The 57,671-nt window shown below is 49.1% G+C and carries 52 protein-coding genes and 1 riboswitch (2 of these 53 cut by a window edge); of the genes, 14 read left to right on the top strand and 38 right to left on the bottom strand.

All coding sequences use genetic code 11. The features are described 5' to 3' along the window. The 4 genes in view from EV209_RS12055 to EV209_RS12040 are tightly spaced (at most 15 nt apart) and all read right to left on the bottom strand, a layout consistent with a single transcriptional unit that may run on beyond the window. Nucleotides 1–56 carry the start of an energy-coupling factor transporter transmembrane component T gene (locus EV209_RS12055; RefSeq protein WP_165388917.1) on the bottom strand. 814 nt of this gene lie to the left of the window's left edge, so the window shows 56 of its 870 coding nt (coding positions 1–56); it begins with the start codon at nucleotides 54–56; its stop codon lies beyond the left edge, outside the window. Continuing rightward, nucleotides 53–841, bottom strand: coding sequence for a DUF4430 domain-containing protein (locus tag EV209_RS12050; protein ID WP_130435720.1), 789 nt, complete (start codon nucleotides 839–841; stop codon nucleotides 53–55). The genes EV209_RS12055 and EV209_RS12050 overlap by 4 nt, the downstream gene beginning before the upstream one ends. Nucleotides 842–856: 15 nt before the next feature. Continuing rightward, nucleotides 857–2,887, bottom strand: coding sequence for an outer membrane protein assembly factor BamB family protein (locus tag EV209_RS12045; protein ID WP_130435719.1), 2,031 nt, complete (start codon nucleotides 2,885–2,887; stop codon nucleotides 857–859). Further along, complete coding sequence (locus tag EV209_RS12040; protein WP_130435718.1) at nucleotides 2,884–3,153, bottom strand: homing endonuclease associated repeat-containing protein; 270 nt, start codon at nucleotides 3,151–3,153, stop codon at nucleotides 2,884–2,886. The genes EV209_RS12045 and EV209_RS12040 overlap by 4 nt, the downstream gene beginning before the upstream one ends. A 296-nt stretch (nucleotides 3,154–3,449) precedes the next feature. Further along, nucleotides 3,450–3,648, bottom strand: a riboswitch (cobalamin riboswitch). Between the two features lie 104 nt (nucleotides 3,649–3,752). Between EV209_RS12040 and EV209_RS12035 the strand changes: the two genes are divergently transcribed. After that, complete coding sequence (locus tag EV209_RS12035) at nucleotides 3,753–4,106, top strand: Hpt domain-containing protein (RefSeq protein ID WP_130435717.1); 354 nt, start codon at nucleotides 3,753–3,755, stop codon at nucleotides 4,104–4,106. 9 nt (nucleotides 4,107–4,115) lie between these two features. After that, nucleotides 4,116–5,660 carry an HD domain-containing phosphohydrolase gene (locus EV209_RS12030; protein WP_130435716.1) on the top strand — a complete coding sequence of 515 codons (1,545 nt, stop codon included), beginning with the start codon at nucleotides 4,116–4,118 and terminating at the stop codon, nucleotides 5,658–5,660. Between the two features lie 141 nt (nucleotides 5,661–5,801). Here EV209_RS12030 and EV209_RS12025 read toward each other — a convergent pair whose 3' ends face one another. The 11 genes from EV209_RS12025 to fabV all read right to left on the bottom strand — a co-directional run bounded on the left by EV209_RS12025 (nucleotide 5,802) and on the right by fabV (nucleotide 15,047). Next, entirely contained in the window at nucleotides 5,802–6,413 is a 612-nt protein-coding gene (locus EV209_RS12025) for a hypothetical protein (protein ID WP_130435715.1), read from the bottom strand. A gap of 44 nt (nucleotides 6,414–6,457) precedes the next feature. Then, complete coding sequence (locus EV209_RS12020; protein ID WP_130435714.1) at nucleotides 6,458–7,165, bottom strand: RloB family protein; 708 nt, start codon at nucleotides 7,163–7,165, stop codon at nucleotides 6,458–6,460. Continuing rightward, a complete protein-coding gene (locus EV209_RS12015; RefSeq protein ID WP_130435713.1) occupies nucleotides 7,158–8,381 on the bottom strand; it encodes an AAA family ATPase in 1,224 nt (407 codons plus the stop codon). The genes EV209_RS12020 and EV209_RS12015 overlap by 8 nt, the downstream gene beginning before the upstream one ends. Before the next feature lie 306 nt (nucleotides 8,382–8,687). After that, nucleotides 8,688–9,296 (bottom strand): flavin reductase family protein, encoded by a 609-nt coding sequence (locus tag EV209_RS12010; RefSeq protein WP_130435712.1) that lies wholly within the window; start codon nucleotides 9,294–9,296, stop codon nucleotides 8,688–8,690. Between the two features lie 32 nt (nucleotides 9,297–9,328). Beyond that, nucleotides 9,329–9,757: a pyridoxamine 5'-phosphate oxidase family protein gene (locus EV209_RS12005; RefSeq protein WP_130435711.1), complete on the bottom strand. Its 429-nt coding sequence runs from the start codon at nucleotides 9,755–9,757 to the stop codon at nucleotides 9,329–9,331. A 45-nt stretch (nucleotides 9,758–9,802) separates the two neighbouring features. Continuing rightward, nucleotides 9,803–10,702, bottom strand: a complete 900-nt coding sequence (locus EV209_RS12000) for a S66 peptidase family protein (RefSeq protein ID WP_130435710.1) — start codon at nucleotides 10,700–10,702, stop codon at nucleotides 9,803–9,805. A 27-nt stretch (nucleotides 10,703–10,729) separates the two neighbouring features. Next, nucleotides 10,730–11,176 (bottom strand): MarR family winged helix-turn-helix transcriptional regulator, encoded by a 447-nt coding sequence (locus tag EV209_RS11995; protein WP_130435709.1) that lies wholly within the window; start codon nucleotides 11,174–11,176, stop codon nucleotides 10,730–10,732. A gap of 119 nt (nucleotides 11,177–11,295) precedes the next feature. Further along, nucleotides 11,296–11,841 (bottom strand): AAA family ATPase, encoded by a 546-nt coding sequence (locus EV209_RS11990; RefSeq protein ID WP_130435708.1) that lies wholly within the window; start codon nucleotides 11,839–11,841, stop codon nucleotides 11,296–11,298. A gap of 37 nt (nucleotides 11,842–11,878) precedes the next feature. Beyond that, the gene (locus tag EV209_RS11985) at nucleotides 11,879–12,736 is read right to left on the bottom strand and encodes a DegV family protein (RefSeq protein WP_130435707.1); all 858 of its coding nucleotides are present in this window, start codon (nucleotides 12,734–12,736) and stop codon (nucleotides 11,879–11,881) included. Between the two features lie 8 nt (nucleotides 12,737–12,744). Beyond that, the gene (locus EV209_RS11980; RefSeq protein WP_130435859.1) at nucleotides 12,745–13,770 is read right to left on the bottom strand and encodes a zinc-dependent alcohol dehydrogenase; all 1,026 of its coding nucleotides are present in this window, start codon (nucleotides 13,768–13,770) and stop codon (nucleotides 12,745–12,747) included. Between the two features lie 122 nt (nucleotides 13,771–13,892). Next, entirely contained in the window at nucleotides 13,893–15,047 is a 1,155-nt protein-coding gene (gene fabV / locus EV209_RS11975; RefSeq protein ID WP_130435706.1) for an enoyl-ACP reductase FabV, read from the bottom strand. A 168-nt stretch (nucleotides 15,048–15,215) separates the two neighbouring features. On the opposite strand from fabV, the gene malQ reads away from it, so the two are divergent. Then, nucleotides 15,216–16,757, top strand: coding sequence for a 4-alpha-glucanotransferase (gene malQ / locus EV209_RS11970; protein WP_130435705.1), 1,542 nt, complete (start codon nucleotides 15,216–15,218; stop codon nucleotides 16,755–16,757). A gap of 137 nt (nucleotides 16,758–16,894) precedes the next feature. Here malQ and EV209_RS11965 read toward each other — a convergent pair whose 3' ends face one another. Beyond that, a complete protein-coding gene (locus EV209_RS11965; protein ID WP_130435704.1) occupies nucleotides 16,895–18,598 on the bottom strand; it encodes a phosphoenolpyruvate carboxykinase (ATP) in 1,704 nt (567 codons plus the stop codon). 262 nt (nucleotides 18,599–18,860) lie between these two features. Between EV209_RS11965 and EV209_RS11960 the strand changes: the two genes are divergently transcribed. The 4 genes from EV209_RS11960 to EV209_RS11945 all read left to right on the top strand — a co-directional run bounded on the left by EV209_RS11960 (nucleotide 18,861) and on the right by EV209_RS11945 (nucleotide 22,485). After that, nucleotides 18,861–19,190 (top strand): helix-turn-helix transcriptional regulator, encoded by a 330-nt coding sequence (locus tag EV209_RS11960; RefSeq protein WP_130435703.1) that lies wholly within the window; start codon nucleotides 18,861–18,863, stop codon nucleotides 19,188–19,190. Between the two features lie 91 nt (nucleotides 19,191–19,281). Further along, nucleotides 19,282–20,748 (top strand): DUF1846 domain-containing protein, encoded by a 1,467-nt coding sequence (locus tag EV209_RS11955; RefSeq protein ID WP_130435702.1) that lies wholly within the window; start codon nucleotides 19,282–19,284, stop codon nucleotides 20,746–20,748. 92 nt (nucleotides 20,749–20,840) lie between these two features. After that, on the top strand, nucleotides 20,841–21,479 hold the full coding sequence (locus EV209_RS11950) for an RpiB/LacA/LacB family sugar-phosphate isomerase (protein ID WP_130435701.1): 639 nt from the start codon (nucleotides 20,841–20,843) through the stop codon (nucleotides 21,477–21,479). A 184-nt stretch (nucleotides 21,480–21,663) separates the two neighbouring features. Further along, the gene (locus EV209_RS11945) at nucleotides 21,664–22,485 is read left to right on the top strand and encodes a helix-turn-helix transcriptional regulator (protein ID WP_130435700.1); all 822 of its coding nucleotides are present in this window, start codon (nucleotides 21,664–21,666) and stop codon (nucleotides 22,483–22,485) included. 93 nt (nucleotides 22,486–22,578) lie between these two features. Here the strand turns inward: EV209_RS11945 and EV209_RS11940 are convergent, their stop codons facing one another. From EV209_RS11940 to EV209_RS11880, 13 genes are all read right to left on the bottom strand, one after another. After that, the gene (locus EV209_RS11940) at nucleotides 22,579–24,885 is read right to left on the bottom strand and encodes a glycoside hydrolase family 2 protein (RefSeq protein ID WP_130435699.1); all 2,307 of its coding nucleotides are present in this window, start codon (nucleotides 24,883–24,885) and stop codon (nucleotides 22,579–22,581) included. Nucleotides 24,886–24,948: 63 nt separating this feature from the next. Then, on the bottom strand, nucleotides 24,949–26,499 hold the full coding sequence (locus EV209_RS11935) for a GH39 family glycosyl hydrolase (RefSeq protein ID WP_130435698.1): 1,551 nt from the start codon (nucleotides 26,497–26,499) through the stop codon (nucleotides 24,949–24,951). Between the two features lie 21 nt (nucleotides 26,500–26,520). Then, complete coding sequence (locus EV209_RS11930; protein WP_130435697.1) at nucleotides 26,521–27,609, bottom strand: Gfo/Idh/MocA family protein; 1,089 nt, start codon at nucleotides 27,607–27,609, stop codon at nucleotides 26,521–26,523. 18 nt (nucleotides 27,610–27,627) lie between these two features. Further along, nucleotides 27,628–28,791 (bottom strand): Gfo/Idh/MocA family protein, encoded by a 1,164-nt coding sequence (locus EV209_RS11925; RefSeq protein WP_130435696.1) that lies wholly within the window; start codon nucleotides 28,789–28,791, stop codon nucleotides 27,628–27,630. A gap of 17 nt (nucleotides 28,792–28,808) precedes the next feature. Then, a complete protein-coding gene (locus EV209_RS11920) occupies nucleotides 28,809–30,350 on the bottom strand; it encodes a glycoside hydrolase family 43 protein (RefSeq protein WP_130435695.1) in 1,542 nt (513 codons plus the stop codon). A 22-nt stretch (nucleotides 30,351–30,372) separates the two neighbouring features. Beyond that, nucleotides 30,373–31,200 carry a carbohydrate ABC transporter permease gene (locus EV209_RS11915; RefSeq protein WP_130435694.1) on the bottom strand — a complete coding sequence of 276 codons (828 nt, stop codon included), beginning with the start codon at nucleotides 31,198–31,200 and terminating at the stop codon, nucleotides 30,373–30,375. A 16-nt stretch (nucleotides 31,201–31,216) separates the two neighbouring features. Next, entirely contained in the window at nucleotides 31,217–32,131 is a 915-nt protein-coding gene (locus tag EV209_RS11910; RefSeq protein WP_130435693.1) for a carbohydrate ABC transporter permease, read from the bottom strand. 81 nt (nucleotides 32,132–32,212) lie between these two features. Beyond that, nucleotides 32,213–33,556 carry an ABC transporter substrate-binding protein gene (locus EV209_RS11905; protein ID WP_130435692.1) on the bottom strand — a complete coding sequence of 448 codons (1,344 nt, stop codon included), beginning with the start codon at nucleotides 33,554–33,556 and terminating at the stop codon, nucleotides 32,213–32,215. A gap of 107 nt (nucleotides 33,557–33,663) precedes the next feature. Further along, nucleotides 33,664–35,169: a response regulator gene (locus EV209_RS11900; RefSeq protein ID WP_130435691.1), complete on the bottom strand. Its 1,506-nt coding sequence runs from the start codon at nucleotides 35,167–35,169 to the stop codon at nucleotides 33,664–33,666. Between the two features lie 15 nt (nucleotides 35,170–35,184). Then, complete coding sequence (locus EV209_RS11895) at nucleotides 35,185–36,930, bottom strand: cache domain-containing sensor histidine kinase (protein ID WP_130435690.1); 1,746 nt, start codon at nucleotides 36,928–36,930, stop codon at nucleotides 35,185–35,187. After that, complete coding sequence (locus EV209_RS11890; RefSeq protein ID WP_130435689.1) at nucleotides 36,920–38,218, bottom strand: ABC transporter substrate-binding protein; 1,299 nt, start codon at nucleotides 38,216–38,218, stop codon at nucleotides 36,920–36,922. The genes EV209_RS11895 and EV209_RS11890 overlap by 11 nt, the downstream gene beginning before the upstream one ends. Nucleotides 38,219–38,436: 218 nt before the next feature. Next, entirely contained in the window at nucleotides 38,437–39,264 is an 828-nt protein-coding gene (gene rhaD / locus EV209_RS11885; RefSeq protein WP_130435688.1) for a rhamnulose-1-phosphate aldolase, read from the bottom strand. 41 nt (nucleotides 39,265–39,305) lie between these two features. Next, nucleotides 39,306–40,709 (bottom strand): NAD(P)/FAD-dependent oxidoreductase, encoded by a 1,404-nt coding sequence (locus tag EV209_RS11880; protein ID WP_130435687.1) that lies wholly within the window; start codon nucleotides 40,707–40,709, stop codon nucleotides 39,306–39,308. A gap of 150 nt (nucleotides 40,710–40,859) precedes the next feature. On the opposite strand from EV209_RS11880, the gene EV209_RS11875 reads away from it, so the two are divergent. Beyond that, nucleotides 40,860–41,849 (top strand): YutH/CotS family kinase-like spore coat protein, encoded by a 990-nt coding sequence (locus tag EV209_RS11875; RefSeq protein WP_130435686.1) that lies wholly within the window; start codon nucleotides 40,860–40,862, stop codon nucleotides 41,847–41,849. 153 nt (nucleotides 41,850–42,002) lie between these two features. On the opposite strand, the gene EV209_RS11870 is transcribed toward EV209_RS11875, so the two are convergent. Beyond that, entirely contained in the window at nucleotides 42,003–42,608 is a 606-nt protein-coding gene (locus EV209_RS11870) for a class I SAM-dependent methyltransferase (RefSeq protein WP_130435685.1), read from the bottom strand. After that, a complete protein-coding gene (locus EV209_RS11865; protein ID WP_130435684.1) occupies nucleotides 42,595–43,773 on the bottom strand; it encodes a CD3324 family protein in 1,179 nt (392 codons plus the stop codon). The genes EV209_RS11870 and EV209_RS11865 overlap by 14 nt, the downstream gene beginning before the upstream one ends. 394 nt (nucleotides 43,774–44,167) lie before the next feature. On the opposite strand from EV209_RS11865, the gene EV209_RS11860 reads away from it, so the two are divergent. The 4 genes from EV209_RS11860 to EV209_RS11845 all read left to right on the top strand — a co-directional run bounded on the left by EV209_RS11860 (nucleotide 44,168) and on the right by EV209_RS11845 (nucleotide 47,375). Next, complete coding sequence (locus EV209_RS11860) at nucleotides 44,168–44,437, top strand: type II toxin-antitoxin system RelB/DinJ family antitoxin (RefSeq protein ID WP_130435683.1); 270 nt, start codon at nucleotides 44,168–44,170, stop codon at nucleotides 44,435–44,437. Next, nucleotides 44,430–44,699, top strand: a complete 270-nt coding sequence (locus tag EV209_RS11855) for a Txe/YoeB family addiction module toxin (protein ID WP_130435682.1) — start codon at nucleotides 44,430–44,432, stop codon at nucleotides 44,697–44,699. Before EV209_RS11860 ends, EV209_RS11855 begins: the two co-directional genes overlap by 8 nt. Nucleotides 44,700–45,322: 623 nt before the next feature. Beyond that, the gene (locus EV209_RS11850) at nucleotides 45,323–46,678 is read left to right on the top strand and encodes an MATE family efflux transporter (RefSeq protein WP_130435681.1); all 1,356 of its coding nucleotides are present in this window, start codon (nucleotides 45,323–45,325) and stop codon (nucleotides 46,676–46,678) included. Nucleotide 46,679: 1 nt separating this feature from the next. Continuing rightward, on the top strand, nucleotides 46,680–47,375 hold the full coding sequence (locus EV209_RS11845) for an anaerobic ribonucleoside-triphosphate reductase activating protein (RefSeq protein WP_130435680.1): 696 nt from the start codon (nucleotides 46,680–46,682) through the stop codon (nucleotides 47,373–47,375). Between the two features lie 4 nt (nucleotides 47,376–47,379). On the opposite strand, the gene EV209_RS11840 is transcribed toward EV209_RS11845, so the two are convergent. The 6 genes from EV209_RS11840 to metG form a co-directional block, all read right to left on the bottom strand. Continuing rightward, on the bottom strand, nucleotides 47,380–48,090 hold the full coding sequence (locus EV209_RS11840; RefSeq protein ID WP_165388916.1) for a M48 family metallopeptidase: 711 nt from the start codon (nucleotides 48,088–48,090) through the stop codon (nucleotides 47,380–47,382). After that, nucleotides 48,057–48,575 (bottom strand): tRNA adenosine(34) deaminase TadA, encoded by a 519-nt coding sequence (tadA, locus tag EV209_RS11835; RefSeq protein ID WP_130435678.1) that lies wholly within the window; start codon nucleotides 48,573–48,575, stop codon nucleotides 48,057–48,059. Before tadA ends, EV209_RS11840 begins: the two co-directional genes overlap by 34 nt. Beyond that, the gene (locus EV209_RS11830; RefSeq protein ID WP_130435677.1) at nucleotides 48,562–49,725 is read right to left on the bottom strand and encodes a hypothetical protein; all 1,164 of its coding nucleotides are present in this window, start codon (nucleotides 49,723–49,725) and stop codon (nucleotides 48,562–48,564) included. Before EV209_RS11830 ends, tadA begins: the two co-directional genes overlap by 14 nt. Before the next feature lie 65 nt (nucleotides 49,726–49,790). After that, a complete protein-coding gene (gene rsmA / locus EV209_RS11825; RefSeq protein WP_130435676.1) occupies nucleotides 49,791–50,663 on the bottom strand; it encodes a 16S rRNA (adenine(1518)-N(6)/adenine(1519)-N(6))-dimethyltransferase RsmA in 873 nt (290 codons plus the stop codon). Continuing rightward, nucleotides 50,656–51,453 carry a TatD family hydrolase gene (locus EV209_RS11820; protein ID WP_130435675.1) on the bottom strand — a complete coding sequence of 266 codons (798 nt, stop codon included), beginning with the start codon at nucleotides 51,451–51,453 and terminating at the stop codon, nucleotides 50,656–50,658. The genes rsmA and EV209_RS11820 overlap by 8 nt, the downstream gene beginning before the upstream one ends. Before the next feature lie 12 nt (nucleotides 51,454–51,465). Beyond that, complete coding sequence (metG, locus tag EV209_RS11815; protein ID WP_130435674.1) at nucleotides 51,466–53,430, bottom strand: methionine--tRNA ligase; 1,965 nt, start codon at nucleotides 53,428–53,430, stop codon at nucleotides 51,466–51,468. 184 nt (nucleotides 53,431–53,614) lie between these two features. Between metG and EV209_RS11810 the strand changes: the two genes are divergently transcribed. Beyond that, complete coding sequence (locus EV209_RS11810) at nucleotides 53,615–55,444, top strand: DUF885 domain-containing protein (protein ID WP_130435673.1); 1,830 nt, start codon at nucleotides 53,615–53,617, stop codon at nucleotides 55,442–55,444. 90 nt (nucleotides 55,445–55,534) lie between these two features. Here EV209_RS11810 and uxuA read toward each other — a convergent pair whose 3' ends face one another. Beyond that, on the bottom strand, nucleotides 55,535–56,578 hold the full coding sequence (gene uxuA / locus EV209_RS11805; RefSeq protein ID WP_130435672.1) for a mannonate dehydratase: 1,044 nt from the start codon (nucleotides 56,576–56,578) through the stop codon (nucleotides 55,535–55,537). A 140-nt stretch (nucleotides 56,579–56,718) separates the two neighbouring features. Between uxuA and EV209_RS11800 the strand changes: the two genes are divergently transcribed. Further along, a protein-coding gene (locus tag EV209_RS11800; protein ID WP_130435671.1) for a sugar kinase crosses the window boundary here: on the top strand, nucleotides 56,719–57,671 show its 5' portion. 61 nt of this gene lie beyond the right edge of the window; 953 of the gene's 1,014 nt are visible here — the first part of the coding sequence; the start codon lies at nucleotides 56,719–56,721; its stop codon lies off the right edge, out of view.

Raw genomic sequence — 57,671 nt, 5'->3', positions numbered from 1 at the left:
GCAAAATAGAGGAATACCACAGCCGGATGGTATGCTGAAAAACAATTCTTTTTCATTGAAGATCCTTCCCCATATCGCAGGTATAGCGCCACTGGACTGTATCCCCGTCTTTGAGCACATAATTGCTGCAGCTTGTTCCGGAAACCACGCCGTTTACAATGAACAGCCATCCGCTCTTGCCGCCGCAGTCCGGGTCTTTCTCTCTGAGAGACTGGATTGATGATACATACACGCCAAAGGGGGACGAATCCGCCTTCACCACCAGCCCGCTGTTCATCAAAGCGTCGTATACTGTCGCTCCCTTTTCCAGTTTCATAACCGCAGGAGAGTACATTACGCCGTCAGGCGCCGCTGCCTGGGCGATTCTGCTGCCCTTCTCCACAGCTGTTTTGCAGTCCACAGAGAACGTCACATGAATCTGATTTTCTTCCGCAGCAGCCATAGTCATATGCTCCGCAGCTGATTCGGCTTCCGTCTTTTCCTGCGCCGCAGTCTGTAAAGGCCCCGCCTGAGTCTCCTTTTTCCCCGGAGCAGAAGTCTGAGGGGCTTCAGGGACAGCGGCATCTCCCCCGTTTTCCCCGGTTTCTCCGGGAAGCGCTCCTCCTGCCGGATCAGAGATATGTTCTGTCGGCAAAACATCCTGAGATGAATCAGGGATTCCTTCTGTTGAAGAAATATCTGCCTCGGATTCCTCAAAACCATCCGTTTCTGCAGTCTGTACTGACGGAGCGGTACTGTCCGCAGTGCTCTCCTGACTGCTGGCCGCGGGAGAGCCAATGCTCCCGCAGCCTCCGGCTGTCAGTACAAAGATCATCAATAAAAAGAGTAATTTTTTCTTCATTCTGTCCAGCTTTCTTTAGTTGTTCTTCAGTCTCCTGCCTTTGGTCCCCGCCGCTGCCAGCAAGCCCGCGCAGGCCAGCGCCATAGACAAAATCACGCCTCCGGGAACTCCTGAATCACCGGTTGCCGGGGAATCTCCCATTGCTTCCGAACTGAATTCCTGCTCTGCGGAGGATTCCCTGTCCCCGGCGCCGGCTGACTCTGTGGATACTTCCGGGGACTCCTCTGTCTCCCCCGCGCTCTCCGTGCCTGCTGTGGGAGATTCTTCTCCGGGAACCTTTTCAACGGCGAACAGAGCGCCGGAATCGTTAGTGTAGTATAAAACTCCCGCCCCATCGCCTATCACGCTGGCAATACAGTAATTCTGCAGGGCCTCCTCCGGAGTATACAGCGCTTCGGATTTTCCGCTGCCTGCATTCAACACATATACTGCTCCCGGGTTTTTATTCACCGTATAATATACAAAAGACTGGCCGTCATACCCTGTGCTCACCAGCGGCGCGGATTTGACCTCTGCGTCTGCGGATACTGTCTGCACCACTTCCATGCTGTCCCTGTCGATCACAGCCAGAACCCCTGTGTAATCTGCTCTGCTTCCTCCCACAAATACTTTCCCGCCTGCCGCTGCCGGAGTTCCTGTACTGTACGCCGCAAATAAAACAGAGCGGTGAGCGCCAAATGTACCGTCCTCTTTCAGCTCTATCTGATGCAGTCTGCCATCCTTGGAAGCCACATAGGCCATTCCCTGGTCCACAGCAACCGTACCGCGAACGCCGCTCTCCAGATCCATCTGTGCCTGCACTGCGCCGTCTGCTGCATTCAACGCGGTAAGGACGCCGTCGTCTCCTGCAAATATCACCGTATTATTCACAACTGACGCGCCGCTCCAATAATATCCTGCCTGCTGGTTTTCATATGTCCAAACCGTTTTGCCGGTATTCTCATCCAGGGCCAGGAATACCCCTTCATAGGAACTGCTCCAATCCGCTACTGCCGTACCCATGTAGACCATTCCTCCTGAACAGGTAATCGGCGTCAGGGATTGGTGGCTCCCCTGCGCTCCTGCCGGCACTCCCTCAGATATCCAGACAGTTTTCAGCGTATCCGCCGCCAAAGCCTGTATCGCCCCTCCTTCTATAGGAACCAGTATCTTCCCGTTTGAATAGGCCATACGGGTGGTGAAACCGATTTTTTCTGCCAGCTGGCCTTCTTTAATTATCTGTCCCGCCGAATCCAGCACTTTCAGCTTATCCCCGGCAGCAATGTAAATCTGGTTATTCACCAGCAATGGTTCAGAAATATTCGTAGCCCAATCTGAAACCGCCTTCAGCCCCGCCGTCCATTTCAGAGAAGCTTCGGAAGCGGTTCTGGCCGTCTGAGCTGAGATCACCCCGTTATTGAATGAATTTTTCCCAAAGCTGCTCCACTCCGACGAATAATCCGGCAGAACCAGGTCTGTCTCCATGGTGATATTATAATTTTCATCAATCCTGGAGTCGCTGGAAAAATCATCCACATACAAGAACTGGATTCTGTCCCCGTCCTGAACCACATATGAATCCGCTGAATCCATAGGGGATATGTTATTCACATAATACATCCATCCGCTGTATTGGGCATTCGTACCGGAAGCCAGGGTCACGCCGGAGGGGGAGGTCACAGAATCAATGAATTTCCCATAGCCGCTGTCCTGAGCGGTAAAAGTAAATCCCCCCTCTTGCAGTGCCCGTTCAAAAACCTGATATACCGTGTCGCCCTTCTGCGCAGTGTAGGGAACCTCCAGCCACTTTACAAAGCCCGTATGGGCCCCATTTCCATGTGCCGAATCTCCCACCAGCACAAATGTACCGGCGACCCCCTCCTGATTCGCTTCCTGATCAGACAGCAGAGTTGCCTCCGTTGTCTCTGGCGCGCTGACGGCTGCACTTGTCTCCTCAGCCCCAGTAAAGGCCTCTGTCTCTGCGAAAACAGGCGCTGCGGGCAGCAACATAAATATCAGCGCTGCGGACAGCAGCCAGGTAAAAAATTTCTTTCTTTGTCTGTTCATTCTTCTGATCCTTTCTTTTCCTGATTAGTTCCGGTTTCTTTCCGCAGATCCGCCTGTCTGCGTTTTCTCGGGTGAGGGCTGGCCTTTTTCTTCTTCTCATTGCCCTGCTTCAGCCCGGCCCGCTCCAGTGCTCTGGGCCACGGCCCCAAAACTGATTTAATAAAGGAAACTTCAGTATCCTGAAAATCCCCTTTTACAGGCAGCCTCCCCAGCTTCACCCAGCAGTTTTTCAGCAGGCAGATTGCCCGCAATTCTTTTTCTTCCATTCCTTCTGCCTCCTGTATGAAAAAGAATCCCGCTCGCGGGATTCCCCGCCTGCGGCGTGTCGCTTTAGCGACGTGATTTCTTACGCCGCAGTGTGATCCCCCGGAGGGTTTTGTTACATAGGGAACGCAGTTTCCTATGTAATTAAAACAAGCTCCCCCGAAGGAGAGCTAATGTACAATACAAATGCGCGCAGCCTGCGCCCGCCAGATAGGAAAAGGGCGCACCAACCCGGAACAGCGCATACTGTTCCTGCAGCTTTCGCAAATGGTTGTACTTCCCCTTCGCCCGAGACTTCAAAAACCATGAACATACGGCAGGTCTTCTGACTTATGGGCGGCCTGAGCGGCCCTACAGAAACCTTCTCAGGAAAAACTCCCAATGGCAATCTTCTGCTTCACCCAAATACAGCAATGGCGGTTGTGCCGGATTCGAACCGGCTTCCCTATCAATCTACTCAGTTCACAACTTTTCAAACCGTATCTTCTTCATTAAATTCGCTTTATTTTAGCATAACTTCTTTCTTTTGGCAAGTGCTTGACATCACCTTTCTTTTCCGGTAAACTGAAATTAATTGTAAAAATGGCGGAAGGAAAATGATATGGAAATAGAAGAAGTAATGGCCCCTGTTGTAGATGATATGGAAACAACAATCCGCCGTTTTGCCGGCCGGATTGAATTATGGGAAAAATTTTTGCTGAAATTTAAGGACGATCTTACTTATACCGAACTTCAGACGGCTTATGAACTGTCAGACGGACCGGCCATGGAACGCGCTGCGCATACAATGAAGGGAATCGCTGCTAATCTGGGCCTGCAGCGGCTCAGTGACGCGTCTGCGGATATGGTCCGGAGCGTCCGTGAGAACAGGCCGGATCTTTTTGAAAAAAATATGGAAGCAGTCCGCAGAGAATATCAGGCCGTTCTGGATGCAATCCGGAAATTTGCCGATTAGGAGACATTTATGGCCCATCAAAAAGTACAGACACTCCTGATAGCGGATGACTCGGAAATTAACCGGGCTATTCTCAGCGAGATGTTCATTGATGATTACAGGATCGTAGAAGCAGAAAACGGCCGTGCGGCGATTGAGAAAATTCAAGAGCTGGACGGTTGTCTTACTGCGCTTTTTTTGGATATTGTTATGCCGGAAATAGACGGTTTCGGAGTACTGGAATACCTGCACCTCCATCAGATGATGAACGAATTCCCTGTTTTTATGATTACTGCCGAAACTGATATGAAGATGATTCTGCATGGTTATGATATGGGTGTGGCGGATATCATCAATAAACCCATTGAGCCCATTGTGGTCCGCAGGCGTCTGAGCAACGCGATTGAGCTGTTCCTGAACAGAAATCATCTGGCCAGCCAGGTAGCTGAGCAGGTCCAGCTGATCCGCAGACAGGCAGATGAACTGCGAAGCATTAATATATCCATTATTGACACTCTCAGCTCTGTCATTGAGTTCCGCAGCGGAGAATCCGGATCACATGTCCGCAGGATAAGAGAAGCAACTTATACGCTGTTTTCCAATATTTCCCGCATCCGTCCTGACCTGAAGCTGGATCAAAATGCGGTGGAAGCAATCAGCAGCGCTGCCGCCATGCACGATATCGGCAAGATTTCGATTCCCGATTATATCCTCAATAAACCAGGACGCCTCACTGCAGAGGAATTTGAAATCATGAAGCGGCATACCGTTTATGGCTGCGATATCCTGGAGAGCATTACTGTGTTAAAACAGTCGGAGCTTTACCAGTATGCTTATGATATCTGCCGTTACCATCATGAGAGGTGGGACGGAAAAGGATATCCGGACGGCCTGAAAGGCGATGAAATCCCGCTTTGGGCCCAGGTAGTATCCCTTGCAGATGTGTATGACGCGCTGGTCAGCGACCGAGTTTACAAAAAGGCGCTGTCCCATGAAAAAGCGCTTAAAATGATTGCCGGGGGAGAATGCGGCGCTTTTAATCCCACGCTGCTTCAGTATTTCTTGAGCATGGCTGATTATCTCCGTGACACTCTGTATACATCCTCGGACGAGCTTGGGGCTTCCCAGACATCTCCTCTTCCAACGAAGTATACTGCAGTATCCACTGCGGCGGAAAATCTTCTGACACAGTTGGAGACAGAACGTCAGAAAACCCTTTTGTTTTCCCTGCTTTCCGATGATATCATGTTCTATATTGATTTCCGGACTGATACCATCGAATATACCAGGCGCTGCAAAGATCTTTTCCCCGGGCCCTACCGCCGTATCCACGCTACAGACTATCTGCAAAACAACAGCCGCCTGCTGCCGGAAGATCTGGAAGCGCTCAGATGCGAACTAAAAAACATTACCCAGCAGAATCCAGACATTCAAACCACTGTGCAGGTCCATATGGACAAGGGAGAGTATAGAAGCTTTAAGCTCCATCTCTATTTCTGCTTCTCCAACGAAGCCTCTCCTGAACGTACCGGGTGCCTTGGCAAGATGGAGCCGGTGAACGAGCAGCAGAACTGAATGGTTTACAAAAAAAGAGACTTTTATGTAGAATGCGGTGTAGCTTCATTTGAGAGGCTGCACCGCATCTATATATATGCTTATATCGCCAAATAATGTTTAGATATATATATAAAGTTAGCCAATAATTTTTTAGGTTATTTATTCATGTGTGAATGACATGCTTCCATCCGGTATTAAAACATAATAAAAACCATTCCCCACATGGATGCATATGTTCCATTCATCAACAGAAAAAATTTGCGATGGTGGATTAGGACCTATTTCTAAACCACAATTTTTAATTTGTCTAAAATATATTCTATTCAACAAATACAATCCAGCCAAGGCCATAAATACATTTTCTAAATTTCCACTCTTAAAATTATTATTTTTTAAGCGATCATGTTTCACTTTGTTATAAGCCTTCCACCACTTTGGACTATCAGAAACTGTCCAGCCATCAAAGGGTATATACTTTTTCTGATTAATTTCAAAAATAATCTTTATTTCAGATATATTTTGATAATCACATAGAATTTCAGCATATTGATATATATGCCTAAGTTCTTTATCTGCATCAATTTCTTTGCAAAGTTCCTTACAAAGCATATCAATCTCTGAACAAATCGACAATAGTTGCTTTTCATATTCGATGGAATAAGTCAAAAAATTATCTTCTGAAAATTCCACATAATTTAACGTTTCTATAAATTCCCTTTCTAGTCTTAAATAATATGGCCATACTCTGATTTCAAATTCCTGTCTCGTCATCTTTATCCTTTCTTCTATATGTCATTCTAACTTTAATAATCATCTTACGGACAGTCCACAAAATTACGTTTTTCATCCTCGGGCAAATATTTCACCAGTTCCTCCACTAATTCATATACCTTCGTTCCCGGCGCAATCTCTGCCGGCTTCTTACCTTGGCCATTTTTTATTATGTGTTTCGCATATCGAATCGCCAACTTTGGACTTCCTTTCTCCATCAAAATGTTAAAAATATCATCCATGTTCTTCTGATATTTTCCAATTCCAAGTTCTTTGAATTTATTATTAAGAAATGTAGTATATTCTGAGCGATGATTATTGGCTGTATAATAAGCAAAATGAAGAAGAAACCAGAACTCAATACATTCATTACTCCAGGCCGTATGATACTGCAACTCTAAATTTTCTTTATTCAGACTCTCAGCACGTTCCACGACACCATTAAAATGTTTCGGCGGAAAGCTGTCCTTATCATATACACACCAAATCTGACCCTTCTTTATTTTGTTTTTCTTTACATAATCCTCTGCCATACCAAGTACACGCATAGTTTCTGCCTGACATGGCTCAATTTCAATCAAAACCATGTCCCGATAAATCGGATTTTTTTCTATCAATTTTTTAAACCCTCGGAAATATTTAGGTTCAGTCTCCTGTCCTTCACAGAAAATATAATATCTGTACATTTTCATTTCCAAATATTCCTGGCGACGCTTTTTTCTCCACTCCTCTGTTCCGGCTTTTTTAGGCATTTATCTTCCCCCAATCTATAATTTTTCTGAGGTAAGGATCAGCGCCATACTTACCTTCCAGATACTGCTTATCAAATTTAGCATCCTTACGAACAGATTCGCCCTTTTCGTTTTTAAATTCTACTAAAGAGTACAACTGAGAATTCTGAGCAACCCCTTTCGCCGCAAACCAGATTTCGTCTCTGCGAAAGACTTCATTATTCATTGTAGATAAATCATGTGATGTAAAAATTAACTGAGCATTTTTCTTATTGATACTCATATCATTGAACATCATTATAATGTGACGCAATAAAACCGGATGAATTTTTGCATCCAATTCATCAATCACCAGAACAGTTCCCGTCAATAAACTTGTAGCGATAAATGGCATTAAACCAAACAGCTTCTTTGTTCCGCTGGATTCTTCCAATAAGTTCAGTTCTGCTTCATATCCTTCTACCATATGCTTTGTGTACACATCAATTCTATCGTTTTCATCTTCAACCACACGGAAATCCACGATATCCAGATCCATTTCCTGAATCATCTCCAACATTAACTGCTTCACATACTCAGAATTTGATACTGCCATCCGAAGTTCTTCAATCGGATTACTATAATTCAAGAATTCAATTCCATACTCAAACCATTCTAAAACATCTTTCACAATTTCATTTTTTTTGTATGTGATTCCAAGGAAAGACAACAATGGTAATGTCGCAGATAGTTCGTCACTGATCTTTAGATTAGTAAATACACCTTTTAACGTGGTTTCTTCATCCCGTTCAAAAAGTGCAGATTTTCTTCCAGTATCTAACTTTACACGATCAAGACTTTCATAAACAACCACATCTCTTTTTACATGCAGGATATATCTATATTCAGCAATTTCTGTACGGAAAAAAATTTCAAACTCTGTCGGTTGATTTTTTGTTTCTTCACTAAACGCAAATGGTTCAATTAGCAATTTTTTCTGAAGGAAAATACGTTCATCATTATCTCCAGTTGCATATAATGGACGCAATACTTTTGCCGCCAACATATGCAGTCCTTCTAAGACATTTGACTTTCCTCCACCGTTTGGTCCGTATATTGCTGAAACAGGTAAAAACTGTTCTCCATCCTTATCTCTTATTACTTTATCCTCATGCTCAGTAATAGCCGCAGCCTGCATATCAAAAGTCACTTCATCTCGAATGCTCTTATAATTTTTAACCGAAAACTGGCATAACATCTTGATACCTCCATTTCACGATCTTTTTTTACCTTCTATTATACTCTGTTTTTCTGTTTTGTAAACAAAATATGAGATTTTTTCTCAAATATTTGTTTCAAATTTAAAAATAACTATATTTTTAATTCTCTGGAGGGTTTTGTTGCATAGGGAATATAGTTTCCTCTGCAACAAAAAAATTTGCATCTATCCCGAAGGACAGACACAAATCAAGTTTTTTCTACTGCAAAGCTAATATTTTTCCTGATATTAATTTGTTTTATAAACCTTTTTATCCCGACCCAGAGATAATCACAGCAAGCATACTTACTCATAAACAGTTTCAATCTGGGATATCACTGATTCTGCACCTGCAAAATGCTCTTTCCATTCACCCATCTCGCCAAGCTTCTCACCAATTGAATAATATTGATACGGGCTGTAAACTGCGGGACGGATATATTTAAGATCAATGTGTTTCATATCCATATCTTTATATTCCTCATCAATTTGGATACTAACGATTTCTGCAATAAAAAGGTCCGCCCCATCCAGCGCAAAATGCTTTTTCACCCTGCATTCATATATCCAATGGCTTTCATCAATGATGGGCACATCTACTTTTCGTCCACGCTGAATCGTATAATTCACAGCGTTTTTAGTACCGTTTTCTCCCCTTGTCGTTCCAAAATAATCCGCCAGCCACAAATTGTCCTCTGTAATTAAGTTGGCAGAAAAACGTCCTTCACGAAAAATATTTGTTTTCGTCAGCTTGCTCCCACCAATGCTCATCATAAGGCAGGGCCCGTTATCTGCTGAAAAACCAAGCCAGGTAATAATGCAAAAATTGGGAGTGCTGTCTTGATTGTATGTTCCAATCATATACATAGGCTGCGGGCTAAATACAAAGTCAGGCTGTAAATCTATTTTGTTCATATATCCTCCTGAGTATCAATTTACCGGCTTCATCAAACCAAATCATCAAATTCAAAACTCTCTGTTTTCAAATTACAATAATACCTTCCCTTTACCGCAGTAAACTTCAATACACAATAATCCGGATCGCTTACGCCCTCTTTATAATACATTGTATCTCCGGCGCGCCATATTTCCTGCTTTATTTCCTGATCCTGCAATACTTCCATTGTTCCAACCAGCATAATGCCTTCATACTTAATACGACCTTTATGATAGGAATAAACGCTGGCTTTCGGATTTTTCAAATATTGCTGTGTTCGCATGGAAGATGTATTCGTGCTGAAGTAAAAATTGTTCCCGTCTATCTTTCTGGGCAGCAGCATGGCTTTCATATTGGGGTAGCCTTGTTCATCCACCGAGGCAATAAAAGCTGCCTCTTGATTGAGAATAAATTCTGCAATCTGCTCTTTTATTTTCATGGGTACTCCTCCTTTTTATTTTCCTGAAAACTCCGTAAAATATTTTCAACTGAAACCACGGTAAATCAGACTTTGGTTTTCACTGTCAAGATGGGCCTCCGCCCCAATAGGCAGAATACCATGCTTCACGCCATGCCCAAAATCATCTGTATATACAACAGGTATATTGTTCACCCGACCAAACCGCTCAAGGCAATACAATAATGCATCCGGAGGGTTCGGCGAATAATGCCCGAAAATCAGTCCGGCTACGTTATTTATAAATTCACTCTGCTCAATAAAAGCGAGATAAGTGCTCACAGCGCCGACACAGCTGAATTTTTCATGATCTTCAAGAAACAAGATATATTTTTGATTCCCATCATAGTTAAAATATTTATTGGACAGCATTAACCCGACAATCGGCGCATAACCGCCAATTAAAATCCCGTCGCAAGAACCCGCACACAGTATTTTCCAGCGGCTGTCCCTGGCAAAATGCCTTGCTTCGCAGCCTTCAATAAAGTGTGAAATAAACTGCGTATAGTCGTAGTATCTCAAATCAGCAAACTCGCCTGGCCCACAGCCATAATAAGTTAACAGCCCCGTTTGGGCATATATGGCATTCAGGATTGAAGTGCCATCGCTGTAGCTGCTGAACAGTTTCGGATATCTTCGGATATTTTCATAATCAATATAAGGCAGGATCTCAACAGCGCTCTCTCCGCCGCCAAATAACACCATCTGTACACTTTTATCCGCAACCATTGCATTCAGGTCCGAAGCGCGCTCTTCTGCACTGGCAGCATATCCAAAAGTATTCTTCTGTATATTGCGGCCCAGCACCACCTTATATCCAAGCCGTTCCATTGTCGCGGTGATTATTCCATACCGTTCCATATCAGCTACATGGCTGGTGCAGATAATCCCTATCGCTCCGTCTTTGTTCAGTCTGTCCGCCTGCATTGAAATACCTCTTTTCTGCCGCATAAATTATTTATGCTTATTTGCATCTTCAGCCCCAGTCAGGGTATCAAGTATACGGACCAGGTACTGCTCAAACTGCTTTTGCTCTTTCTCAGAAAACCCCTGATAAAATATGGCGTTCATCTGCTGAGAGACCTCTTCATATTTTTTTTGTAATGATTTGGCATAATCCGTAAGTGATATCACCGTTTCCCTACGATTGCCAGGGTTGATCGCCCTCTCTAAAATCCCTTTATTAACCATGCCGTTTACCACTATTGAAACCGTATTTTTAGCAAGAGCTGTTTTCTTACTGATTTCACTGATCGTAAGATGATCCGTTTTCCATAAAACAAATAAAATCCGCCCCTGTCCCCCGCTGATCTCTATATTGTTCTCATGCAGCAGGCGTTCGAAAATCCTGTCCTGAAGCTGTTTAATTTGGGTAATATAAAATCCTCCTCTTGTTTCCAAACTCTCCCCTCTCTTTTCATGTTAGAACTATTCTATATAGAACTGTTATAAATATATACGATATCCTGAAAGAAGTCAATAGCCAGATTGCCTCTTCGATTGATTTAACGGCTATATATTCATAATATGCGAAAGGCGCCTTCCTGCAGCATCTTTTGAATGCACGCCGCACTCTCCTCAATGGTTTGTGCGGTGGTATCAATGACATTTGGCTCATACTTGCCCAAATTGGATAATGACTGCCAAACATCTATGATCGCGTCACGGCTCAAAGGAAAAAAATCTCTCTGTTCCCGTTTTAACGCCCGTGAAACCGTCGTCTGTTCATCCGGGCGCAAAACGATGTATCTTATATCAATTCCTTCCCTGGCTGTCTCTGTCCATGGCGCAAGAAACCACGGGCCTATCACCCCGTCCACATAAACCTCATACCCGCCTTCAGAAAACTTTTTAGCGCTGGCTACAACTGCGTCAATCACGGTTTCGTTCTGATCCCCTGATTCATCTAACCAGGGCGCAGTATATCCCTTGCGTATATATTGATAAAAGTCGTCCGTGTGCAGATGAGCTGCCCGGGCGCAGCTGGAATTTTCCGCCAATAAACGCGCTATGCTGGTTTTACCCGTCCCGCAGGCCCCGGAAACAATTACAATTCTTGCTTTCATGCTTACCTCCGCAAAGCAGCCTGGAATATTTCCGGCCTTATGCCTCTGTCTCGAACAAAATCCCAAGGGTATTCGGCCCGCAGTGACTGGAAATCGTACAGCTGGCCCTGGTCACATAGATATGTTCAAAATGCATTGTTTCCTGGATCGTTTTCTTGACCAGCTCTATATATGCTTCAGCTATCCCGGAATGAGTGATGAATATTTTATCTGTATTAATCTTTTCATATCCCGCAAGCTGGTCTTTTGTGTAGCGTACCAGCACCTTATCCAGGTTTCCCCGGTACTTTTTGCCCACTCCCATAGCCCCCGAACGGTTATCCACCTCAATACAAGGCTTTAAATTCAGCAGGTTAGCCCCGAAGGCCGTCACCGCGGAGCAGCGCCCGCCTGCGGCCATAAACTTCAGCGTATCCAGAATGAAGCTGGAATGCACGCGGCCCCGGCGCTCATTCAGACGCCTCTGAATCTCTCCCGCGCCCAGGCCGGCAGCCGCCATCTTTACCCCGTCCAGCACTAGATGGCCGGTACCGGTGGAAAGATTGCAGGAATCTACAGGATATACATGGCCCAGCTCCTCCGCCGCAAGGCAGCAGTTCTGATAGGAGCTGGACAGCGCTCCGCCCAGGTTCACATGAACCACATCGTATCCCTGTTTCACCCAGGGTTCAAAATACTGGATATATTCCGCCGCGTTCACCGCTGCGGTCTTGGGCAGCACCTTACGCTGTTCGTAAGCTCTGTACAATTCTTCCGGCTGTATAGTCACATTGTCCAGATAATCCTTTTCTTCCAGAATAATATGCAGCGGGTAGTATTCCACGTGGTATTGCTCTTTCAGCTCCCGGCCCAGATCGCAGGTGCTGTCGGCGCTTATAATAATTTTCTCTGCCATAATTTCTCCTATCTCTGCACATCAATCAGCACCTTCATGGTGCTTTCCCTGTTCTCGTCAATATACCGGTATGCCTTCAGATAATCCTCAAAGTCAAAAGTCGCTGAAATCAGAGGTTTCAGCAGGACTTTCCCCTCTCCGGCCAGCCGGATCGCTTCAAGATAGTCCTCATTCCGGTACATCATGGAAGTGTTCAGGTCCAGTTCATGATCATTGAGCACCGCCAGATCCACGGTAGCCAGGTCCGCGAATACCGCTACCAGAATAATCGTGCTGCCCTTTCTGGCATATTGGACGGCCTGCCCGATGGTCACGTTATTCCCGGCGCAGTCATAGATCACATCTGCTTTATCCGGGCCAAAACACTCCTCCATCGCTTCTCCGAAATCTCTTTCTTTCGTATTCACACAGAAATCGGCGCCGCATTCAGCCGCTTTCTTCAGGCGCAGGCTGCTGACGTCCGTGATCATCACCTGCCCGGCCCCCAGGCCTTTCGCAGCCTGCGCTACCAGAATGCCTATGGGGCCGGCTCCCAGAACCGCAATTTTCTGGCCTGCCACGTCTCCGGCACGGCGCACGGCATGTACTGCAACAGCCAACGGTTCTATCATGGCTCCTTCCGCATAGCTCATTTCTTCGGGCAGAGGCGTCACCCGGAAAGCGTCCGCAACGAAATAGTGGGAAGCCATGCCGGTAGTCTGAAATCCCATCACCTTCAGTTTCTCACACAAATTGTATTTTCCATGGCGGCAGGGATAGCACTCTCCACACACCACCTGAGGCTGAACCGTCACCTTCTGCCCAACGCGCAGATTCTCCACGCCGTCCCCCAGCGCGGCGATCTCTCCGGACACCTCATGCCCCTGTGTAACCGGATAAGAAGTAAACGGATGTTTTCCGTGATATACGTGAATATCAGAACCGCAAATTCCGATTTTCATCATTTTTATCAGGACCTGCCCTGGTCCGGCTTCAGGTACCGGCGCCTCCTGAAATTTGATTTCCCCCGGCGCTGTCATCACTTGCTGCAGCATTTTCATTAGCCCTACCTCCTCAAAAAAAGTACTATACTGATTTGATTCCAGTATAGCACTTTCCTGTTTTCTATTCCAGTTCTTTTCAGTTTTCCGCCTGATTTTCCTGTTTTCAGCCGTTTTTAAGTCAGAGGCACGTCCCTGGTATAGTCCACATTTTCAAACCCGAACCCGAACATATGGTAAAAATCTTCCCAGTAGCCTTCCAGATCCGCGCACTGCCGCAGATTTTCTGTATTCACCACTTCCCATAAACGCATTACTTCAGACTGAACGTCTTCACGCATTTCGTAGTCGTCCAGGCGAATCAGCCCACTGCCATCCGTTTCTGCCTGTCCGGCCAGTTTTTCTCTGAACAGGCGGTCCATCTGCTGGATACACCCTTCATGCAGTCCCTTTTCCTTCATCACATGATACAGTATCGCCATATACAGCGGCACTATAGGAATTGCAGAACTGGCCTGTGTCACCAGCGCTTTATTCACTGAAACCAGGGCCTCCGCCCCAGGAATCTCCTGATTGATTTTCCTTGCAGTTTCGCACAAATGCTGTTTTGCCATTCCGATCGTACCTTCATAATAAACAGGATAGGTTAACTCCGGTCCGATATATGAATATGCCAGCGTTTTGAAATGTGGCGCAAGCACGCCGGCTCGGGACAAAACACGCATCCAGTCCATCCAGTCCTCTCCGCCCATCACCTTTACCGTAGCTGCTGTCTCCTCCTGTGAGGCAGGGGAAATGGAAGCCTCTTCAATCTGGTTATTTCTGAGATTCAGGGATTTATTAGTAAATATTCCATTTGTTGTTTTTAATACAGAGGAATACACCGTCCCGTCCGGCATGGTACGGCGCGGCGCGGCCAGGCTGTATATCACCATATCGATTTGTCCCAGGTCCTCGCGGATCGCCTGAACCGTCTGCTCCTTCATCTCCATGGAAAAAGCGTCCCCGTTCAGCGTCCGGGCATAGAGCCCGTCTTCCTCTGCAAACCCCTCAAAAGCCATTGTATTATACCAGCCGGGGGTGGCAGTGCGTTTTTCTGTAGCTACTTTTTCAAACATAATGCCCAGAGTAGCGGCCCCGCATCCAAAGGCGGCTGCGATCCTGGAAGCCAGTCCGTAACCCGTAGACCCGCCGATTACCAGAACTTTGGACGGTCCTTCCATCCTGCCCCGGCTTTTTACATATTCTATCTGTTGCTTCACATTTTCACGGCAGCCGTCGGGATGCGCTGTGGTACAAATAAACCCTCTCACCTTTGGCTCGATTATCATGTTCTTTTCCTCCCGGAATCATTTATTTTGATCTTCAAACAAAAACAGTGTAGCACAATTTCCCTGCTCTGGCAAGGCTTTTTGTAAAGTCCCATTGCAAACCCGCGTCCCATCCTTTATAATACATTTAGATTGCCGGGCTTGAAGCCCTTAATTTTGGAGGTACATATGAAAGAACAACAGAAGCCGCTTAGGATGGCTGGCATCCTGGCGCACCCCACTTCCTTCCCCTCCCCCTATGGAATCGGGGATTTCGGGAGCGGGACCTATGAATTTCTGGATTTTCTTGCCGCCGCGGGACAAAAGCTCTGGCAGGTCCTTCCTTTAGGCCATACAGGTTACGGAGATTCTCCGTATCAGTCATTTTCAGCCTTTGCCGGGCAGCCGCTGCTCGTCAGCCCTGAAAAGCTACTGGAACAAGGACTTCTGACAGAGGAGGATCTTAAAGATACTCCTGAATTTTCTCAGGATAAAGTGGATTATGGTCCGGTTATCACCTGGAAAACCGCTCTGTTTCATATTGCCTGTGAGCGTTTCAGGAAGTCCTCTTCCCAAAACCAAAAAGAAGATTTCCAGGCGTTTTGCTCCAGGGAAGCCGATTGGCTGGAAGATTACGCGCTTTTCATGGCTGCAAAAGACGCCCGCAAGGGGCGGTCTTTTCTGGAATGGCCGGCCTCTGATCGGCGCCTCACTCCTGAGTTAAGAAAAAACTGGAGCGCAGATCTGGCAGAAGGGATATACTATTACAAATTTATTCAGTTCCTTTTCTTCCAGCAATGGAATGAAGTGCGCAGCTACGCGGCAACAAAGGGAATTCTCATTGTGGGGGATATCCCGATCTTTGTATCCATGGACAGCGCCGACGTATGGGCCCAGCCGCATTTATTCCAGCTGGATTCCAAGGGATTCCCTACCGCCGTGGCGGGGGTGCCTCCTGACTACTTCAGCGAGGACGGCCAGCTCTGGGGCAATCCGCTGTACAACTGGGCGGCCCACAAAAAAGAGGGCTACCAGTGGTGGATCAAACGGATCAGCCATCAGCTGAAGCAAGTGGATTATCTTCGTATCGACCATTTCCGGGGATTCGAAGCCTATTGCTCCATTCCCTATGGTGAAACAACCGCTCGAAAGGGAAAATGGGTCAAAGGGCCGGACGCAGATCTGTTCCGCGCCATCCGCAGCGCTTTAGGTGACAGCCTGCCCATCTGGGCTGAGGACCTGGGCGTCATCACGCCGGAAGTAGAGAAGCTCAGGGATGATTTTGGCTTTCCGGGAATGAAGGTACTGCAGTTTGGGTTTGAAAATGAAGATGACAGCAGCATGCTGCCCCACAATTTTACTACGGCCAACTGTATCTGCTATACAGGGACTCATGACAATGATACTGCCCTGGGCTGGTATCTGAGCATGGATGAAGGACTTCAGGACCGGGTGCGCCGGTATATGAACACAGACGCGCGGATGATACATCTGGATTTCATACGGACAGCCCTCGGCTCTGTGGCCCGCTACGCAGTCTATCCCATTCAGGATGTGCTGGGTTACGGCAGCGACTGCCGCATGAACACGCCCTCCGTGCCTTCCGGCAACTGGCAGTTCAGATTTCGCAAAGATGCATTGTCTCCCGGTCTGGCACAGTATCTGAAAGAAATGGCTGTGCTGTACGGCAGATTCTCACCCGATAACAGCCCGGAGCCGGAAGAAGACTGAACCTCAATAAAGGGGGTTTGTTTCATAGGAAACACAGTTTCCTATGAAACAACCAAAAATACCCGTTGCACAAGAGCCAGCTCAGGCTGGCCCGGCAACGGGCATTTTTATTATCAGTAATGATACCTCATACAGTATTACAGAGTATTCGCCTCATCAACAACTTTCTGGATTGCTTCCAGAGCATCATCAGGCAGCTTGTCGTATCCGCCCTTTGCAGTCGCAAAGTTTGCAATCTCGTTTACACGGTCCTGCATGCGTGCCTTCAGCTGGCTGACATAATCTGCATCCTTCAGGTCAGGCACAAAGCCTTCCCAATCCATGATCTCGATGTCGGAGAAAGGTCCCCAGGGCTTGAACTCTGCGGTCTCGTCAACAATAGCTTCCAGAACGCCCAGAGTATCAGCAGGTTTTACCTTCTTGCCCATGAAGTCGCCGGTGTTGATGATATAGCAGTCTACGTTCTTCTCTTCAACCAGCTTCTTGAATTTCTCATAGTCGTCAGCCAGAGGATAGGTTCTGAAAGGATTTGCATAAGGTACTACAACCAGCTTGTTGGGATCTACGCCGGGAGCCAGACGCTCTGCGGAAGATCTCTTCGTAGCCAGAGTTGCGCCCATAACAGATGCCAGAGAAGCGCCCTTCAGCTTTACTACCGGCGGAATGGTAGGATCCTTCATAATCCAGAAGATCGCATTAACAGGAGCCTCAATCTTGTCCACACGGTTAGGAGACCACAGTTTGGACTTGATCGCACGGCCGTTGCCGTTACGGATATCTTCTGTCACCAGCTGAATCTTGCCTTCGTCGTCCAGGGTCGCGGAGCAGTTCTGGGCGGTCAGAAGGTACTTATTGTCAGGGCAGCCTGTAGGATAATCTGCAGTCTTATCAAAGTAAGTAGGCTCAATGGCAACGGAAGCGCAGGTATCAGTATTGATAATGAACGCGTCATCGTGCAGAACCTTGATCTCATACTTGCCGTTATGCTTTGCATGGGTCAGGGTGGACTTGCCGGAACCGGACAGGCCGTATACGGAAGCAACATACTTGCGGCCGTCGGGCAGCAGATATTCCTTCTGTCCGCCATGGCAGGAAGCATAGCCGTTACGGTTTGCCACTGCCCATACCATGGTCAGAGTTCCCTTCTTATGCTCGCCGAAATATCTCATGCCCAGAATGCATGCGCAGTTTGTGCTGGTGTTGAAATAGCACAGAGTCTTCTTGGCAGGATCGCTCAGGCAGCTGAAATCAACGCCGGGGCGGTCTTCAGGAACCCACTGAGGATCGGAGAAAATATAGATATCAGGCTCCTTGCCGTCGCCTACGGGTTTGGAGTTCTTATACATCTTTACATATTCATCAGACATGTACTGGAAGTTCAGCATCCAGGAATACAGGATGTTCTCTTCGCCTTCCGGAATCAGCAGATGGCATTTTACCATGAATTCAGGATCCAGGCCTGCATAAACCTCTGCATGGTACATGGTCTTCCAGCGTGACTCATAGATCGCGTCCATCGCAACCTTGTCCAGCGCTTCGCAGTCCACGCCAGGTTCGCCGGCAATTCTTCTGGCAGCAGCATAACGGCCTGTGATGGCGCCGTCGTTAAACAGCAGAACCCTTGCATCGCTGTCCAGACCGAACTCCTCGCCTCTGTATACAGGCATGTCAGTCACAATCGTGCCCGGAGAATTCTTGGCCAGATTATAGGCCTCTTTCAGTGTATTTACTTTTACAACGTTGTTACCGTAAAAAGCAGCTTCGATAATAGAACGAGTCTTGGAAAATCCGGGCTTGTCCTTGCCAATTTCGCTGCTGGGATACATAGCTTTTGTTGACATGATTATGTCCTCCTTCTTAAAGAAATTCAATTTGTGTTTATTATCTCATTTTGTGAAGCCTTTGTCAATTACCCAAACAGTGAAATGAAGCATAATAATTATTAAATAACTCTAAACTCGCCAAAAATTTTAAGTCATATTGTTTCCAAAAGGGGTTCTGGAATTTTTTACCATTATTTTAGTGGTAAATATCCATTATTGCAGTATCCCTCACATCTCTTTTCAGTAAAATAGGTATTATAAAAAGGAGGGACATGATATCATGAACCGAATCCGGGAACTGCGAAAGGAAAAACGAATGACCCAGGCACAGCTGGGCGACATGGTCCATGCAAGCCAGCAGACAATCAGCAAAATTGAAGGCAGTGCCCGCAACGATTTTTCCTGCGATCTCCTGACTGCCCTGGCTGATTATTTTGAAGTCAGCACGGATTACATACTGCGCAGAAATGACGAACGCAGAATAGTATTTCCTGTTGAGTCTGACGAACAGGCGGCACTGCTCGCCTTCTATAAACGTTTGCACACATATGACCGTAAAATATTGCTTCACATGCTGGAAGATCTGGCAAGCCGTCCGCAAGAGCCATAATCTTCTATTGAAATTCTCTGTTTTCTGTTATAGAATAATTCAGTATGCGGTCAGCATTTTAAAACAGATAAAAGACAAACGGAGGCACACAGTGAAAATCGGATTTGATAATGAAAAATACGTTACCCTGCAGTCGGAGCACATCAGAGAGCGCATCAGCCAGTTTGGGGACAAGCTTTATCTGGAATTTGGCGGAAAACTCTTTGACGATTATCATGCGTCCAGGGTGCTGCCCGGATTTCAGCCGGACAGCAAGCTGAACATGCTCATGCAGCTGAAGGACCATGCGGAAATTGTCATTGTCATCAGTGCCGCTGATATTGAGAAAAATAAAATCCGGGGCGATCTGGATATCACCTACGACCGGGATGTGCTGAGGCTGCGCCGGAATTTCCAGGAGCGCGGGCTGTATGTGGGCAGCGTCGTGATCACACAGTACAATGGACAGAAGGCGGCAGACCTGTTCCGCCGCAGGCTGCAGGAGGCCGAAATCAAGGTCTACACCCATTACATCATTGAGGGCTATCCCGGCAACGTGCCGCTGGTAATCAGTGAAGAAGGGTTTGGAAAGAATGATTATATCGAGACAGAACGGCCGCTGGTAATCGTCACCGCCCCCGGGCCCGGCAGCGGAAAGATGGCCACCTGCCTGTCCCAGCTTTACCACGAGCACAAAAGAGGAATACAGGCAGGTTATGCGAAATTTGAAACCTTTCCAGTATGGAACTTACCGATCAACCACCCGGTGAACCTGGCCTATGAAGCCGCTACTGCGGATCTGAACGACGTGAATATGATTGACCCCTTTCATCTGGAAGCCTATGAAAAAACTGCTGTAAACTACAATCGGGATGTGGAGATTTTCCCGGTGCTGCGGGCGGTTTTTGAAGCGATCTATGGGGAATGCCCCTACAAGTCGCCCACAGATATGGGCGTCAACATGGCGGGCTATTGCCTCTCTGACGACGAGGCCTGCCGGGAGGCTTCTTGTCAGGAAATCCTGCGCCGTTACTTCCAGACGCGGGTGAAATTTTCCCAGAATCAGGCTGCGGAATCGGAGGTCTATAAAATCGGCCTGCTCATGAAAAACGCAAAGATCACGCCTGAGGACCGTCAGGTGGCTGCAGCTGCACGAAAGCTGTCGGCGGAAGTCCAGGTACCTGTGGCGGCCCTGCAGCTGGAAGACGGTTCCATGGTTACCGGCAAATCCGGGGAACTGCTGGGCGCCTGCTCCGCTTTGCTTTTGAACGCTGTAAAGACGCTGGCCGGGATCGACGACAGCGTCCACCTGATTTCTCCTGAAGCGATCCAGCCCATCCAGCATCTGAAAACAGCTTACCTGGGCAGTAAAAACCCCTGCCTGCACAGCGATGAGATTCTGATCGCTCTTTCGGCCTGTGCTTCCAACGACCCCATCGCCATGCTGGCGCTGGAACAGCTGCCGAAGTTAAAAGGGCTGCAGGCACATTCTTCCGTTATGCTCTCTTCTGCGGACAGCAGGACTTTCCGCCGTCTGGGCATGGATTTGACTTACGAGGCGTTTCCGTTTAAAGAATAATTTGCAGAAGGCCGTCAGTTGACAAAAACGGCCCCCTGTTTTATAGTTATTACAGTGATTAAAAAGTATTCAGAAAGTGAGTGTGATTAGAAATGAGAATAGCTTTGATTAATGAAAACAGCCAGGCTGCCAAGAACAGCATGATTGAGGCAGCTCTGAAGGAAGTCGTAACACCCATGGGCCACGTAGTGGACAACTACGGTATGTATGCCGCCGAGGACGAAGCGCAGCTGACCTATGTGCAGGCCGGTTTGCTGGCCGCAATCCTGCTTAACAGCGGAGCGGCTGATTTTGTGGTTACCGGCTGCGGTACAGGCGAAGGCGCCATGCTAGCCTGCAACGCTTTTCCCGGCGTGCTGTGCGGACATGTGGTGGACCCCTCCGACGGGTTCATGTTCGCTCAGATCAACGATGGGAATGCCATCGCAATGCCTTTTGCAAAGGGCTTTGGATGGGGCGCTGAGCTGAATCTGAAATATACCTTTGAAAAACTGTTCGGCAGCGAACCAGGAAACGGCTACCCGCCCGAGAGAGTTGTTCCGGAACAGCGGAACAAGAAGATTCTGGACAGCATCAAAAAGATCACCCATACCGATATGATGACCATCCTGAAAACCATTGACCAGGATTTCCTGAAAGCCACAGTCAGCGGTGCAAAATTTAAAGAACTTTTCTTTGCAAACTGCAAGTGCGCTGAGATCAGGGCCTATATTGAATCTGTGCTGGCTTAGGGATACACAAAAGCAGCCGCAAAAAGTGTTTTCACTTTTGCGGCTGCTGTTTTTATCTGTTTTTTCTCTTCTAATAAATTTCCTATTTCTTTTAATTATTTTTCTATTTTCCCAGCCCCTTATTTTTTACAATAAGATTGAAACAAATGGTCTTGCACGTGAAACAGATTGGGGGCGTGATTTCATGATCGTTAAAGATCGCTTATTTCTTCTGGAACAATCTGATTCTTTTTTCCGCAGCGCTCAAACGCTGCCAGACAGCCATGGAGCCTGCCGTATCATCATCTGTCTGGGGGAATTCCTGCGGTTCTCTGCCAGCGGCAGAGAGACAGAACTGCACTGCCGCCAGTTCCAAATCATCCCGCCGGATGAGGCCTGCACAATTACCCAGCCTGTCCCTCAGAGAGCGAATTTCTTATATCTGTCTCTGGAACCCGGCTTCTGGGATATCTGTGCATTCCGCGGGCCCCATACTCTTTACGCCGCCGCAAAACTGCCGGCCGCAGAATCTTGCCTTGAAGACAGGGAGCTGGAAAATATCCTGGCCCTGGCTTCAAAAATCACCAGCGAATACCAAATGGAAAGCCAATCATACTATGCCTTCCGCTATTCCTGGATCTCTGAAATTCTGATGGATATCTATAAGAATATCAGCCCTGCCTGTCCGGGACCTGAAGAAAACTCTGTCATTCCTGAAATTATCAGGTTTCTGGAGAACAGCTTTACACAAAAAATTTCCATAGATATGCTGTCCGCAAAATTTTTCGTCAGCAAATATCATTTGATGCGGCAGTTTAAAAAAGAGACTGGCTGTACCATCCATCATTTCATTTTAAACAAACGGATTAACCATGCCTGCAGCCTGATGCTACGGCAGGTGCCTCCCAGTGAAGCCTGCTATTTATCCGGTTTTACGGACTACTCTCTGTTTTTCAAGTCTTTTACCAAAATAACCGGCTTTTCTCCCAGCCAATATCCCTCCGGCCTGCATTCACAGACAGGCTGAAAATAAATTAGAATGCCAGAGATAGAGGGGCGGCCGCTTTCCTGATTCTCCAATCGTGAAAACGGCCGCCCCTGTCACTTCTTTCATTTGTCTTTATTCAGCACAAATAATGACAGATCCGCTTCTCATTCCATCCGCATCCGCGTATACCGCGATTCTGCCGGGTTCCCCGGTCAGGCCGACCACCACGCTGGCGCAGCCGTGATACATATGGATAAAGGTCTCCTGGTACGGTTCAAAGGACTTGGCGTCCCCGTTGTCCACAGCCAGTATTTTGGCAGGCCCTTCCGCTCTGAACCGCACCTTCGCGCTCTCTCTGAAGCAGGGATTGTTCTCTGCATCCAGAGCGCGGACAGTCAGAAGCAGCTGATACCCCCTACAGGCCGGCAACTTCCCGCTTTTACGGTCAAATCCCAGCTGCACTGCCGGGCCGGGCGTCACAGTCTCCTGGCGGCATACCTCCTTACCGTCGTTTCGTCCAACCACTGTAACCCTGCCGGGTATCCAGGGAAGGAAGCCGGTGATAAGGCGGTTCGGGCAGTCCGCGGGGCGGGGCACATAAATCCTCGTATCGTTCACATAGACCTCCACCTCTTCGCAGTTGCTGGCGATCATATAGGGGATCACTGTGTTCCGGAACTGAGGAAAATGCCAGTGGTCCGCATACATGGGAATATCCCAGTGATCCTTCACCCCTTCATCTTCCAGGGAATAATCCATGACAGAAAAATGTACCATAGGCTCTTTGGTCCAGTAGCTCTGCATCATATAGTAACCGGCTTTGCGCTCCCCATTTGTCCGGATCAGCGCTCCGTTCCAGCTTTTGGCCGGGTATCCCATGGATTCTCCAAGGTAATCGATTCCCGCCCAGATCATGCCTCCGATCACATAATCATACCGTTCCGGCACCAGGGAAGGATTATCTTCCGTGAAGTTCTTAAACTGGTCCGGATGGCCTTTGAAATACTGGTAAATCTCTGTTCCCAGAATTAATTTATCCGGCAGCGCCTCATGGATCTGTTCATACCACTGCTCCTGATAATTGCAGGAGATAATGTCCACCAGTTCCCCGATCCCTCTGATCCTCTGGATTTTCTCCTCCACATCCCAGATTTCCGTATCGTCCGCCTCATCTACAAACTGCTGGATGTCGCTGATCCTGGAAAGGTCCACATTGCTTTCCCGTTTGAAATGGGGATTCATGGCATAGGTCACCGGCCTGCTGCCGTCCAGTTCCCGGACCCGGTCAGCCAGGGTTTTTAAAATCTTCAGCATAGAAGGCTGTCCCTGGTTTTCCACCTCATTTCCAACTCCCCAGATCATCACGCTGGGACGGTTCCTGTCTCTCTTGACCATTCCGTCCAGGTCGGACTTCCATTCTGTTTCAAAAAAAACGCCGTAATGACCGCCGGTCCATTTATCAAAACATTCCTCATACACATAAAAACCCATCTCATCACAGAGGTCCATGAACTCTCTGGAATGGATGTGGTGGGCGGCACGGATGGCATTACAGCCCATCTCCTTTAACAGCTTCAGACGTTCTTCCCAGATTTCTTTCTTAGCCGCGGCCCCCATACATCCTGCGTCCTGATGAAGGCATACTCCCCGGAGCTTCACAGATTTTCCGTTGACAATCAGTCCCTTCTGCGGCACAAACCTCACGTCCCTCAGCCCAATTTTCATGGATACCGAATCGCCTGAGCCGTCCCGGTCTCTCAGCTTAATCTTTAACTGATATAACTGAGGGTCTTCTGCTGTCCACAGCATTGGGCGAGGCACTTCAAATATCAGGTTTCCCTGTTCTCCCTCCGCCTGCAGCCGCAGGTCTTTGCGGCACAGCTCCCCGCTCACAGGAAACGCAGTCCCTGTCTTCACCTTCACCTCTGCTGATTCATAACTTCCTCCGGGAAAGGATACGGAAACTACTATTTCATTCTCATCCAGGTACCGGAGGCCAGTTTCAATCAGGCGCACGGGCCGGTAAATCCCGGCTCCCGTATACCACCTGTCCGTAGGTGTCACATCGCTGTCCACCCGTACCTCAATCAGGTTCCGGCCGTCCCGGAGCCAGTCTGTGATTTCCAGGCGGAAAGAAGTATATCCATACTGATGCCCGCCCACAAATGTACCGTTTACCCAGACCTTGCTTTTTTCATAAACCCCGCCAAAATCCAGGAAATATCTCCGGCCTTCTTCTCTGGCAACAGACAGCTCTTTCTGATACCAGCCAGTACCCCGGCAGGCCCGGAACCCCTGGGAAGTTTCCCGCACATCTCTCACCGCAGGCGTCCCGATCACCCAGTCATGAGGCAGCTCCACCTCTGTTCCCGGCCCCGTCTTTTCTTCCCCAAACCAGAATTTCCACTGATCTGTCAGATCTGTTTCTCTGCGTTCCATTTTTACCTCCTTTTTTCTCTAACATTCTCTGCGGCGCGTTTTTCTTCCGCCATGCCTGCCAGTCTATTTCGTTTTCTCCAGCCACAACAGCAATATAGTCTGCGGCGCCAGGGTCTCCTGCAAAGACAGCACCCCCTCTTTCACCTCCGCAGGCTGCCGGCTGTCCCAGTCCGGCTCTGCCGCTGCCGCCATCCTTTCCAGAACATCCGGTTCCGGAAATTCCGGAGAGCCGCAGCTCTTCCAGATTCTGTAAGCATTGTGGCTGCCTGCGGACAGTTCCATCCTGCATACCTGGTAAACGCCGTCCTCCAACCCGCGGACAAAAATACTTCCCGACGCGGATTCCGCATACTGCTCATATTCCTCAAAATGATAGAGCATCAGCTGATAAGCGCCTTCTCCTCCGGCCGCCATGCAGCCCAGGGGGCCTCCGGCCCGCGCCCCCTCTACCTGAAACAGTTCCGGCCCCATCTTCGCCATCATCTCAAAAGCTGTCAGCACCGGCTTGGGCAGATGCGGCCAGGTCATTAAATCCCGGTTTCCCGCAAAAATCTGCTTCCTGTCATCTTCCAGGCAAAATCCCCAGTACAGCAGCACCGTCACCTCAAACCCATATCTCAGACGGATCTGCTGGATGCAGTCCACCAGCTTCACAAAAAAACAGGCGGAGAATTCACTGTTGCGGATTTCCAGAGCCGGATAGTCCCGGGCATTTTTTTCATAGTGGGAACACACGCCCCACTCATTGAGATGAAATTCCGCATCCTTTAGTTCTGGATAGCTTCCGATCAGCCGCGACAGCCACATCAGTTCCTGGGTAAAGCGCTGTACAGCGGGCGCCACCAGTGGATATTCTTTCAGCCAGCTGCCGCTCATTCCATAGATGTGATAGGAAATAAAATCCACTCTGGTCCCTCTGGCCCCTGTCACATGATTTCTCCCCCTGGCCGCGTGTTCCAGAAAATCGTGCAGGAAATCCTGCCTGAAGGAACCGGGACCGCCGACCCGCAGCTTTTCGTCCACGCTCAGCACCGCATCCACAAATATATCATACATTCTGTGAAATTGGGGCCAATCCTCTACCGGCCATCCGTCCGCCTCATTCCACACTTCAAAATACCAGCTGCGGATCTCCTCGGTCCCAAAAGTATCGGACAGATTCCGGACAAAAGCTTTCAGAAGGCCATGCCACTTATTCCAGTCCTTGGGATAGGAACGGTTCAGATATACCCCCTCCTCCTCGCCGCCCCGGGACACGCTGCGGCACAGGGCGTCCGGCAGGAAATCCAGCTCCACCACCGGCTTTATGCCATACTCCAGATATTTTTTAAAAATTTTGTTGGCCTTCTCAAAATGATATATGGGCCTTCCTTCCGGATCCTCCGAATACACATCGCCGCCTGCGTCCGGGTAACCGTCCTTTGCCAGGCTGGAAAGGGTGTGGTGGTTCCGCATATAACGGCAGGTCCCCCTTTCCTGCATCCGCTTCAGCAAACGCTCTCCACTGTCTGTAAACAGCAGGGGATACAGGGAATCCGTGCCGCAGGCAGCCCAGAATTTCCTGTTTTCTCCCACCGGGCAGCCAGCGTCTACATCATAGTGAAATCCTTTCATCTCTTCACCTGGTTCTTTCTGTCATTCCCTGGACAGGAAAAGCCGGACAGCCTGCATCTCCGCTTTCACGCTGAGTTCCGCCGCCTTAAAGGCATGCTCCTGGGTCATGGCGTTCTCTGTTCTGTTGAGGCAATCCAGGATCAGCCGTCCAAAATAAGGATACCCTACCTTTCCGGCCACCTCATAGTGGAATTCGCCATTCTGATTTACCAGAAAAACATGATCTGAATCCACAGTTTCAGTGCCGATATTGATATACTTTCTCAATTCGATATACCCGTCTGTGCCCAGGATAAACGTCCTGCCGTCACCCCAGGTACGCAGCCCGTCCGGGGTGAACCAATCCACCCGGAAATACTGGGTGGCTCCGTTGTCTCCAACCAGCATGGCATCCCCGAAATCTTCCAGCTCCGGATACTGCGGATGATTGTAATTGCCCACCTGGCTGCGCACCACTGCCGCGTCCCTGGCCCCTGTGTAAAACAGAAACTGTTCGATCTGGTGGCTTCCGATATCGCAGAGAATTCCGCCGTAATGCTCTTTTTCAAAAAACCAGGCGGGACGCCCTCCGGCCGCCAGGCGGTGGGGCCCCATGCCGATCACCTGGATCACATGGCCGATAGCCCCCTGTTCGATGAGCTGTCCGGCGTACACCGCAGATTCCACATGCAGCCGTTCGCTGTAGTACACCATATATTTCCTGCCGGTCTTTTTCACCATTTCTTTCGCAGCTTCCAGCTGTTCCAGGGTAGTCAGAGGCGCTTTATCCGTAAAATAATCCTTTCCCGCTTCCATCACCCGCAGCCCCAGGGCGCAGCGCATGCTGGTCACCGCTGCGCCTGCCACCAGGCGCACCTCCGGGTCGGAGAGCACCTGTTCTTCTGACGCCGCCGCCATAGCCTGGGGAAAAACTTCCTGAAATTTCCTTACTTTTTCCGGATCAGGGTCATAAACCCATTTCAAAACCGCTCCTGCCTCGGTGAGACCATTGCACATCCCATAGATATGGCCGTGGTCCAGAGCCACTGCTGCGAACACAAATTCCCTGCCGCACACCACCGGGCTGGGCTTCCCCTTCGGCGCATAGTTCATTCCGTCATTTCTGTCCATCTTCACGCACCTGCTTTCTCAATATGTTCCCACTGTAATTTCAGAAGAAGCAAAATTCTCAATACTCTTTCCTTTTTCATAAAAATGGACGGCATGTTTTTGAAGGCCTGTCTCAGTATAGTACTCATCCTCCGGCCCGATGGGCAGCGTCACGGTCCGCTTCTCAAAACCAGCTTTATAGATGGCGGTGATCAGCTCCACTGTCTTCCTGCCGTCAGCGCCGGTGATCAAGGGCCGCGCCCCCTTTTCCAGAGCCGCCAGCACATCGTCGATCTCTCCGGCATGCCCCTCGTAAACCAGGTCAGGCAGGCTGTTATAGTAAGCTTTCAGCTCTTCCATCAGTTCCTGGTTATGCCCTTCCACAGGAAACCCATTTTCCTTGGTCACTTCCGCCACACAGCTCCAGGGCGCGGCGATTTTGGCCTTTTCGCACTGCAGGACGATTCCCTGCTCTTCTCCGTGATGCACCACAGAGCTGGTGACTTCCGCCACGGAACCGTCCCCATAGCGCAGAGCGGCAAAAGAAAGATCCTCCACCTCTGAATTATCGTGCATCACATTTGCCAGCATGGAAGTGACTTCCTCAGGAAGTCCCCCCTGAATCCAGTTGATCATATCAATGTGGTGCACCGCGTGATTCAGCGTGGGGCCGCCGCCTTCTTTTTCCCAGGTCCCACGCCACCACAAATCATAATAGCAATGCCCTCTCCACCAGAGAGAATCCACATGGGCGCAGCGGATTTTTCCGGCCAGCCCGCTTTCAACCGTCTTTTTTAACTTATATATGATATTTCGGAAACGGTTCTGAGCGATACAAGCCATGGTCACATGGTTTCTTTTTTCTGCTTCCAGCATTTCATCACATTCCTTCAGGCTGGGAGCCATGGGTTTTTCCACCAGCACGCTGATTCCGGCGTCCATGGAATGAATGGCAATCTCCGCATGGCAGGACGGCGGCGTGCACACATGCACCAGGTCTATTTTCAGGCCGGAGGACAGCATTTTTTCATGGCTGTCAAAAACAGCCGCATCTTTCAGGCCGTACTTCTCTTTTGCCGCCCGGGCCTTTTCCGGGTAGATATCCACAAGGGCCGCAATCCTGCAGCGTTCAGGAAATTCTAAAAGCCCCCTGATATGCGCATTGGAAATATTTCCGGTTCCCACAATCGCCACTTGTATCATTTTGATCCTCCTCGTTTTTACACTTCATCATCCTGTCCCTCATACCTGAAATACGAAAATACTGCGGGTTTTCTGCAGTTCTTCCCATTCCCTGAGGCATAGAGCCCAATATACACCCCGGTAAACCCCCGATTCACTTCTGTGGACAGGAGGCGGGTATCTGCTTTTGCCAGCTCCAGGAATTCCCCATTCTCCATCACGCCAAAATGATAGTCTGCTTCCTCCCCCATCACCGCGATTTCCGCCCGGCCTTCTTTCAGTTCCAGACAGCGCTGTTCTGTTTCCATATCGTGGATGCGCCGCCGAAGGGACAGCGCAAAACCTTTTTTCCCGCGGACAATACGAAAGCTGTAGTATGCGGTATTGCTGTAAAGCACGCAGAGCCCGGCCTCTTCTTCAGGTGTTTCCGGCATAAAGCGCAGGTCTGTGCTGCACAGGAAACGCATATGTTTCTGCCGGACGCCCAGAAATGAAGGCGTCTTCTGCTCCCAGAGGGATATCCGGCTGCCTTTGATGCGCAGGCCTTCCTTTCCTGTTTCAATCTCCCCACAATACTCCCGGATGGTATTCCAGTCCAGTTTCCGTGTTCCGCTGAAATCATCGTAAAAGCTTCTGCGCAGATCTCTCTGGGCCACCTCTCTTTCCGGCAGGCATCGCACCAGCCTCCGGGGAGCCCGGCCTCCGGGAATCTGGGGCCATGTCCCCTCTTCCCAGATCAGCGGCACAATAGAAGTTTCCCTTCCCAGATGGTGGAATTTTGCGTCTATCGTCCTGTAGCACAGGAATACCATCCAGTATCTCCCGTCCGCGTCTTCCACGATGTCCGCGTGCCCGGCGGCGGCCAGCTCCGGCCTGTTTTCATCCCTGGCTGTGAGAATTGGGTTGCCCGGGCAGGGCTGGAACGGCCCGAAAGGATTCTCGCTGCGGAATATGGTTTCCATATGGCCCAGTTCCGTACCGCCTTCCGCCAGCAGGAGATAGTACATCCCGTCCTTGCGGTAAAGATGGGGCCCTTCCGCGCACCTTCCGCCGGTTCCCAGAGAAATCACTTCCGGCCCCCGCAGTATTTCTCCGGTTTCCGCAGAAATAACCGACTGCTGGATCATGTTCCGCATCACTCCGCTGTGGTCCCGGAACATCCCGTTGCTGGTATAGTACGCAGTGCCGTCTTCATCAAAAAACAGAGAAGGGTCTATTCCCCCCTGCTCCACCCATACAGGATCCGACCACTCTCCGGCCGGGTCCTCGGCGCTCACGATAAAATTTCCTGTATGCCCCTGGGCGGAGGTATTTGTGGAGGTGACATAAAATTTGCCTTGATGATAACGGATGGTCGCCGCATAGATTCCACCGGAGGCAGGCGCCTCTGGAAAGGTCATCTGCTCCTTTCTGGTCAGGCAGTGCCCCACTTGTTCCCAATTCACAAGATCCCTGCTGTGGAACACCGGAATTCCCGGCAGATATTCAAAGCTGCTGGTCACCATATAATAATCATTTCCGGCCCTGCAGATGCTGGGGTCGGGATAAAAACCAGTCAGCACAGGATTTCTGTACTCCATCTTCTTTTCTTTCCTTCCCCGCTCAGCCCTTAATGCCGGACGCCGCGATGCCTTCAATGAAATATTTCTGAGCCAGCATATAAATCAGCAATATGGGAATCAGCGACATAGTGGTGGACGCCATAATCAGCGTATATTCTGTTCCGAACATCTGCTGGAAATAACGAATGCCCATCTGCAGGGTAAATTTGCTTTTCTCATTCAGGAAAATCAACGGCCCCATAAACTCGTTCCAGGCGTTCAGGAATGTCAACGTCGTCAATGTGGCAAACGCAGGCTTTGCCAGAGGGCAGATCACCGTGGTAAAAATCTTCACTTCCCGGGCCCCGTCGATTCTGGCGGCTTCTACCAGGGAGTCAGGAATACTGATAAAGAACTGGCGCAGCAGGAATACCCCAAAGGGGCTGAACCAGCGCAGCAGAATCAGCGTCCAGTGGTTGTTCAGAAGATTCAGATGGTTCATCAGCTCATACTGCGGAACCATGGTAACCTGGCCGGGAATCATCATGGTCGCCAGGTAAAACATGAACAGCACATCCCGCCCTCTGAATTCCAGCTTGGAAAAAGCATAAGCGGACAGCGCGCAGGTGACCACCTGTCCCAAAGTAGCCAGCACTGCTACTTTGGCGGTATTCCAGTAGAACTGGAGGAAGGGGACTTTTTCAAACACATCCGTGTAGTTTTTCCAGACCGGCGTTTCCGGCAGCCATTTCAGAGGAACCGCAAACAGTTCGCTCTTCATTTTTACGGAACCCAGGACCATCCAGATAAAGGGCATGATCATAATAAACGCCACCAGGACCAGCAGAAAAATAATCAATGCCCTGGAAGCCACTTGTTTTTTCTTCATTTTTGCACCTCCCCCGTCAATAGTTGACCCATTTTCTCTGGCCGATGAACTGAATCAATGTAAACACCAGGATAATGGCAAACAGCACATAAGCTACCGCGGAAGCATAGCCGAAACGCCAGTCCACAAAAGCGCGCTGGTAAATGTAATAGGTCAGTACATTGGTAGCCCGGCCAGGTCCGCCCTGGGTCATGGCCATGATTGTATCGAATACCTGGAAAGAACCAATCATCTGCATCACCAGGCAGAGAAAAATCGTGGGGGACAGCATGGGAATGGTAACCTTGGTAAAGCGCTTGAACACACCCGCTCCGTCTATCTTTGCAGCCTCATATAATTCCGCATTGATTCCCTGCAGCCCGGCCAGAAGAATCACCGCATTATAGCCCATGCTGCGCCAGATGGATACGATTTCCACTGAAATCAGGGCCCACTGCGTGGAGGACAGCCACTGCGGCGGATTTTCCATCCCAAAAGTCATCAGGAACTGGTTGACCGGCCCGTAATTGGCCAGCACCGTTGTCCACACAATGCCGATCGCCACCATAGAGGTGATCTGTGGGAGAAAATAAATTACCCGGAACACCTGAATGCCCTTGATCTTTGTATTCATCAGCAGCGCGATCAAAATTCCCAGGAAAATAGACAGGGGCACCGTCACCAGGGTATAGTGGATATTGTTCCAGAACGAAATCCGGAACGTGCTGTCCTGAAACAGGCGGACATAGTTCTGAATCCCGATAAACTCCGCATTTCCCAAACCATCCCAGTTAAAGAAACTGATATACAGAGATTTGAGCACCGGATAAACGATAAAAATCAGAAATCCCAGGAAATTGGGGATTAAAAAAAGAATCGCCGTATTGCGCTGCGCTTTTTTATAAGAATTTAGTTTCCTTCTTTTCACTTTCACCTGTACAGCTGCATCCATCACATAACCTCCTTCTTTCAAAAAACGGGAAAGCCTCTGTATCTTCGTACATCCGGCCTTCCCGTTTTTGCAGCCTGTCACTTACTGTGCAACCTCACTTGCAAGACGATCCGTAATGGTTTTCTTGGTCGTCTCCCGGTCCTGTTCGCCGAGAAGCAGCAGGGAAACCTCTTCTTTCACCACATTCGATGCAGTATTATAATTGGGATCGCAGGGCACCTGTGAAGAATTGGTCTGGTTTACAACATACTCAATATGTTCAGGAGCAGTCTTGCCTTCGCAGTATTCTTTTACAATCGCGTCTGAAGTCCAGGCAGGGAAATAGTCATTTTCCAGCAGGATTTTTGCGCCTTCAGCGCCGGTACAGAAGCTGATGAAGTCAAAGGCAGCTTCCGGATTCTTGGCGTTTTTCGCTACCTGAAGGGTTGCCGGAGCGCCTACTGTCATGGGTTTTTCACCTTCCCAGTGAGGGATGGGGGCGATATCATAATTGCACTTTTCACCGTCCGCAATGGCGCTGTTGAGCATTTCGATGACCCAGTCGCCGTTATACATCATGCCGTATTTGCCGGTCAGGAACGCGCCGGTATAGTCAGCGCCTGCTTCGCCCGCGCGGTCCGCGTAGGGGGGCTGGTATCCGTCGTCTGACAGCTTCTTACAGAATTCCGCAGCGTCCAGCCAGGCATCCAGCTGATCCTCTTCCAGCGGGTTGATAGCTCCCTTTGTATTGGCCGGAACTCTCCACCACATGGAGGTGGGCTGGAAGTTCAGAGAGCCGTACACCTTGTCCGCCCCTTCTCCCTGCGTAAGCTTGCCGGCTATTTCCGCATATTCTTCCCAGGTCCAGTCGCCGTCCGGATAAGGCACGCCTGCCGCGTCAAAGACGTCCTTATTGTATACTACAAACCAGGAACTGGTCTTATAGGGAAGGGAATAAATCTTGCCGTCAATCTTGGTTGCGTCAATGGTGGCCTGAGATCCGGAAATGTCCGTCTTTGTGCTGGAAATCAGTTCATCCAGCTCATAAACCTGGTTCTTTGCCACATAGGATGCCAGGCTGGGCGGGGAAGCCACCGCAAAGCAGTCGATGTCCGCGCCGCCGGAAAAAGCGGTGATCAGCTTGGTCTCATAGTCCGCGCTGGCTACAAAGTTCATATTAATGGTTACATTGGGATGGTCCTTCTTGTAAGCCTCCGCCAGTTTTGTGAAGATTCCTTCTTCATCCAGCCAGGCGTAGAAGTTCAGGGTGACCTCTTCGTCCCCGCCGGTCTGCCCCTTTGTCTCACCCTGGGAGCCTGACTGTGTTCCAGGAGCCGCTGTGGTCCCTTTCGGGTCTCCGCTGTTTCCGCAGCCGGCAAGAGCAGATACTGCCAGCAGTCCGCTCATGGCCAGCGCAGTCATTTTTGCCGCAAATTTTTTTCTCATAAAAAACCCTCCTCTGAAATCTTTTGTTGTGCATATTATACAAAAGATTCAGGGGAGAGTGAATGACAGTTCCTGCTCCCGGAGATTGCAAAAAGTGCTTTCCCTTTTTATTTAGACGTTTCTGCTGACCTCTTCCACTGGCTGGGAGTCATGCCCGTATATTTTTTAAATACTTTTGTGAAGTAATTGGAATCCGAATAGCCCGTGGCCAGCGCTGCTTCCGTAATATTTCCCCAGTCCTGCCTCAGAAACTTTTTAGCCTTTTCCATTCTAACCCCTTCTATGTAAGCTGACAGAGAAATATTATTTCTCTCTTTAAATACAGTAGAAAGATACGCCGCGTTCATGTGATATTTTCCTGCGATATGTGCCACGGAAAGGTCCTCGGCAAAATGCTGCTGTACATAATCCCTTATTTCTTCCAGCGCATCGTACCGCTTTCCGCCGCATCGGTAGGAAAGCACTGTATCCGAAAGCTCCTCCATCACCGAGGCCAGTTTTTCCACACTCTCAAAGCGCAGCAGAAAATCAGATTTTTTCAGATCGTGAAACAGCACCCTTGTTTCGTATAAGTAACCCAGCCTTCTGGAAATCCGTTCCAGCGCAAATATCAGCTCGCCTACCAGAAATTCCAGCTCCAGTACTGACGCGGCCCCGGACAGCTTATAGATGATCATTTCCTTTAACAGCAGCTTCAGTTTTTCCCAATCTTCCTGAACAGACAGCTCATAAAGCTGCAGGAGGTCGTTCTTGTATTTCTCCAGGGATGCTTCTTTCTGTGTAACTTTGCTGAAATACCATACCTGGCCTCCGCCGAATATTTTTCCCTTCAGCGCCGTAACCGCTTCTGACTGCAGTTTCAGCAGCTGCGCCTCCTTCATGCTTTCTCCCTGCAGAACTCCCGACAGCCCTACGCTGGCTGACCTTTCTTCCATGTCTTCAGATCTTGCTTTTTTCAGAGCCAGGTATACTTTTCTCTCTGTCATTCCTTTTCCGGCCCATAAGAAAGAGCATTGTTCCCCGCTGCCTTCCCGCAGAAAAAACAGCTCCAAACCTTCCTGCTCTGCTTCCGCCTGCAGCGCCAGCGCCTGATACAGCTTGCTGATCCTTTCCTCACAGCAGGCCTCATCCCGGATCTCAGAAAGAAAAAATGAAGTTATCAAAAAAGAATCTCCCTTGAATTTTTTCTTCTCCACAGAATCCGGGCTGATTTCAGGAACCTGATAGCTGCTTTGGTCTGCTTCCAGCTCCGCGCACAGCCTGCGCAGCGCCGTTTCCAGCTCTTCCTCAGCAACCGGCTTGAGCAGATATTCCCGGACGCCGTACCGGATGGCTTTTCTCGCATAATCAAAATCATTATAAGCGCTGATAATGATAATCCTGATGTGAGGATATTCAGCAGCAATTTTTTCAGAAAGCCGCAGCCCGTCCGTTCCGGGCATTCTGATGTCTGTGATCACGATATCCGGCTGGTTCAGAGCAATCATATCAAACGCTTCTCTTCCATCCGCAGCCTCTCCAACCACTTCCACTCCGCACTCTTTCCAGTGAATCCGGTTAATAATGCTTCTCCGTATATATTTTTCATCGTCCACAACCAGCGCGCCGTACATCTCTGCCTCACTCCTCTATACTTCTATATACGGTATTTTGATGTAAATACAGGTGCCTTTTCTGTCTTTGCTGAAAATCTCTATATGATACTGTTCCTTAAAGTGCATTCTGAGCCGCAGGTTTACGTTCATCAATCCCAGGCCATTATATTGTTCCACATATTCCAGAGGGTTTTCAATCGTTTCATGGATTTTCCGGTTAATCTCTTCCAGACGCCCCTCTTCGATTCCGCTGCCATTGTCATAAATGCTGATGGCTACCATATCCTCCTGCCTCTGGATCAGTATCCGGATCAGCCCTCCCGAAACGCATTCGCTCAGGCCGTGGGAAATAGAATTTTCCACCAGAGGCTGCAGTGTGAACTTCACAAATTCTGCATTCAGGCAGCGCTCATCTATATCACAAAACACTTCAAAACGGTTCTCAAAGCGGATCTGCATGAGTTTGATATAATTCTTCATCTGGACGATTTCGTTTTCAAGGCGCGTGCTGTTCTGAAAAGAAATATTGTAGCGGAGCATGGAGCTCATGCCCTGGCAGACAGTGATCACCTTATCATCTAGCCCCTCGCTGGCCAGCCCCATAATCGTCTCCAGAATATTAAAGATGAAATGAGGATTGATCTGCTGCTGAAGGGCCTTGATTTCCACTTCTTTTAACAAAATCTGTTTTTTCTCCACTTCCTCCATCAGCTTGTTGAGCGTCCTCACAGTTCCGTTAAATTCATCAATCAAAACCCCGACCTCGTCATCACGGACAATTTCCACCTGAGTATCCAGATTTCCCTGTTTAACGCTTTCCATCCCTGCTACAAGACGTTTAAAGTTATCTGTAACAATTGAAAACAGCCTTCCGGAACATAGAGAAGTGATCAGAATCACAAAGAGAAGGATGCCTACCAGCACTACCATAATGTAATCCAGGTCTCTGAATATTTTCTCTTTATCCACACAAAATGCCATCTTCCAGCCAATATCTGAAACATTGCCATATACAGTGATATAAGAGCTGTCCTGGTGGAGATAGACTCCTGTTTCTCCCAACGCCGTGCCCCAGGGGATCTTTACCACCATTTTGTCCTGGAACAGGAGGTTTCCCTCCCCATCATAAATACTGGTACCATCAATATTTTCATAATCACTGATAAAATACTTTTTCAGGTTCTGCAGGTCGATGTCCACTCTCAGATAACCGATACAGGAATCGCTGTAGCGGTCCTTTATTTTATAAATCATCACATGGGCAAATTCATTGCGTTCTCCATCCGTATACGCGGACACCTGATTGGATACCATAATGCGGTTCTGGCTGGATTGGCTGATCTTCCTGTACCACTCTGAACGATGGAAATCCCCGGTTTCCGCCAACCCGGAACCAGAATAAATTGAGTATGCCTTGTCCGGTTCCGATTCCTTATATATGATGAGTTTCAGATCATTCCTGGACTGATAAAAAATAGAAAATATAGAATTCAGCAAATCCCGGTCCGCAAGGGTATTTTCTTTTCGCTTGACCAGATCAATAAGGTCCTGGTTATAAATCAGGGAATTGGCAATATCGTCAATTCCCTTCAGATATTCGTTGACATTTTCCAGATTTCTCTGCAGGAGGCTGATGCTTGCCTCTGTGGCCTGCCTTCCCATGCTGTTGCGGAAAATCGCTGAGATAATTAAAGACAGCAATACATTAGAAAGGACGATCAGAAAGACAATATAAAAAAAGAAACGTCTTGTAATCGGTTTTTTTATTTTATTTTTCATTTTCCGCAATCAGCTTCCGTTCCCGGAGAATACTCCGTATATTCTCAAACGCTGTGTCAAGGCTGATCTCCTTCAGGAAGTACTGCCCCACATACCGGTTCACAATTTCCAACGCTTCATCCATTTCTTCATTTGGAAAAGTATAGACTGCTTTGTCATAATCCCAGAAACACTGAATATGTTCCGGCGCATAAATATTATTTCTGAGAATTTCTCTGATAGGTTCTGTATCCCATGCCGGCAAAATGCCGTTTTCGGCCAGAATTTCCGCCCCCTTTTCCCCGGAAATATATTCTGCAAGCATCAGAGCCTCTTTCGGATGTTCCGATCTGGCCGACACCTGAAGCACCGCCGAAGTCACCGGCATATACTTTTCCGAATTCACAGGCCCCGGCAGCGGCGCCACATCATATTCAAAATCCATCTTCCGGGCCTTCATCTGCTGCGCAATAATCTCCATACACCAGTCCCCGCAATAGATCATGGCAATATCGCCTCTGAGGAACCTGCTGACGTAGTCATAGCTGCTCACATCCGTAAGCTCTGTAAATGCCGGCTGCGCTCTGTATTCATAGGCCATCTGATAATTCCACCAGGCAGCCTTTTTATACATCTCCAGTCCTTCCTCCGTCATCCTGTTTTCTATTCCCGCCGTCCTCACAGGAGTTCTCCACCACATGCTGCCGGTCTCAAAGCTGATGCTCCCATAGATCCGGCGCCCGTCCTCTTCCTTGGTAAGTTTCCTGGCCAGCTCAGTATAATCCTCCCAGGTCCACTCCCCTTCCGGATAGGGAATCCCCGCCTCGTCAAATATTGTTTTATTGTAATAAACCGCCCAGGTGCTTTTTCGGTAAGGAATCATATAGACCTTTCCGTTAATTTTCAGACTCTCCATCATTTCCGCATAGCCCCGGGCTTTTTCTCCTCCCGCATCAAACAGCTCTGTAATGTCCATCACATAGTTTCTTTTCACATCTGCCGCTGAGGCGGAAGGTTTGGATTCCGCAAACAGATCAATGGTCCCGCCTCCGATGTTATGCAGGACAGAAATCGTCTGACCGTATTCAGAAGATGGGATAAAATGAGGGTTTACCACAATATCCGGGTGGTCCTCCATGAAGGCATTGACCACCTTTGTCATATAATTTTTCTCATCCTGCCAGGTATAAAACTCCAGAACCGTCTTTTCCGCCTCATCCGTCTCAGCAAATGTCTCTTCCGTTTCATGGTTCCCACAGCCGGTAAAGGACAGGCATGCAGCCAATATTATAAGAAAAAACCTTTTCATCCGTATTCCTCGCTTCGTGCTTCATAGTTCAAAAGTTTTTTAGAATTGCCGCTTCGGAAAGATATTATATTTCACGTTATAATGATATAATATTAGTTTAGATTCAATATCTCCTGCTGTCAATTTAAATGCGGCCCATTCAGTATAAAAGAGCACTTTTTGCAAAGCAAAAAGTGCTCGATAGCCGGCAGGCCAGTAATATGGGCAGGGCGTCAAAGTTATTTCTCGTACAGAAAGCGCTCCGGCAGCGTAATTCTAAAGTCTTTCGCCAAATCTCTGAAATTGCCCGCCGTGATGGTCTGAAGCTTCTGAGGCGACATGGACAGCACCTTAATCAAAATCTCCGCGGATTTTTCAACCGTATGCATCAATCCGAAGGTCAGGTCAAAATCGGGACCGGAACAGAACATTCCGTGATGGGCCCAGACCGCCACGTCGTATTTTTCCATCAGCCTGCTGGTCTCAACGGCAATCTCCCTGCCGCCGGGCACCATCCAGCCGATCACGCCGATTCCGTTGGGAAAGACAATAGGGCATTCTGTAGCCATTTCCCACAGCTCTCTTGTAAATACTTCATCTTCCAGCGGCAGCACAAAGGTCAGGGCTATGGTATTTGTGGTATGGGCATGATAGATCACACGGTGCAGGCCGTTTGTCACTCGCTTTTTCACCTCGTGGTTCATCAGGTGGGTGGGCAGCTCGCTGGTAGGCAGCCCTCCCTCCACAAGTCCCCACCGGATGCGGTATTTTTCACCTGCATCATCCACTTCAATAATAGCAATGCAGGCTTCGGGGTCCACAATGATATTCCGGAAATATTTTCCGGTCCCTGTCACCAGGAAAAATTCACCTGCCAGCTCCGGCACGCTGGTTCCCACAGGCAGCCACTCCCCGGGCGCGTTGAGCCTGGAACGAATGGCCTCCACCTCTTCTTTTTTCAGCCGGTAGGACAGGTTGCCTCCGTTGCGTTCATGCCAGCCCTGTTTATAGCCGTCGTCCGCCATCTTAATAAATCCCTGCACAAACTTTGACTCCAGAATTCTCATTCCCTACCTCCTTTTTATACTGCGGCAATTTTGTTTCTGTATCAGGAAAATGCCTTCAGGATGCTTTCCGCCACTGCAAGCCCGTTAGCCGAAGCCTGCTGCAGCCCTCTCGTCACGGACGCGCCGTCTCCGATTGCCCGCAGGCCTTTAATATTTGTTTCAAAATCCCGGTCCACCAGAACCTTATTGGAGTAGAACTTCACCTCCACGCCGTACAGCAGCGTTTCATCGCTGGCGATCCCCGGCGTCACCTTGTCCAGGGCCAGCAGCATTTCTTCTATATCCACCATGATCCTGTGTGGGAAAACCAGAGACAGGTCCCCGGGCACTGCGTCTTTCAGCGTGGGGATCAGGTTATTCCGGCACAGCCGTTCCTCTGTGGTGCGCCTTCCCCTCTGATAATCCCCGAACGTCTGGACCAGAATCCTGCCGTCACAGAGCATATTGCTCAGCTGGGCGATATGCTTGCCGTATTCAATGGGAGATTTAAATGGCTTCGTGAAGTTCTTGGAAACCAGGATCGCGAAATTGGTGTTGTTCGTTTTATATTCTGCCGCTTTATATGCATGTCCATTCACCACGGCAAGCCCGTTTTCATAATATTCCGTCGCTACTTCGCCGGAAGGATTGGTACAGAAAACCCTCACCTTATCATCGAATGTGGGGGTGTGGTAGACCAGCTTCGCCTCATACAGGGACTTGTTCAGTTCCTCCATCACCTCGTCCCGGACTTCCACCCGGACGCCCACGTCCACAGTCCCCACCCGGGTCTCAATTCCATGCCCCTGGCAGATATGGCTGAACCAGTCCGCGCCTTCCCGCCCCACGGCGGATACAATCTGCGGCGCCTCAAAGGTCTCTCCCTGATCGGTGACGATTCCTTTTACCTTTCCGTCTTCAATCAGGATATCCTGTACCATTGTCTTAAACTGCATCTCCACACCCTGTTCCAGCAGGTGTTCCTGAAGGCGGCTGTATATCTTATACCCTTCTTCTGTACCCAGGTGGCGGATCGGGCATTCAATCAGCTTCAGATTCGCCTGAATGGCTTTTCTCCGGATTCTGCGTATTTCATCGTCCACGCCCAGCCCATAAACCTTCTTGTCCGCGCCGAATTTCAGATAAATGCTGTCTGATTCCTTTAATAACTCCACAGTCCGTTCATAGCCCAGGATCTCCGGCAGATTTCCCCCCACATCAGGGGACAGGGAAAGCTTGCCGTCGGAAAATGCTCCCGCTCCGGCAAAACCGGTGGTGATGGAGCAGGGTTTGCAGCCCACGCATTGTTTTGTTTTTCTCTTGGGACAGGAGCGTTCTTCAATTCTCCGCCCCTTTTCGATCATCAGTATTTTCAGTTCCGGCTGCTTCTCCTTCAGCCGGTACGCGCAGAAAATACCGGAAGGCCCTGCGCCGATAATGATTACATCATAATTTTTGCTCATCATGTTCCCCTTTCATTCAGTTTCCTCTCAAAGTATATCATATTTATATTGGGATTGCCATAATTTCCTGTACTGCGGCGCATTTTTCCAGCCTTTTCTGCATAGGAATGAACTACGGCTCGGATGCCGCAATGAGAATTTGGAGGAGATAATATGGGGGACTGGGGTCAATCTGTTCTGACACAATATGATCTGAATATACAGGATATTAAAAAAGCGCGCGGGAGCCTGCTCTGTTCCGCAGGACAGGACCTGTACGCCCTGCAGGAATACAGCGGAACCATTCAGCGTCTGGCCGTGGAGCAGAAGCTCACAGAGTTTCTGGCGGGCTGCGGATTCACCCAGACCGACCGTCCCGTACCTAACCGGGAAGGGGCTCTTTGTACCGAAGGAGAGGATGGAAAATGTTATGTGCTGCGGCGATGGTACGCGGCGGGAGAATGCAGCGTACAGAGCACCCAGGATCTGGTCCTGGCTGTGCGCAACCTGGCCCTGCTCCACCGGTATCTGCAGGATTTTCCCCTCTATGAATATTTTCCCGACTGCCATTACACCGGCTGCTCCCTGTCCGAGGAATGGTGCCGGCACAATCAGGAGCTCTGGCGCATCCGAAATTTCATGCGGGGAAAACGGAGGAAAACGGATTTTGAGCGCTGCGCCCTGGAAAGTTTCCCCGCCGTCTACTGCCAGGCCCAGGAAGCCTATGCCGGCTTACAGGCATCCTGTTATCATATCCTGTGGCAGGAGGCATGCAGCCGGGGAACGCTGTGCCACGGCAGCTACAATTACCATAATGTTCTGATCGGGCGCCACTATGTGGCTACTACTTGTTTCCAGCATTTTGTGGTAGAACCTCAGATCATGGACTTTTATCACTTTTCCAGAAAAATCCTGGAAAAGCGCTGCTGGGATACCCAACTTTGGAAAGTGCTGCTGGATACTTACCAGGCAGTCCGGCCTCTCTCAGATACAGAATATCAGGTGCTGTACCTTTTGTTTTTGTACCCGGAAAAATATTGGAAACAGATGAATTTCTACTATAACAACAGTAAATCCTGGATATCCTGCCGCAGCATTGAAAAGCTCACAAAGGCTGCGGAACAGGTGGAGCTGCGGAGGGAATTTTTAAAGAAGTGTTTTTAATGATTCTGGGATAAGAATTTTTTCCTGGTCTTTTTGCGGGATTTCCGGGCGCAGACAGCTGCGCTCCGGTTGCGGCCCGCATTTCAGATGTGCATCTCTTTTCAGGCATAAAACGTTTTCAATTTTCAAAATATCGTTGTAAACCGCAGACGCTTATCTGCTATATTTATGCTGTAATTTCTTAGAGAGTTTTTTTCTGTCTTTTATTCCTGTTCTGTGAATTATCCTTTTCTGCGAAATAAAAATATAGTACCCATTCTCCTCAATAACTGCAGCCCCGCCAAATACAGATTTCAATTTATTCTGGTACCATTTTTTTCTTTTTGTGACCATAACCATTCTGCCGCCATCTTTTAAATACCTAAAACCATTCTCAATAAACTCCTTCGGAACTTTAAAGTCCGCATGATAAGGCGGATTAGACAGTATGAGGTCAAATTCCTGCTTGCTGATATTTTCAAATCCATTGCTTTGGAATATTTTAATATCTCCCATGCCATTGCATAGGGCATTTTTTCTTGCCAATTCAACTGCGGAGGGGTTTATATCAACCATTGTGATATTTTCCGCGCCGGAAAAATGTGCCGCGTATATTCCCACTGCTCCGTATCCGCAGCCTAAATCCAGAACTTTCTGCCCCGCTTGAAATTCAACTTTGGACAGCATCGTTTTTGTTCCTGTATCAATATTATTTGGTGAGAACAGGGAACCTTCTGTATACATTTTCAGGTTTATTCCATTTAGATTACAGTCTATCATATTGAGCTAATATATCGCTTTCACAATTTTGTATAAAATGGAATACCTCATATGCATCGCCCGCGCGTTTTGTGTCCTGAATACCAAGGTAATACGCAGCAAACAGAATTTCTATGCACTCCATCACACACGGAATTGCGCTCTTTTCCTCTGCCGAAAGTTTTTCCACGCTTTCATACCCCGTAATAACCGCCCTCACTTTTTTCAGCCATTCTTTTTTACAGAAAGCTTCCTCTGTTTCTTCCGCCAGCAGGCCTGCCAGGAAATAGCAAATATCAAATATTCTTATATTTTTTTGGCTCAAATCAAAATCAATATATCCTGACAGCTCCTTTTCAAAGAACAGAAAATTCCCGTAATGCACATCTCTGTGTATCACTTGTTTGGGAAGCTGATCATATACCTTTTCTAACTGTTCTGCTGTTTTTAAAAAATCTTTTTCATCTATTGTCCGCCACTCATCCTTTATTAGATTTTTCCAAATCCATCCGTTCATCTCTTTTAGCAGGCTGTTTTCCCAGAATTCCATTTTTTCTCCGCATTTCACAAACGCCGTATGTAGCCGCGCTATCGCACAGCCCATTTGGCGGGCCATCTCATCATCTTTTATGTCAGTAAGGTTTCTCCCCGGCAATTTTTGGGACAGGTAGAAATAACTGTCCTGGTATTCAACATATTTTTTTCCTGTCAGGGCCGGAACTGGCTCTGCAACCGGAATGTTGCATTCCAGCAGTATTTCTGATATCTTTATATTTCGTTCCAGCTGTTCTTTGCTGTGGTACACTTTAAGAACATGGGAATGATTGATTTCCCAGGCAGAAGGGTATATTTGCAGTAATTCCTTCTCTTCTATTCCCCAAAAAGTTAAAATCTGTTCTATTTTCTCTTTCATTTCCTGATATCTCACCTTTTCTTTTGAAATAATCCTCCTGACGCTTGGTTCTGACAGATGATAGATCTTCCCCAGCTGCCGGTTTGTTCTCCCCTCAAGATGCTTCAGGTATATATGCTGGTTACGTTTCTCCAGCTCAATCTTATAGTCTGTCTGCTTCTTTCCCTCCCGGTCATTTCCTTTTGGGATGTATAAATAACCGCCCTGATAATATTTCTGAATCATTATGAGTAATTCTTCGGGTAAGATTTCCTTTGCATTTTCATATTTCATAAGCAAAACTCCATAGATATATTTTAGGTCATTATAACAGAACACCTCTGCCTGTAGGTGATTATGTTTTGTTCTGTCAAAAATATAATCACCAGAAGCATCCAACTCTATCCTAATTTCGCTGCATTAACTTATACCCATCTTTTAACTTAATCATTCCTATAGTTTAAACTTTCGTGTTTCTTATTCCTATAATTATGAATACTTCCCAATAAATTGTTTGTAGATTTTATCATATTTATGGTTGAAACAGTATACTTAATATAAATGAGATCACATTAATTTTATAAATATTCCCAATCAAATTTCATGTCCAATGTATTACAATAGCTTGTAATATGCATACTACAATGATATAATAAAGGCAAATAGAAGACAGAAAGGAGAGAATCCCATGGCACAATCAACCATAACTGCACGAGTAGACGAAAAGGATAAAGCCAGCTTTGACGCCTTTTGCTCCAATGTCGGCCTAAACACCTCCACAGCCATCAATCTATTTGTGAAAGCAGTTTTACGCGAAAACCGAATTCCATTTGAAATCACTCAGACCACCGATCCATTTTTTTCAGAAACCAACATGGCCTATGTAAAAAAATCTGTCCAGGAACTCCGGGCAGGAAAAGGGACGGCGCATGAACTGATCGAGGTAGAGGATGAGTGAAAAAATCTGGTCAGACGATGCCTGGGAAGACTATATCTATTGGCAGACCCAGGACAAAAAAACAATCAAACGTATCAATCAGCTCATAAAAGACATTGAGCGCAACGGCTGCATGGAAGGTATAGGAAAGCCCGAACCATTAACCGGCGACCTGCAAGGCGAATACAGCCTCCGCATCAACGACAAAGACCGGCTTGTCTACCATATGGAAAATGGCCGTATCTACATCGCACATTGCAGAGGACATTACGGAGACAAATAACCCAGCAGAATCCCCGCCCATTCAATTCCCCACGCTCCGCAGCACGAGAATTGGCCGGGCGGGAAGTTCATGTTTGCACTCCGGTCAACAGACAAAAAGAAAGCACCGACTACTCTTAACCGATACTCGCCAAAACTATAAAATTATATTGAAGAAACGTAACCCCATCCGTTAAATTTACCTAGATATCGAAACCCCGCCGTATCCATATTTCCATTCCTTGAAAACAAGCGCCTCAATAGAATTGGTATTTCTATCCGGGCCGTCCCTTCCGTACAGACGGTATGTCCAATGGAGCTTCGTAAGGAAATTACCCATATTCGATTAAAAACGCTACTTTTTATAAGAGAAAAAAACTAGGTTTTAGAAAGAAACAGTGGAAACATTGCAATTGGGGCTAGCCGTCGCGCCAGCGACTTGGTACAATAAAGTTGTCACAGTGGTGGCTAATAAGGTATAGGTATCACGGTTAAACATCTGCCCTAACGTCTATTATAGCTGCCGGAATCACAGCCCACCATAGAAGGGGATTGATTCTGCATAGTGACCACAACAACAAGATGGATAATTTCTTAATGGTTGTAAGGGATATTGAAGTAAATATATTGTAGTAGGGAGGAAATATGAAGGGAGACCTCACCAAAGGGCCGGTGATGCGGTCCATGCTGCTTTTTGCCCTGCCCATGATTGCGGGGAATCTGCTGCAGCAATGCTATAATGTGGCCGATACGCTGATTGTCGGACAGTTTCTGGGCCCTGACGCTCTGGCGGCTGTTGGCTCTTCTTTTACGCTGATGACCTTTTTGACCTCAATCCTGCTGGGGCTCTGCATGGGCAGCGGCGCTGTTTTTTCTATCCGCTTCGGGCAGAAGGATCCGGAAGGGCTGAAAAATGGCATGGCTGCATCTTTCCTGCTGATCGGCGCGCTGACTGTGCTGCTGAATGTTATATCTTTTCTCAGTATGGACTGGATTCTGCTGTTTCTTCAGGTTCCGGCAGAAGTCCAGGGACAGATGCGGGAATACCTTTCTGTAATTTTCTGCGGAATTGCCGCGTCTTTTCTTTATAATTACTTTGCTTCGCTGCTGAGGGCAGTGGGTAATTCCGTGGTTCCGCTGGCCTTTCTGGCGGTTTCCGCCGTGCTGAACATTATTCTGGATCTGTGGTTTGTGCTGGGCCTGCACAGGGGCGTGGCAGGAGCAGCTGAGGCCACTGTCCTCTCTCAGTATGTTTCCGCTCTGGGGATTGCCGTATACACCTGGGCGCGTTTTCCTCAGTTCCGGCTGCACATCAGCCATTTCCGCAGGAGCCGGACTGCTGTCAAAGAAATTGCAGAGTTCTCTCTGCTCACCTGCGTCCAACAGTCCATTATGAATCTGGGAATTCTGATGGTCCAGGGCCTTGTCAACAGCTTCGGCCCTTCCGTCATGGCTGCTTTTGCAGCGGCAGTGAAAATAGACGCATTTGCTTACATGCCGGTCCAGGATTTTGGCAATGCTTTTTCTACTTTTATTGCCCAAAATTACGGCGCAGGACAATCTGACCGCATCCGCAGGGGGCTGAAAGGGGCCGTGCTGACAGCCCTGCTATTCTGCGCCGCCGTTTCTGCTGCTGTTTGGATCTTTGCCCGACCGCTGATGCTGCTGTTTGTCAGCCCGGAAGAGACTGCCATTATTTCCGAAGGCGTCCGCTATCTCCGCATAGAAGGCACATTTTACTGCGGGATCGGATGTCTCTTCCTGCTGTACGGCCTGTACCGGGCCCTGGGAAAACCCGGGATGTCTGTGGTCCTCACTGTCATTTCCTTAGGCTCCCGGGTGGCCCTGGCCTATGCGCTCTCCTCTCTGCCGGCCTTAGGCGTGGCCGGGATCTGGTGGTCCGTGCCGATCGGCTGGGCGCTGGCTGACGCCGCGGGCCTGGCCTGCTACATAAAAATGTCCCATAAAAGGAGGACCTTTCTGCAGAAAGAAGGAAAATAAAATGAATATTTACGGTCTTCAAAAAACCACTCTGCTGGATTACCCTGAGCACGTGGCCGCTACCCTGTTCACAGGCGGCTGTAATTTCCGCTGCCCCTACTGCCATAACAGCGAACTTCTCTCTCCCGGAGATCCCCCTGTTTATTCCGAGGAAGATATCCTTACATTTCTTACCAGAAGAAAAGGGATTTTGGAAGGCGTCTGCATCACAGGCGGAGAACCCACGCTGCAGCCTGATCTTCCTGATTTTATCCGAAAGGTAAAAAATCTGGGACTCCTGGTAAAGCTGGACACCAACGGGACCCGGCCTGAAATGCTTAAATACCTGTTGGAAGAAAACCTTCTGGATTACGCTGCCATGGATATTAAAAACAGCCGCTGCAGTTACTCCAGCACAGCCGGAATCCCCGGCGGCTGTCTGGCAGCAGTGGAAAAAAGCGTCCAGCTTCTGCTGCACGCCTCCGTTCCTTATGAATTCCGCACTACCGCCGTACGGGAGCTGCACTGTGAAAGTGATTTTCTGGATATCGCCGGGTGGCTGGCCGGCTGCAGGGCATATTTTCTGCAGAACTACAGAGATTCCGAGCAGGTTCTTTGCCCCGGTGCTTTTCACCCCTTTAAAAAGCAGGAGCTGGACCGTTTTATTCAGATTCTGCAGAAGACAATTCCCTCTGCCGCAGTCCGGGGAGTGGACTGAATCCCTAATCCTGCAGAGAATCATTCAGCAGCCTTCTCCGCTCTTTCCAGTCCGGCATGAACTGTTCCACTAGTTGATAAAAGGCCCTGGAATGGTTCGGCTGCAGGAAATGGCAGAATTCATGGAGAACTACATATTCCACGCAGGATACCGGCTTTTCCCCGAGCATGGTATTCAGCGAGATGGAATTTCTCTGGGGAGTGCAGGAGCCCCATCTGGTTTTCATGGCCCGGAACCTGATTTGGGGCAGCCCGATTCCAAAGGGCTTAAACAGCGGCCAGATGCGCAAAACCGCCTCTGTCAGAGTCTCCCTGGCGAGGCGGTCCAGATATTCTGACACCGCTTTTTTTCTTCCGGCATGGTCTTCTTTATCCTTCCGGACGACTCTGAGCCTGTCCCCTTCCAGACAAACGCTTTCACATTCTCCTTCTTGGAGGCAGATTGTTATTTCTTTTCCCAAAAGCTTAAAATGATCTCCATGTTCATATTTCGGAACGCTTCTATTCCTTACATTCCTTTCTTCTGCGTTTTTCAGGTGTTTGAAAATCAGCTTGCTTTTGCAACAAACAAAAGCGTCCGCCCGCTCAGCGCTCATTCCAAACGGCGCAGACACATAGATGCTTCCGTCTGCGCGAACGCGCAGATTGATGTTTTTCACCTTTTTCCTGATAAAAGAATAGATCAGCTCTCTGTCTCCGCATCTGACTGCGCGCACAGTTTCTTTTTCTGGGCTTTTTCCTCTTTTACTCTTACCCGGAGCTCCTTGAAAAAATTCTTCAGCATCTGTGAACATTCTTCCTCCAATACGCCTCGCGTAACCTGTGCCTGGTGATTGAACTGCGGCATCTCCAGCAGATTCAGGACCGACCCGCCGCAGCCCGCCTTGGGGTTCATGCACCCCATCACCACCCGGGTGATTCTGGACTGGATGATGGCGCCGGAACACATCTGGCAGGGCTCCAGGGTAATGTAAATAGTACATCTCTCCAGCCGCCAGTCCCCCATTTTTTTGGAAGCCCGGCTGATGGCAGTGATTTCCGCATGGGACAGTGTATTTTTATCTGTGTTGCGCCGGTTATAACCCCGGGCAATGATGGTATCTTCATACACGATGACGCAGCCGATGGGGACTTCCCCCAGACGGCTGGCCTTTCTGGCCTGTTTCAGCGCCTCCCGCATATATTTCTCATCTGTGGTCATTTTCCTCCTCCAGCTCGACTTCTCTGAGCCAAAACCCAAAGGCAGGCTCTCTTTTTTCCTGTCCGCCCGCCGGGCAGAACCGGCCGAATCCGAACAGTCCGGCCAGGAAGCGTTCATTCTGGCCGCTGGTACCGGGCACCCCTATGTAAAATGAAGGATTTTTTTCTAATACTTTTGCTTCAGCCGCCCCCATCTCAGGGTATGGCTCTTCTGTTTCCCTGACCAGAAGCAAATAGCGGTACTGGTAATATCCATGCAGCAGAAAGCTGTTATTTCCCAGCACCCAGTCTTTTCTCGGAAGCCTCCCCAGGTCCCCCGGCCTGATCCGCAGACACTGCTTCGTATCCTCAGGAGAAAAAGGCCGTACTTTGGGATACAATTTGCAGAACCCATCCCAGCTCAGAGGTTCCGGGAGAACCTGCTGGCTTCTGAATGTCTTTCCAGAATTATTCTGCCGAAAGCCCTGTCCATTTTGAGAGCCCTGTTCTTTCGGCTGCTCCCCTGGCAAAGCTGCACCGGCCGATTCTGGTTCGCTCCCGTTTTGTTTCCCGGAGCCTTCATATGTACTGGTTGGTTCTGCATTTTCTGCCGCTCCCTCCGTTACGGCGGCGCGGCCGTTCCCGCTTCCTGTCCCGTCTTCCTGTCCAGGAGCCTCTCTTTCTTCTAACTTCCGTTCAGATGATAAACCGGACTGAGGTTCAGAAGCTTCCTCTGAATCCTGTTCCGGCAGATATGCCGCCTGCAGTTCTTCCCATTCTTCCCTGCTCCGCACCAGTCTGCTCAGGGCAAAACCGCCCTCATCCCAGGCTGTGGCAATTCCCCGCCTTCCGCTGAACTCCGGCAGCAAAACCAGCCCGGACCAGTCTTCCAGGCTCTTTTCCCCCGCTTCCTTTTCAAAAATCTCCGCAGAAAAGTTTCCGTTCCCATTCTGCAGCAGCATTTTTCCAAAAGGTATGCCAATGCACAGCATTCCGCTTCTCACAAATCCGCAGACCAGAAACGAACCGGCCAGCCCGGCGGCGCCTCTGACCTGTATCTGGATGCGTCTTCTGCCGTCACGCAGCTCTATTCGGGAAAAGCCCACATTTTTTCCCTTACGATCCTGTTCATATTGATATAAATATGATGCAAACCGCCGGTATTCCGACATCCGAACCACCCCTTTCATAACATTATATGAAAGCGCAGCTCAATTTAGAACGTATCTCCCCGTTATCAGCACAGAATATGCCCTGACAGCCTGTCTGACAATTCTGCAAACTGGGCCAGAGTCAGGGTTTCTCCCCGCACCGCAGCGGGCAGGCCCATCCCGGCAACTGCCTTTTCCACCTCTTCTTTTGAAAACGGCACTTCCGGAGCATTGCCCAGCCCGTTTACCAGGGTTTTTCTCCGCTGGTTAAAGGAGGCGCGGATCAGGGAAAACATCAATTTTTCATCCGCGGCCTGTACAGGCGGCTTTTCATGGCGGGTCAGCCGGATGACAGAGGACCCCACCCCGGGCCGGGGCATAAAACAGTTGGGCGGCACATTAGCCACAATATACGGTTCCGCGTAATACTGCACTGCCAGAGAAAGAGCGCCGTAATCCTTGGTGCCCGGTCCCACCTGCATCCGCTCCGCCACTTCCTTCTGCACCATCACCGTAATGCTGTCCAGAGGCACTTTCTTCTCGAAAAGCCCCATGATGATAGGCGTTGTGATGTAGTAAGGCAGATTCGCCACCACCTTGATCGGCTTTCCGCCGTTCCTTTCCTCTGCCAGACGGGCCAGATCCACCTTCAGGATGTCCTCATTGAGCACCGTAACGTTGCTGTAGCCGGACAGCGTTTCTTCCAGTATGGGAATCAGATTGCTGTCGATCTCCACAGCCACCACCTCTCTGGCGTGCTCCGCCAGATATTGGGTCATGGTGCCGATTCCCGGCCCGATCTCCAGCACAAAATCATCCTTGGTCACTTGAGCGGCGCGGATGATTTTATCCAGCACATGAGGGTCAATCAGAAAATTCTGCCCGAACTTCTTGGCAAAACGAAACTGGTACTTCTGCAATATTTCTATCGTTTTTCTGGGATTTCCTAAATCAGCCATTCTTCTCCTCTTCCAGTGCATCCAGCCCATACAGCCGCAGGGCGTTCTCCGCAGTGATCCTTACCACCTCTTCTTCTGACAGACCTCTGATCCTTCCGATTTCCTCCGCCACCAGAGGCAGGTTCCAGGAGGTATTCCGCTTCCCTCGGAAGGGAACAGGCGCCAAATAGGGGGAATCTGTCTCCAGCACCAGCCGGTCCAGAGGAGCTTCTTCCACCACTTCCTTCAGCTTTCTGGCATTTTTAAAGGTCACCACGCCTCCGATTCCCAAATAATATCCCATTTTCAGGTATTCGGCCGCCATCTCGCGGCTGTAGGAAAAACAGTGGATTACCCCGCCGGTTCTGCCGTTGTCCACCTGTCTCACCAGCCTCAGCGTATCCTCCGCCGCTTCACGGCTGTGCACGATAAACGGCAGCTTCAGCTCCTGGGCCAGCTCCATCTGACGGATAAACCATTTTTTCTGAACCTCCCGTTCGGAAGCGTCCCAATAATAATCCAGCCCGATCTCTCCCACCGCCACAATTTTCGGCAGACAGGCCAGCTTCCTCAGCCTGGCAAATCCATCTTCATCCAGTTCTGCGGCGGCGTCAGGATGCACTCCCACCGCCCCATAGACGTTAGCATATCCTTTTGTCAGTTCCACAGTTCTCACCGAAGAATCAAGGCTCGCAGATACGTTCACCACCAGACTGATCTTCTCATCCGGAAGACCGGAAAGCAGCGCTTCCCGGTCTTCGTCAAACTGTGCGTCATCATAATGCGCGTGTGTATCAATAATTCCATTCATTCCTTACATTCCTTAACTAATTCCCGCACCGGCAGGCATTTTCTTTTCCGGCACCATCAGCGCCAGCACGCCGTTTTCATCTTCCGCACATAAAAGCATCCCTTCGGACAGCACTCCTGCCAGCTTCGCGGGCTTCAGATTTACCAGCACCATCACTTTCTTTCCCACCATCTCTTCAGCGGAGTAATGGGCCTTAATTCCGGATACAATCTGCTTCACCTGGCTGCCGATCTTCACCTGGCTGCACAGCAGCTTTTTGGACTTCTTCACTTCTTCACAGGCGATAATCTCGCCTACCTGGAACTGCAGTTTGGTGAAATCTTCATAGGAGATTTCCTCTTTGGCTTCCACATCTATCACGGGCTCTTCTTCAGCAGCAGATTCCCCGGAACCGGCCTGCTGCGCGGCTTTCAAAGCCTCTACCTTCTCCATCACCTCTGCCAGGTCCAGGCGGGCAAAGAGGATTTCCGGATGTTCCGTCACTTTCGTATTTTCCGGTATCTGTCCAAATGCGTCCAGCCCATCCAGGCCGCGCAGCTGCACGCCCAGCTGATCTGCGATTTTTTCCGCAGTCTCCGGCATGAAAGAAAACAGCAGGCTGGCGCCCATGGTAATTCCCTCCGCCAGATTATAAAGAACAGTGGCGAGGCGGTCCTTTTTTGCTTCCTCCTTGGCCAGCGCCCAGGGCATGGTCTCGTCAATATATTTATTGCAGCGCTTAAACAGGTTGAAAATCTCTGTTATAGCGTCCGCTACACGAAGCTTTTCCATTTTGGCCTGTACTGTTTTTACCGTATTCACGGCAACAGCTTTCAGGTCTGCATCCACTTCCTCTTCTGCTCCCGCATTCTTCAGGACCCCGCCAAAGTATTTATTGCTCATGGAAATCGTGCGGTTTACCAGATTGCCCAGAGTATTGGCCAAGTCAGAATTCAGGCGTTCCACCATCAGCTCCCAGGTGATCACCCCGTCATTGTCAAAAGGCATTTCGTGCAGCACAAAATAGCGCACTGCGTCCACGCCGAAGAAATCCACCAGATCGTCGGCATAGAGCACATTTCCTTTGGATTTGCTCATCTTTCCGTCTCCCTGCAGCAGCCAGGGATGCCCGAACACCTGCTTCGGCAGGGGTAAATCCAGGGCCATCAGGAAAATTGGCCAGTAGATGGTATGGAAACGGATGATATCCTTTCCGATCAGATGCAGGTCCGCGGGCCAGTATTTCGCAAACAACTCCCCGGAATTGCCGTCCAGATCATAATCCAGGCCAGTGATATAGTTTGTCAGCGCGTCCAGCCATACATAGACCACATGCCTGGGATCAAAATCCACCGGAATCCCCCAGGTAAAGGAAGTTCTGGAGACACACAGATCCTGAAGCCCTGGCAGCAGGAAATTGTTCATCATTTCGTTCTTCCTGGATTCAGGCTGGATGAACTCAGGATGGTCATTAATATGCCGGATCAGCCTGTCCGCATATTTACTCATACGGAAGAAATATGCCTCTTCCTTGGCAGGCTGTACTTCTCTCCCGCAGTCCGGACATTTACCGTCCGCAAGCTGAGAAGCAGTGAAGAATGATTCACAGGGCGTACAGTACATGCCCTCATATTCTCCTTTATAGATATCCCCCTGGTCATAGAGCTTTTTAAAAATCTTCTGAACCTGTTTCTCATGATAATCATCTGTGGTGCGGATAAATTTATCGTAAGAAGTATTCATCAGGTCCCAGATCCTGCGGATTTCCCCCGCTGTCCGGTCCACAAACTCCTTGGGGGTGACGCCAGCTTCCTCTGCCTTCAGCTCGATCTTCTGGCCATGCTCGTCAGTCCCTGTCTGAAAGCGCACGTCATAGCCCTCCAGGCGTTTGAAACGGGCAATGCTGTCCGCCAGCACAATTTCATAGGTATTTCCAATATGCGGCTTGCCGGATGTATAGGCAATCGCAGTTGTAATATAATATGGATTCTTTGCCATGTTTTCCCTCCGTATCCCTCTCAGTTTCGCCCGCGGCCGGGCATCTATCCAGATAGTATAATATAGTTTCTCCCGAAATTCAAGACAGCCCTGCAAAAAACTGCCAGTACAGACGGATATTTCAACGGTTTCCGGCATATTTTCCAGTAAACAGGCAGCGCTGCTGCCAATCTGGAGGTATATTATGCTGCCTTTTTTATCCAAACTGGTGCGCCAAAAACATTTTATTGGGATCACCGCCTTGTGCCTGACCATCGCTCTGGTGGCTGTTTCCGCCCTCTCCCAGAGAACCCGGGAGCCGGCCTCTTCCACCGCCGCCACCGGGGAAGCTGTGACCAATGTCAAGCCGGAGGACTCCGGCCAGGCCTTCGCCCAGTTCACCCAGGCCCAGTTTCAGGAGGCCATGCTGGCGGATTCCGTTAATCTGAACTATTCGCTGGCCGATCCCTCCCTCTATGGCATCCCTGCCGACACACCTGCGGCTATTTCTTCCTCTGATCCGGAAAACATCCAAAAAGGGCTGGAAGAAATGAAGGGGCTGCTGGACCAGCTTCACGCTTTTTCCTATGACAATCTGGATCAGGACCAGAAAATCACCTACGATATGATGGAGGATTATCTCCAGCTGGAGCTTTCTGCAAAAGACCTCTACCTGTACGACGAGCTGCTGGGCAGCACCACAGGCCTGCAGGCGCAGTATCCGGTAGTTCTGTCGGAATTTTCCTTCCGCTGCAAAGAGGATATACGCCGCTATCTGGATTATCTGAAACTGCTTCCCCAGCTGTTTCAGGAAGTAGTCTCCTTTGAACAGGCAAAATCTTCCGCCGGTCTGTTTATGAGCAACACCACAGCAAAAAATATCATATCCCAATGCCAGGCTTTCATCGCCTCCCCCTCTGAAAATCTGCTGATCAGCACTTTTGACAGCCGGCTGGAGGATTATAACGCAGGAGATATCACTGCCGCAGAGGCCGCAGAGTACCGCAAAGAAAATCGGGAAGTTGTGGAAAAATATGTAATTTCCGCTTATCAGACCCTGATCGACGGGCTCACCGCCCTGCTGGGCACCGGCGTTCATGAAGGCGGGCTCTGTCAGCTGCCTTCCGGCAAAGAATATTATTCTTATCTGCTTCAGCAGAAAACCGGCAGCCGCCGTACGGTGGAAGAAATCCGTACCCTGATGACCTCTTATCTGGATGAAAATCTGCGGGCAGCTTCCGCCCTGATGGCTGAGCATCCCGAATTGGCTGATGAATATCAGGCAGCCGCCGTATCCCTTACGGCGCCGGAAGCTATTCTGCAGGATCTCCAGAAAAAGATCTCAGAAGATTTTCCGGCATTGCCTGAAACTACATATACAGTGAAATACGTCCATGATTCCCTGAAGGATTTCCTGAGCCCGGCTTTCTATCTCACGCCTCCCCTGGACGATTACCGGGACAATGTGATTTATATCAATCAGGCGCAGCCTTCCATGGATCTCTATACCACCCTGGCCCATGAAGGCTATCCGGGACATCTGTTCCAAAATGTGTATTTCCGGGCGCAGAACCCGAATCCTCTGCGAGACTATCTTGGCGTTCTGGGTTACGCGGAAGGCTGGGCCACGTATGTAGAACACCTGTCTTATCACTACATTGATGATTATTCAGAAAACCTGGCGTCCTTCCTTTCCGCCAACCACATGGCTACTCTGGGCATTTACGCCCTCTGCGACCTGGGCATCAACTATGACGGATGGAGCGTGGCGCAGACCGCTGATTTCCTGGCCAGATATTACAGCCTCACCGGAAGCCAGCTGGCGGAGATCTCTCAGGAAATTTACAGCGCCATGGTGGATGATCCGGCCAATTATCCGGCATACTATGTAGGCTGTCTGGAAATTCTGGAGCTGAAAAAAGAACAGCAGGCCGCATTGGGCGAGAACTTTTCCCTGAAAGCGTTTCACCAAAGGCTTCTGGAAATCGGTCCGGCACCCTTTCCTGTTCTGAAAAAATATTTTACCGCGCAGTAATCATAAGCGCATATAGCACTACAGCCGCCGGATTTTCTTCCGGCGGCTGTATTTATATAATATTACGCTTACAAAGCAGGTTTTTTGATCTTACTTCTGATCCAGTTTCTCCAGAGTCTCCCAGATACCGTTCAGATATACAGCTCCCAAAGCACGGTCATACAGGCCGTAACCAGGCTTGCCGGTCTCGCCCCAGATCATGCGCCCATGGTCGGGACGCATATAACCCTTAAATCCGGCATCGTGATAAGCTTTGAGAATTTCCACCATATCCAGGGAACCGCAGGGACTGTAATGAGCGCTCTCTTCAAAAGAGCCGTCGTCCATGATCTTCACATTGCGCACATGGGCAAAATGGATTCTGCCCATACCGGCGTACTTGCGGACCATAGCTGCGTAGTTGTTGAACTTCGCACAGCCCAGGCTGCCGCTGCAGAGGGTCAGCCCGTTATGAGGGTCGTCCACCAGCTTCAGGAAGCGGTCCAGATTTTCCTCACAGGTAATGATTCTCGGAATCCCAAAAATGGGCCACGGCGGATCATCCGGATGAATGGCCATGTTCACGTCGCACTCCGCGGCCACAGGAATGATTTCTTCCAGGAAATACTTCAGATTCTCCCAGAGACCTTCTTCGCCCAGTTCCTGATAATCCTTAATCAGGCCCGCCATCTCTTCGGGGGTATAAGAAGAATCCCAGCCGGGCAGCGCCAGCTTGGTGGGATCCAGCTTCGCAACCTGATCCTTGTAGTATACCAGAGCGTTAGAACCGTCCGGAAGCTCATAATCCAGCTGTGAACGGGTCCAGTCAAATACGGGCATAAAGTTATAGCAGATGCACTTCACGCCTTCTTTCGCCAGCCGGCGGATATTTTCTTTGTAGTTATCAATGTAGCGCTGATAGTCGCCTCTGCGCAGCTTCACGTCTTCATGCACAGGAACGCTCTCAATCACTTCCATTTCAAGGCCTTTTGCCTGAACGTCAGCCTTCAGCTTCTGAATATCCTCTACCGGCCAGACTTCTCCGACGGGCACAGAATAGACAGCCGTTACCACGCCGGTCATACCGGGAATCTGGCGGATCTTATCCAGTGTAACCGGATCATCTTCGCCATACCAGCGGAATGTCATTTTCATGATGAAAACCCCTCCTTTTTCTTTTTTATGAATTCAGTATAACCTATACTTGTATACAAGTCAATCCCCCATTTTTCTGTTGCATGTTTACCTAAAATCCTATATACTGAAATTAACTACTGGCAAGGGAGGAATATCCAATGAGATTTATAACCATTGGCGAGCTGTTGATGAGACTGTCCCCGCCCAACTATGAAAAAATCCGCACCACCAACTCATTTATTGTTAATTTCGGCGGAGCCGAAGCAAATGTAGCTGTGTCCCTGGCAAATCTGGGTGTGGATTGTTCTGTTTTTACCGTTGTCCCCAACAATGATATTGGAAAATCCGCAATGAGATACCTGAAGGCCAACGATGTACATACCTCTCCTATTATTTTCGCCGGGGAACGGATGGGCACCTACTATCTGGAAGAGGGAATTTCCGTCCGCGCCTCCCAGGTCATCTATGACCGGAAATATTCTGCGTTTGCGGAGTATGACTACACAGACCTGGATCTCACCGGTATCCTGAAGGATTATGACTGGCTCCATTTGAGCGGCATCACCCCGGCTCTGTCCAACAACTGCAAGATTCTGATGGAAAAGGCTCTTGTTGTAGCGAAACGCCTGGGCATGACCGTCAGCTTTGACTGCAACTTCCGCAGCAAGCTCTGGGGCTTTGAAGAGGCAAGGGATATCCTCAGCCGCTATATGCCCTATGTGGATGTGCTCATCGGCATCGAGCCCCTTCATCTGGTGGACGAAAACGGCCACGACATCAAGGACGGCATGTCCATGCAGCCCAGCTATGAAGATCAGGACCGTGTATTCCAGGAGCTGGACAAACGCTATCACTTTAAGGCCATCGCGCGCCATGTGCGGTATGTGCACTCCAGCAATTCCAATTCCCTGAAGGCATACCTGTTCTTCGGCGGCAAAACCTATGAGAGCCAGCTGATGACCTTTAATATCCTGGACCGGGTGGGCGGCGGCGACGCATTCTCTTCCGGGCTGATCTATGCGCTGATGGAGGGAATGCCGCCGGAAGAAACCGTTAATTTCGCGGTTGCCTCCTCCGTGATGAAGCACGCGATCCGCGGGGATACAAATAT

This window comes from Cuneatibacter caecimuris, assembly GCF_004216775.1.
Classification (GTDB): Bacteria; Bacillota; Clostridia; order Lachnospirales; family Lachnospiraceae; genus Cuneatibacter; species Cuneatibacter caecimuris.
This window is presented reverse-complemented; position numbering and strand designations above follow the sequence as displayed.

Coding starts and splice junctions, on each gene's coding strand:
- EV209_RS12050 (WP_130435720.1), bottom strand. CDS start 841: ATGAAGAAAAAATTACTCTTTTTATTGATGATCTTTGTACTGACAGCC.
- EV209_RS12045 (WP_130435719.1), bottom strand. CDS start 2,887: ATGAACAGACAAAGAAAGAAATTTTTTACCTGGCTGCTGTCCGCAGCG.
- EV209_RS12040 (WP_130435718.1), bottom strand. CDS start 3,153: ATGGAAGAAAAAGAATTGCGGGCAATCTGCCTGCTGAAAAACTGCTGG.
- EV209_RS12035 (WP_130435717.1), top strand. CDS start 3,753: ATGGAAATAGAAGAAGTAATGGCCCCTGTTGTAGATGATATGGAAACA.
- EV209_RS12030 (WP_130435716.1), top strand. CDS start 4,116: ATGGCCCATCAAAAAGTACAGACACTCCTGATAGCGGATGACTCGGAA.
- EV209_RS12025 (WP_130435715.1), bottom strand. CDS start 6,413: ATGACGAGACAGGAATTTGAAATCAGAGTATGGCCATATTATTTAAGA.
- EV209_RS12020 (WP_130435714.1), bottom strand. CDS start 7,165: ATGCCTAAAAAAGCCGGAACAGAGGAGTGGAGAAAAAAGCGTCGCCAG.
- EV209_RS12015 (WP_130435713.1), bottom strand. CDS start 8,381: ATGTTATGCCAGTTTTCGGTTAAAAATTATAAGAGCATTCGAGATGAA.
- EV209_RS12010 (WP_130435712.1), bottom strand. CDS start 9,296: ATGAACAAAATAGATTTACAGCCTGACTTTGTATTTAGCCCGCAGCCT.
- EV209_RS12005 (WP_130435711.1), bottom strand. CDS start 9,757: ATGAAAATAAAAGAGCAGATTGCAGAATTTATTCTCAATCAAGAGGCA.
- EV209_RS12000 (WP_130435710.1), bottom strand. CDS start 10,702: ATGCAGGCGGACAGACTGAACAAAGACGGAGCGATAGGGATTATCTGC.
- EV209_RS11990 (WP_130435708.1), bottom strand. CDS start 11,841: ATGAAAGCAAGAATTGTAATTGTTTCCGGGGCCTGCGGGACGGGTAAA.
- EV209_RS11985 (WP_130435707.1), bottom strand. CDS start 12,736: ATGGCAGAGAAAATTATTATAAGCGCCGACAGCACCTGCGATCTGGGC.
- EV209_RS11980 (WP_130435859.1), bottom strand. CDS start 13,770: ATGCTGCAGCAAGTGATGACAGCGCCGGGGGAAATCAAATTTCAGGAG.
- fabV (WP_130435706.1), bottom strand. CDS start 15,047: ATGATAATCGAGCCAAAGGTGAGAGGGTTTATTTGTACCACAGCGCAT.
- malQ (WP_130435705.1), top strand. CDS start 15,216: ATGAAAGAACAACAGAAGCCGCTTAGGATGGCTGGCATCCTGGCGCAC.
- EV209_RS11965 (WP_130435704.1), bottom strand. CDS start 18,598: ATGTCAACAAAAGCTATGTATCCCAGCAGCGAAATTGGCAAGGACAAG.
- EV209_RS11960 (WP_130435703.1), top strand. CDS start 18,861: ATGAACCGAATCCGGGAACTGCGAAAGGAAAAACGAATGACCCAGGCA.
- EV209_RS11950 (WP_130435701.1), top strand. CDS start 20,841: ATGAGAATAGCTTTGATTAATGAAAACAGCCAGGCTGCCAAGAACAGC.
- EV209_RS11945 (WP_130435700.1), top strand. CDS start 21,664: ATGATCGTTAAAGATCGCTTATTTCTTCTGGAACAATCTGATTCTTTT.
- EV209_RS11940 (WP_130435699.1), bottom strand. CDS start 24,885: ATGGAACGCAGAGAAACAGATCTGACAGATCAGTGGAAATTCTGGTTT.
- EV209_RS11935 (WP_130435698.1), bottom strand. CDS start 26,499: ATGAAAGGATTTCACTATGATGTAGACGCTGGCTGCCCGGTGGGAGAA.
- EV209_RS11930 (WP_130435697.1), bottom strand. CDS start 27,609: ATGGACAGAAATGACGGAATGAACTATGCGCCGAAGGGGAAGCCCAGC.
- EV209_RS11925 (WP_130435696.1), bottom strand. CDS start 28,791: ATGATACAAGTGGCGATTGTGGGAACCGGAAATATTTCCAATGCGCAT.
- EV209_RS11920 (WP_130435695.1), bottom strand. CDS start 30,350: ATGGAGTACAGAAATCCTGTGCTGACTGGTTTTTATCCCGACCCCAGC.
- EV209_RS11915 (WP_130435694.1), bottom strand. CDS start 31,200: ATGAAGAAAAAACAAGTGGCTTCCAGGGCATTGATTATTTTTCTGCTG.
- EV209_RS11910 (WP_130435693.1), bottom strand. CDS start 32,131: ATGGATGCAGCTGTACAGGTGAAAGTGAAAAGAAGGAAACTAAATTCT.
- EV209_RS11905 (WP_130435692.1), bottom strand. CDS start 33,556: ATGAGAAAAAAATTTGCGGCAAAAATGACTGCGCTGGCCATGAGCGGA.
- EV209_RS11900 (WP_130435691.1), bottom strand. CDS start 35,169: ATGTACGGCGCGCTGGTTGTGGACGATGAAAAATATATACGGAGAAGC.
- EV209_RS11895 (WP_130435690.1), bottom strand. CDS start 36,930: ATGAAAAATAAAATAAAAAAACCGATTACAAGACGTTTCTTTTTTTAT.
- EV209_RS11890 (WP_130435689.1), bottom strand. CDS start 38,218: ATGAAAAGGTTTTTTCTTATAATATTGGCTGCATGCCTGTCCTTTACC.
- rhaD (WP_130435688.1), bottom strand. CDS start 39,264: ATGAGAATTCTGGAGTCAAAGTTTGTGCAGGGATTTATTAAGATGGCG.
- EV209_RS11880 (WP_130435687.1), bottom strand. CDS start 40,709: ATGATGAGCAAAAATTATGATGTAATCATTATCGGCGCAGGGCCTTCC.
- EV209_RS11875 (WP_130435686.1), top strand. CDS start 40,860: ATGGGGGACTGGGGTCAATCTGTTCTGACACAATATGATCTGAATATA.
- EV209_RS11870 (WP_130435685.1), bottom strand. CDS start 42,608: ATGATAGACTGTAATCTAAATGGAATAAACCTGAAAATGTATACAGAA.
- EV209_RS11865 (WP_130435684.1), bottom strand. CDS start 43,773: ATGAAATATGAAAATGCAAAGGAAATCTTACCCGAAGAATTACTCATA.
- EV209_RS11860 (WP_130435683.1), top strand. CDS start 44,168: ATGGCACAATCAACCATAACTGCACGAGTAGACGAAAAGGATAAAGCC.
- EV209_RS11855 (WP_130435682.1), top strand. CDS start 44,430: ATGAGTGAAAAAATCTGGTCAGACGATGCCTGGGAAGACTATATCTAT.
- EV209_RS11850 (WP_130435681.1), top strand. CDS start 45,323: ATGAAGGGAGACCTCACCAAAGGGCCGGTGATGCGGTCCATGCTGCTT.
- EV209_RS11845 (WP_130435680.1), top strand. CDS start 46,680: ATGAATATTTACGGTCTTCAAAAAACCACTCTGCTGGATTACCCTGAG.
- tadA (WP_130435678.1), bottom strand. CDS start 48,575: ATGACCACAGATGAGAAATATATGCGGGAGGCGCTGAAACAGGCCAGA.
- EV209_RS11830 (WP_130435677.1), bottom strand. CDS start 49,725: ATGTCGGAATACCGGCGGTTTGCATCATATTTATATCAATATGAACAG.
- rsmA (WP_130435676.1), bottom strand. CDS start 50,663: ATGGCTGATTTAGGAAATCCCAGAAAAACGATAGAAATATTGCAGAAG.
- EV209_RS11820 (WP_130435675.1), bottom strand. CDS start 51,453: ATGAATGGAATTATTGATACACACGCGCATTATGATGACGCACAGTTT.
- metG (WP_130435674.1), bottom strand. CDS start 53,430: ATGGCAAAGAATCCATATTATATTACAACTGCGATTGCCTATACATCC.
- EV209_RS11810 (WP_130435673.1), top strand. CDS start 53,615: ATGCTGCCTTTTTTATCCAAACTGGTGCGCCAAAAACATTTTATTGGG.
- uxuA (WP_130435672.1), bottom strand. CDS start 56,578: ATGAAAATGACATTCCGCTGGTATGGCGAAGATGATCCGGTTACACTG.